45 protein-coding genes are annotated in these 50,798 nt (G+C 34.6%); 21 read left to right on the top strand and 24 right to left on the bottom strand.

From position 1 onward, the window contains the following. Positions 1-220 precede the first annotated feature (220 nt). Complete coding sequence (locus DRF65_RS26115) at positions 221-538, top strand: helix-turn-helix domain-containing protein (protein ID WP_115973638.1); 318 nt, start codon at positions 221-223, stop codon at positions 536-538. A 529-nt stretch (positions 539-1,067) separates the two neighbouring features. Continuing rightward, complete coding sequence (locus DRF65_RS26110) at positions 1,068-1,295, top strand: glutathione synthase (protein WP_115973637.1); 228 nt, start codon at positions 1,068-1,070, stop codon at positions 1,293-1,295. A 523-nt stretch (positions 1,296-1,818) separates the two neighbouring features. On the opposite strand, the gene DRF65_RS26100 is transcribed toward DRF65_RS26110, so the two are convergent. Next, positions 1,819-2,265, bottom strand: coding sequence for a hypothetical protein (locus tag DRF65_RS26100; RefSeq protein WP_115973635.1), 447 nt, complete (start codon positions 2,263-2,265; stop codon positions 1,819-1,821). Positions 2,266-2,621: 356 nt separating this feature from the next. Here DRF65_RS26100 and DRF65_RS26095 point away from each other — a divergent pair, with 356 nt between their 5' ends. From DRF65_RS26095 to DRF65_RS26060, 8 genes are all read left to right on the top strand, one after another. Next, positions 2,622-3,179, top strand: coding sequence for a YMGG-like glycine zipper-containing protein (locus DRF65_RS26095; RefSeq protein ID WP_115973634.1), 558 nt, complete (start codon positions 2,622-2,624; stop codon positions 3,177-3,179). 115 nt (positions 3,180-3,294) lie between these two features. Continuing rightward, positions 3,295-4,866 (top strand): LIC_10190 family membrane protein, encoded by a 1,572-nt coding sequence (locus DRF65_RS26090; protein WP_228438958.1) that lies wholly within the window; start codon positions 3,295-3,297, stop codon positions 4,864-4,866. A gap of 50 nt (positions 4,867-4,916) precedes the next feature. Further along, entirely contained in the window at positions 4,917-5,987 is a 1,071-nt protein-coding gene (aroC, locus tag DRF65_RS26085) for a chorismate synthase (RefSeq protein ID WP_068944604.1), read from the top strand. A 15-nt stretch (positions 5,988-6,002) separates the two neighbouring features. Then, complete coding sequence (locus DRF65_RS26080) at positions 6,003-6,566, top strand: thioredoxin family protein (RefSeq protein WP_115973632.1); 564 nt, start codon at positions 6,003-6,005, stop codon at positions 6,564-6,566. Positions 6,567-6,576: 10 nt separating this feature from the next. After that, a complete protein-coding gene (locus tag DRF65_RS26075) occupies positions 6,577-7,116 on the top strand; it encodes a TlpA family protein disulfide reductase (RefSeq protein ID WP_115973631.1) in 540 nt (179 codons plus the stop codon). An 84-nt stretch (positions 7,117-7,200) separates the two neighbouring features. Continuing rightward, positions 7,201-7,542 carry a YkvA family protein gene (locus DRF65_RS26070; protein ID WP_115973630.1) on the top strand — a complete coding sequence of 114 codons (342 nt, stop codon included), beginning with the start codon at positions 7,201-7,203 and terminating at the stop codon, positions 7,540-7,542. Positions 7,543-7,666: 124 nt separating this feature from the next. After that, positions 7,667-9,046: an orotidine-5'-phosphate decarboxylase gene (gene pyrF, locus DRF65_RS26065; RefSeq protein WP_115973629.1), complete on the top strand. Its 1,380-nt coding sequence runs from the start codon at positions 7,667-7,669 to the stop codon at positions 9,044-9,046. 33 nt (positions 9,047-9,079) lie between these two features. After that, the gene (locus tag DRF65_RS26060; RefSeq protein WP_228438956.1) at positions 9,080-11,923 is read left to right on the top strand and encodes a gluzincin family metallopeptidase; all 2,844 of its coding nucleotides are present in this window, start codon (positions 9,080-9,082) and stop codon (positions 11,921-11,923) included. A gap of 55 nt (positions 11,924-11,978) precedes the next feature. Here the strand turns inward: DRF65_RS26060 and DRF65_RS26055 are convergent, their stop codons facing one another. Both DRF65_RS26055 and DRF65_RS26050 read right to left on the bottom strand, forming a co-directional pair. Next, positions 11,979-12,788: a T9SS type A sorting domain-containing protein gene (locus DRF65_RS26055; protein WP_115973627.1), complete on the bottom strand. Its 810-nt coding sequence runs from the start codon at positions 12,786-12,788 to the stop codon at positions 11,979-11,981. 188 nt (positions 12,789-12,976) lie between these two features. Continuing rightward, positions 12,977-13,750, bottom strand: a complete 774-nt coding sequence (locus tag DRF65_RS26050; RefSeq protein ID WP_115973626.1) for a T9SS type A sorting domain-containing protein — start codon at positions 13,748-13,750, stop codon at positions 12,977-12,979. 150 nt (positions 13,751-13,900) lie between these two features. Between DRF65_RS26050 and DRF65_RS26045 the strand changes: the two genes are divergently transcribed. Further along, positions 13,901-17,125, top strand: a complete 3,225-nt coding sequence (locus DRF65_RS26045) for a hypothetical protein (protein WP_115973625.1) — start codon at positions 13,901-13,903, stop codon at positions 17,123-17,125. A 4-nt stretch (positions 17,126-17,129) separates the two neighbouring features. Here the strand turns inward: DRF65_RS26045 and DRF65_RS28680 are convergent, their stop codons facing one another. After that, complete coding sequence (locus DRF65_RS28680) at positions 17,130-17,267, bottom strand: hypothetical protein (protein WP_165852316.1); 138 nt, start codon at positions 17,265-17,267, stop codon at positions 17,130-17,132. A gap of 35 nt (positions 17,268-17,302) precedes the next feature. Between DRF65_RS28680 and dusB the strand changes: the two genes are divergently transcribed. Then, entirely contained in the window at positions 17,303-18,298 is a 996-nt protein-coding gene (gene dusB / locus DRF65_RS26040) for a tRNA dihydrouridine synthase DusB (RefSeq protein ID WP_115973624.1), read from the top strand. A 57-nt stretch (positions 18,299-18,355) separates the two neighbouring features. Here the strand turns inward: dusB and deoC are convergent, their stop codons facing one another. From deoC to DRF65_RS26010, 5 genes are all read right to left on the bottom strand, one after another. Continuing rightward, positions 18,356-19,099 carry a deoxyribose-phosphate aldolase gene (gene deoC, locus DRF65_RS26035; RefSeq protein WP_115973623.1) on the bottom strand — a complete coding sequence of 248 codons (744 nt, stop codon included), beginning with the start codon at positions 19,097-19,099 and terminating at the stop codon, positions 18,356-18,358. Between the two features lie 4 nt (positions 19,100-19,103). After that, the gene (locus tag DRF65_RS26030) at positions 19,104-19,574 is read right to left on the bottom strand and encodes an Lrp/AsnC ligand binding domain-containing protein (protein ID WP_047379047.1); all 471 of its coding nucleotides are present in this window, start codon (positions 19,572-19,574) and stop codon (positions 19,104-19,106) included. A 27-nt stretch (positions 19,575-19,601) separates the two neighbouring features. Beyond that, positions 19,602-20,537 carry an endonuclease/exonuclease/phosphatase family protein gene (locus DRF65_RS26025; protein WP_115973622.1) on the bottom strand — a complete coding sequence of 312 codons (936 nt, stop codon included), beginning with the start codon at positions 20,535-20,537 and terminating at the stop codon, positions 19,602-19,604. A gap of 377 nt (positions 20,538-20,914) precedes the next feature. Then, a complete protein-coding gene (trmD, locus tag DRF65_RS26015; RefSeq protein WP_115973620.1) occupies positions 20,915-21,586 on the bottom strand; it encodes a tRNA (guanosine(37)-N1)-methyltransferase TrmD in 672 nt (223 codons plus the stop codon). Continuing rightward, positions 21,583-22,845, bottom strand: a complete 1,263-nt coding sequence (locus tag DRF65_RS26010) for an NAD(P)/FAD-dependent oxidoreductase (protein ID WP_115973619.1) — start codon at positions 22,843-22,845, stop codon at positions 21,583-21,585. Before DRF65_RS26010 ends, trmD begins: the two co-directional genes overlap by 4 nt. A gap of 65 nt (positions 22,846-22,910) precedes the next feature. Here DRF65_RS26010 and DRF65_RS26005 point away from each other — a divergent pair, with 65 nt between their 5' ends. Beyond that, a complete protein-coding gene (locus DRF65_RS26005; protein WP_115973618.1) occupies positions 22,911-23,774 on the top strand; it encodes a glycoside hydrolase family 25 protein in 864 nt (287 codons plus the stop codon). Positions 23,775-23,894: 120 nt separating this feature from the next. Here the strand turns inward: DRF65_RS26005 and DRF65_RS26000 are convergent, their stop codons facing one another. Further along, on the bottom strand, positions 23,895-25,556 hold the full coding sequence (locus DRF65_RS26000) for an alpha/beta fold hydrolase (RefSeq protein WP_115973617.1): 1,662 nt from the start codon (positions 25,554-25,556) through the stop codon (positions 23,895-23,897). A gap of 126 nt (positions 25,557-25,682) precedes the next feature. Then, positions 25,683-26,195 (bottom strand): 5' nucleotidase, NT5C type, encoded by a 513-nt coding sequence (locus DRF65_RS25995; RefSeq protein ID WP_115973616.1) that lies wholly within the window; start codon positions 26,193-26,195, stop codon positions 25,683-25,685. Between the two features lie 208 nt (positions 26,196-26,403). On the opposite strand from DRF65_RS25995, the gene DRF65_RS25990 reads away from it, so the two are divergent. Next, entirely contained in the window at positions 26,404-28,305 is a 1,902-nt protein-coding gene (locus DRF65_RS25990; protein WP_115973615.1) for an ABC-F family ATP-binding cassette domain-containing protein, read from the top strand. A 137-nt stretch (positions 28,306-28,442) separates the two neighbouring features. Here the strand turns inward: DRF65_RS25990 and DRF65_RS25985 are convergent, their stop codons facing one another. Continuing rightward, positions 28,443-29,498: a Gfo/Idh/MocA family oxidoreductase gene (locus DRF65_RS25985; protein WP_115973614.1), complete on the bottom strand. Its 1,056-nt coding sequence runs from the start codon at positions 29,496-29,498 to the stop codon at positions 28,443-28,445. A 183-nt stretch (positions 29,499-29,681) separates the two neighbouring features. Between DRF65_RS25985 and DRF65_RS25980 the strand changes: the two genes are divergently transcribed. The 3 genes from DRF65_RS25980 to DRF65_RS25970 all read left to right on the top strand — a co-directional run bounded on the left by DRF65_RS25980 (position 29,682) and on the right by DRF65_RS25970 (position 33,405). Further along, complete coding sequence (locus DRF65_RS25980) at positions 29,682-31,967, top strand: TonB-dependent siderophore receptor (protein WP_115973613.1); 2,286 nt, start codon at positions 29,682-29,684, stop codon at positions 31,965-31,967. A gap of 92 nt (positions 31,968-32,059) precedes the next feature. Next, the gene (locus DRF65_RS25975) at positions 32,060-32,575 is read left to right on the top strand and encodes a hypothetical protein (protein WP_115973612.1); all 516 of its coding nucleotides are present in this window, start codon (positions 32,060-32,062) and stop codon (positions 32,573-32,575) included. Between the two features lie 236 nt (positions 32,576-32,811). Further along, positions 32,812-33,405 (top strand): hypothetical protein, encoded by a 594-nt coding sequence (locus DRF65_RS25970; protein ID WP_115973611.1) that lies wholly within the window; start codon positions 32,812-32,814, stop codon positions 33,403-33,405. Between the two features lie 103 nt (positions 33,406-33,508). On the opposite strand, the gene DRF65_RS25965 is transcribed toward DRF65_RS25970, so the two are convergent. Beyond that, positions 33,509-34,144 carry a peroxiredoxin gene (locus tag DRF65_RS25965; protein WP_115973610.1) on the bottom strand — a complete coding sequence of 212 codons (636 nt, stop codon included), beginning with the start codon at positions 34,142-34,144 and terminating at the stop codon, positions 33,509-33,511. Between the two features lie 96 nt (positions 34,145-34,240). On the opposite strand from DRF65_RS25965, the gene DRF65_RS25960 reads away from it, so the two are divergent. Then, complete coding sequence (locus tag DRF65_RS25960; RefSeq protein ID WP_115973609.1) at positions 34,241-35,125, top strand: mechanosensitive ion channel family protein; 885 nt, start codon at positions 34,241-34,243, stop codon at positions 35,123-35,125. A gap of 396 nt (positions 35,126-35,521) precedes the next feature. Here the strand turns inward: DRF65_RS25960 and DRF65_RS25955 are convergent, their stop codons facing one another. The 7 genes from DRF65_RS25955 to DRF65_RS25925 form a co-directional block, all read right to left on the bottom strand. After that, positions 35,522-36,010 carry a hypothetical protein gene (locus tag DRF65_RS25955; protein ID WP_115973608.1) on the bottom strand — a complete coding sequence of 163 codons (489 nt, stop codon included), beginning with the start codon at positions 36,008-36,010 and terminating at the stop codon, positions 35,522-35,524. Positions 36,011-36,086: 76 nt separating this feature from the next. Then, a complete protein-coding gene (gene sucC, locus DRF65_RS25950) occupies positions 36,087-37,277 on the bottom strand; it encodes an ADP-forming succinate--CoA ligase subunit beta (RefSeq protein WP_047386334.1) in 1,191 nt (396 codons plus the stop codon). A 151-nt stretch (positions 37,278-37,428) separates the two neighbouring features. Then, positions 37,429-38,295, bottom strand: coding sequence for a hypothetical protein (locus DRF65_RS25945; protein WP_228438954.1), 867 nt, complete (start codon positions 38,293-38,295; stop codon positions 37,429-37,431). Positions 38,296-38,506: 211 nt separating this feature from the next. Then, positions 38,507-39,784, bottom strand: a complete 1,278-nt coding sequence (locus DRF65_RS25940; RefSeq protein WP_115973607.1) for a chloride channel protein — start codon at positions 39,782-39,784, stop codon at positions 38,507-38,509. Between the two features lie 2 nt (positions 39,785-39,786). After that, entirely contained in the window at positions 39,787-40,173 is a 387-nt protein-coding gene (locus tag DRF65_RS25935; RefSeq protein ID WP_115973606.1) for a DUF423 domain-containing protein, read from the bottom strand. 1 nt (position 40,174) lies between these two features. Continuing rightward, on the bottom strand, positions 40,175-41,245 hold the full coding sequence (locus tag DRF65_RS25930) for a hypothetical protein (protein WP_115973605.1): 1,071 nt from the start codon (positions 41,243-41,245) through the stop codon (positions 40,175-40,177). Between the two features lie 166 nt (positions 41,246-41,411). Further along, positions 41,412-42,740: a hydroxymethylglutaryl-CoA reductase, degradative gene (locus DRF65_RS25925; protein ID WP_115973604.1), complete on the bottom strand. Its 1,329-nt coding sequence runs from the start codon at positions 42,738-42,740 to the stop codon at positions 41,412-41,414. 156 nt (positions 42,741-42,896) lie between these two features. Here DRF65_RS25925 and DRF65_RS25920 point away from each other — a divergent pair, with 156 nt between their 5' ends. Continuing rightward, the gene (locus DRF65_RS25920) at positions 42,897-44,156 is read left to right on the top strand and encodes a putative DNA modification/repair radical SAM protein (RefSeq protein ID WP_115973603.1); all 1,260 of its coding nucleotides are present in this window, start codon (positions 42,897-42,899) and stop codon (positions 44,154-44,156) included. Here the strand turns inward: DRF65_RS25920 and DRF65_RS29040 are convergent. Together DRF65_RS29040 and DRF65_RS25910 are read right to left on the bottom strand one after the other, a co-directional pair. Further along, positions 44,153-45,571: a S41 family peptidase gene (locus DRF65_RS29040; RefSeq protein ID WP_228438952.1), complete on the bottom strand. Its 1,419-nt coding sequence runs from the start codon at positions 45,569-45,571 to the stop codon at positions 44,153-44,155. The two genes, DRF65_RS25920 and DRF65_RS29040, sit on opposite strands and share 4 nt — an antisense overlap. 54 nt (positions 45,572-45,625) lie before the next feature. Next, complete coding sequence (locus tag DRF65_RS25910) at positions 45,626-46,462, bottom strand: helix-turn-helix transcriptional regulator (protein ID WP_115973602.1); 837 nt, start codon at positions 46,460-46,462, stop codon at positions 45,626-45,628. Positions 46,463-46,623: 161 nt separating this feature from the next. Here DRF65_RS25910 and DRF65_RS25905 point away from each other — a divergent pair, with 161 nt between their 5' ends. Next, on the top strand, positions 46,624-47,382 hold the full coding sequence (locus DRF65_RS25905) for a TIGR03915 family putative DNA repair protein (protein ID WP_115973601.1): 759 nt from the start codon (positions 46,624-46,626) through the stop codon (positions 47,380-47,382). 1,231 nt (positions 47,383-48,613) lie between these two features. Here the strand turns inward: DRF65_RS25905 and DRF65_RS25900 are convergent. After that, positions 48,614-49,414, bottom strand: a complete 801-nt coding sequence (locus DRF65_RS25900; protein WP_115973600.1) for a DNA alkylation repair protein — start codon at positions 49,412-49,414, stop codon at positions 48,614-48,616. Continuing rightward, positions 49,411-50,049, bottom strand: a complete 639-nt coding sequence (locus tag DRF65_RS25895; RefSeq protein ID WP_115973599.1) for a peroxiredoxin-like family protein — start codon at positions 50,047-50,049, stop codon at positions 49,411-49,413. The genes DRF65_RS25900 and DRF65_RS25895 overlap by 4 nt, the downstream gene beginning before the upstream one ends. 96 nt (positions 50,050-50,145) lie before the next feature. Here DRF65_RS25895 and DRF65_RS25890 point away from each other — a divergent pair, with 96 nt between their 5' ends. Next, on the top strand, positions 50,146-50,520 hold the full coding sequence (locus DRF65_RS25890; protein ID WP_115973598.1) for a winged helix-turn-helix transcriptional regulator: 375 nt from the start codon (positions 50,146-50,148) through the stop codon (positions 50,518-50,520). The last annotated feature ends 278 nt before the right edge of the window (positions 50,521-50,798 follow it).

Here is a 50,798-nt window from a genome sequence, read left to right as displayed (position 1 = left end):
CCAAAAAATCAGGTAACAATAATTTTAATAGCTCGTCGGGAATATGCATCCTCAAAGTTAATCTCTTATTTGTTCCTCCACAACTTTTAGCACTGATCCTAAAAAATGACTTAACGAAACAACAGTCTATGTATCGGATTATTCATACCTACACTCTACATTACGGAAATCCATAACCTCCGTATCTCTTTTTTCTACACATTTGCATAAAGCCTATCCAATGAAAAAAGCAAAACTACGCGCCATCAGAAAACAAAAAGGCTATTCTCAACAACAGGTAGCAGATATCATTCCTACAGAAGTTTCCAATTACAGCAGGAAAGAAAATGGCTATATAAAAATCACGAAAAATGAATGGGAAAAGATAGCTCTCTTCTTCAATGTTCCTGTTGAAGAAATTTATGAAGCAGATTATACGTCACATCCTTCCAACGAAATCTCCGGGGAAAATATGCATACTTACATTTCCCAACTGGAAAAAGAGAATATTGCATTGCTCGAAAAAATTGAAATATTAAAAAATATTATTAATCATTAAGCTCTTTCAATCAAAAAGAGCCTGTTCAATAATACAAAAAGTGATGGATAGAAAATGATCTTGCTCAAAGATAAATCAACATCAATACTATCTTTTATAAGTACTGTCATATACAAACAAAAAAAATCCTCGGAAATTCCGAGGATAAAAACTAATAACCATGAAAACTCAAATTAAACATGAGTTGCATTGGTATATTGAAAAATCGTGCCAAAAGTTATTTTTTATGAAAAAAAAATAAAATTAATTTAATAAACAGAGAAAATTAAATTAAAAAATAAACACTCAAAACCAATTGAACTTTAAATATATACAAATAATAACTCCACTAAACACAAACAATACAAATCCAGATCTACAATTATTAACAATTTAATAATTGAAAAAAAAGTCTAAAAATAAAAATTAAGGAAATTTAAAAATTCTTCAAAAATCCAGCATAATCCAGAAAAGGCACAAAAAATTACAACTTGGCATAATTTATTCTATTATTTAACATAATATCTAAATCTAATATCATGTCACTATCATGTCACAAAAACAGTTTAAAAAAACAGATTTTGCTGAAAACAATGAAAAGCAATTTCAGATTGAGTTTAAGACGAATGAAATAGGTGAAGGAATAAGCCTTATTGTACAGAAACTGAATGAAAATGGAGAGTATGAAATGCTGCAAGCCCCGGTTCGAAGATTAAATGACAACATCTTTGTTGTCTGGGATCATCCTTTTGATGGCAGAATCCTTTTTGATCAATAAAAAAGCCTCCGGGTGGAGGCCTCAAAAAACACAAATGATGAAAAAAAATTTTATATCAGAAATAAAAATTAATCTTTTTAATTCTAACTCAAAATTAGATCTTACATTTTATCTATTTTATGCGTACAGTCATAAAAAACCTGCAAATATTACGTTCTGAAAGTAAATCCCAACTTCCTATTCTACTTTTTACACATAAAAAGTTCCCCGAAATGAGGAACTTGTAATTAATCATAAGGATATATGGAATAGAAGATGTTTACTCAAAGATACCTGAACCGTCTCCAAAAATATATGAGTACAGTCATCAACCACCACAAAAAAGAAAAGGCCTCCTTTCGGAGGCCTAAAAAACACAAATGATGAAAAAAATCTATTCAGAAAAATCCAAACAGAATATTGTATAAACTGTTTCTATATCCCGTTCTGGTATATTTAACAGTTATTAATTACCTATATTATCGATTAAAAAATCCTCATTCGAGGATTTGTAAATGTAGATAAATATTTTGTTTTGACAAAGTTATTCTTCCCATGTGATTGGAACATATATCGTAATGTATCCGTCATCATCTATATTTTCATCTGATACAGTAGCAATTACTGTTCCATAACCTACCCAGCCACCCTGGCCCTGAATGCCTGAAAATTCATAAGTTCCTTCCGGAAGATCTTCCTCAGAATACTGTGGAAGCGCACGGTGATTGTATTGGCCAGTGAAATAATCCACTCCCGTAGCTGTATTTTTGGCGACAAAACCTCCCAGATCAAATCCTGAACCTGAAAGCATTTTCGTTCCATTCATAGAGATCAATCCATAACGAACCGGATATGTCTTTGTTTTTGTATCCTTCACAGATACTTCTGTACGAGCTTTAGACGGAGATTCCACAACATCAGTGGAAGAAAACGAAGTAGTAACAGCCAGTAATCCTACTACAGCGGCTACTGTAAAAATTGATTTTTTCATATTGAAAGTAATTTAGTAACTCAAAAATAAGCATCGTAAATTAAATCAACAAAAATTATGGATTAACTATATTTTACGAATTTCTTCTAATAAAAAATCCCTCAGCAAACCAGGGAACAATGATAAATCTCGTTTATAACGAATAATTTTCAAATTTTAAAACTTTAATTCTCCTTACAAATACGTTGCTCAAATTTTACAAATCCCCTTTATTACGATGAAATGTATTAGGATTTAGAATTAATTCAATTATTTCAACATTAACTTTAACATTCTTTAACTAATTTTTGGCTTCATAATTGGAAATAAAACTAAAGCTAAAGCCGTTTTGGCTTAAGCTTATTAAAATTTGAATTATGAAAAAGATAGTATTGGCAGGTTTTTTATCCGTTTTCTTATTTACGGCCTGCAAGAAAGATGATAAAGTTGCTGAAAAATCGCTGGAAGAGCAAAAGCTTGAATTCCAGTCGAGACAGCTTGAAATAGAAAGACAGAAACTGGCTATTGAAAAAGAAAAGCTGGTATACGAAGCTCAGAAAAAAGCTGATAGTATTACTGAAACCAAAAAAGCGAAAGCTACTGCTGAAAATAATTCAAAACCAAGAGTTATAAGAGAAACAAGAACAGTATACCGTGACAGAAACTCTAACTCCAATTCAGGAGGCGGAAGCAATGGCGGATATGCAGATAACGGAAGCAGTGCTTCACAGGGAACTACTCAGAAAAAAGGAATGAGTAAAGCCGCAAAAGGAACCATTATTGGAACTGTAGGTGGTGCCGCTGCCGGAGCCATCATTGCCAAGAAAAACAGAGGTCTTGGAGCCGTAATCGGAGGTGTCGTAGGTGGAGCTACAGGATATACTATCGGTAGATCTCAGGACAGAAAAGACGGACGAGTACAGCCTCGAAGATAAATTTTTTCACCATAAAATATAAAGATTGCTTATTTTTAGGCAATCTTTTTTTATGATACTGATTCTGTTTTCCACTATTTTTCTTCTTCCGGTCTTATTGGGACTCGGAAAAATCATGGAAAAATTTTCAGGAATATTATTTCAGGGAATTTCAGGAAAAATACTTTCAGGAATTATGGGAATAAGTCTTGTATGGACCGTTATTTCCTTTTTCACTCCTCTGAACATATATGTAGAGACCATCAGCATTTTATTGGGTATCCTTTATTTCTTTAAAGAAAAACTTTATCTGGAATTTTACCGGTTTTCAAAAAGAGATTGCTTTTTAACTCTGTTTATTTCCATCATCATTCTATTCACCGGAGCTTATTATCCTTATATATTAGATCATTTCGGATATTATGTTCCCACAATCAAGTGGCTTACAGAATATGGACTCATCAAGGGTATTTCCAATCTGGATCTTACCTTGGGACAGATGTCAGTGTGGCATATTTTCCAGGCTGGTTTTTCCAATTTTTCAGATCCTTTTCTGAGAATCAATTCCATTCTCCTGATTATTTACACTCTATACAGTATTGAAAAAAAAAACTGGATTCATCTGTGTTTTATTCCGATTTTATTATTTTTTTCACAATCACCAAGTCCTGATCTTCCGGTCATTGTCTTTTCTTTAATTATTCTGAATGAGATAATATCCGGAAATAAAAACACCAGTCTCCTCTTTGCTTTTTCAGTTTTTGTTTTTTCTATAAAACCTACCATGATCTGGCTTCCTGTACTGGTTTTTCTTTGTCAAACTTTTATTTTCAAATCAAATTTTAAAACCCTGTTTTTCGGAAGTATCATCTTAATTTTATTCTTTATTAAAAATATATGGACATTCGGATACCCTGTATTCCCAGTATCTATCGGAGACTTTGGTTTCAGCTGGAAACCGAATGATGAAATATTGAAAACCTCTTCCAAGTATGCTGTCATGAAAACCTATGACATGCAGTATTCTTATGAAGAAATTAAAAAGTTTTCCACATTGGAGCATATAAAAAATTGGTTTTTACTGAAGGGGATTAAATCAAAAATAAATATCTTTTTTATAGTAAGCCTATTTACTTTTTCAGTCTTTGCCTGGGTTAAAAAAAAGAGACTCATCACCCTGATCTGTATTTCCCTATGGATAAAAAGTATATTGGTGCTAGTATTCTCAGCACAATACAGGTTTTTTATTGATGTATTTTTCATCATATTTTTTGTTTTGTTTTACGAATACTGGGACAGAAAAAAATCTATTGCTGCTTTTTCTGTACTTAGTTTATTCTTTATTTCACTTTTGACTTTTCCTGGTATTATTCAAAAATACATTCCAAGTTTTCAGCTTGGGAATTTTATGGCCGGATTTAAAAAAGATCAGTTTTATCAACCATCAGTTTACTATTACCAACAATTCAATAATTGTAAGGTTGGGAATTTAAAATTCAATGTCTCCAGAAATTATCCTTATAATTTTGAAACTCCCTTGCCGGCTATATCTCCAAGCTTTATTTTTGACGATGTAAAAGCTGAAATTTTCCCTCAGCCTATCAACAAAAATGACATCAGCAAAGGATTTATCTGGAAAAGAATGACTTCCGGAGAAAAAAAAGAAGCCTCAGCAGTCATCAATATTATCGAAAACACTGATAAATAGAACAAATGCTGAAACTTTATTATATGAAGAAAAAAAGGTAATTTTGTATTATGTTCAACACATTAGGTAATCTTCTTAGTCTTACAACATTTGGAGAAAGTCACGGAGTGGCTTATGGCGGTATCATCAATAATTTTCCGGCAGGTTTAACGGTAGATCTCGATAAGGTTCAATATGAACTGAACCGAAGAAAACCCGGCCAGTCTGCTATTGTTACACAACGAAAAGAAAGTGACACAGTAAAGTTCCTTTCCGGAATCTTTGATGGAAAAACAACAGGTACACCCATCGGTTTTATCATTGAAAACGAAAATCAGAAATCAAAGGATTATGACCATATAGCTGGAGCGTACCGTCCGAGTCATGCAGATTTTACATATGATCAGAAATTTGGTTTCAGAGATCATCGTGGCGGAGGTAAATCTTCGGCAAGGGAAACCATGAATTGGGTAGTGGCAGGAGCTTTAGCCAAACAGCTTTTACCAGAAATTGAGATCAATGCTTATGTTTCTTCTGTAGGTGATATTTTCTGTGAAAAACCCTATCAGGCTCTAGACTTTTCTCAAACTGAAAGCAATGATGTACGTTGCCCGGATGCTGAAACAGCAGAAAAAATGATTGCCAGAATCAAAGAAATAAAAAAGGAAGGAAATACAATCGGTGGAACCATTACATGCGTGATCAAAAATGTTCCTGTAGGAATTGGTGAACCTATATTTTCAAAACTTCAGGCAGAACTGGCAAAAGCAATGCTGAATATCAATGCCTGCAAAGGTTTTGAATATGGAAGCGGTTTCTGTGGAGCAAAAATGACAGGGAAAGAACATAACGATCAGTTTAATACTGATTTTACTACAAAATCTAACTTGTCAGGAGGTATTCAGGGAGGAATTTCCAACGGAATGGATATTTATTTCCGTGTAGCCTTCAAACCGGTGGCAACGATTCTGAGACCTCAGGACAGTATTGATAAAGAAGGAAATCCTGTTATTGTAGAAGGAAAGGGACGTCACGATCCGTGTGTAGTACCTAGAGCTGTTCCTGTAGTGGAAAGCCTTGCTGCATTTGTACTGGCAGACCTATTTTTGATTAATAAAACAAGAAATATCAATAATTTTTAACTAAATATTCGGGTGATGAAAAATTACTGGGATCAGGGAATTTCGTTTGAAGAATACCTTCAAATCGCACAACAAAGATTAGATAATCCTGCCAACGAACAGGAAATCGAATATAAACAATATTATGAGCTTGGGCTTCATAGAATGGACAGAACAATAAAGAAGTATGTTCCGGATGAAGACCAGAGAAAAGAATTAGCAGCCAAAAATTTTGACGGGAAGATTTTAATTATTTCCGAGGCCTGGTGTGGAGATGCCAGTGCAACAGTTCCTGCGCTTTTTAAATTCTTTGAAGGTCATAATGAGATCAGAGTTTTTCTAAGAGATAATGACAAAAGCCTGATCAACCAGTTTTTAACCAACGGTACAGAGTCTATTCCTAAAGTATTAATACTGGACAAGGATTTTAATGTAAAGAATTCATGGGGCCCACGCCCAAAGTACGGGTATGAGTTATTAATGAAATATAAAGCAGACCCTGAAGGGTATCCAAAAGACACCTTCTATAATGATTTGCAGATTTATTATGCTAAAAACAGAGGTAAGGATGCCGTACAGGAAATCTTAGATCTGTTATAAACAACAGAATATGAAAAAAGGTATTATTTATATTGCATTAATTGTCATCATCGGTATCATTGCATTTATACCGGGAGTAAAGGATTTTCTGAAAAATCAGTTCTTCCCTATTGCTACCATTGAAAATGCAGTACACATCAATGAAGAGGATTATGATGTAGATCTTAAGGGAATCAATGCTCCAAGCACTAACCTTAAGAACTTTAGAAACAAAGCGGTTTTCCTGAACTTCTGGGGAACCTGGTGTCCGCCATGCAGAAAAGAATGGCCATCTATTCAGAAGCTTTATGATTCCAGAAAAAACAATGTAGATTTTGTACTCATTGCAATGAATGATAAGGAGGAGGATGTAAGAAAATTTTTAAAGGAGAATAACTATACGGTACCGGTCTATATTGCGCAGAGTCCTCTATCTGAGAAGATCCTTCCTAAAGTTTTCCCAACTACTTTCCTTCTGGATAAAACCGGCAGAATCATCATTAAGGAAGATGCCACAAAAGATTGGGACACAGAGACTGTGCATCAATTTATTGATAATATCATCAAATAATTTTTTAACTAAATTTTATAATTTGTTGGTACAGGATTTGTGAAATTTATAGTGTTGAAAAATTTGTTTAAATCCAAACACAAAATGAAATATTCAAAATTAAATCTTGCAAAAGAAGCTATCAGTCACAAGGGCTTTGTAAAAAAGATTCCTGATATTTTCAGAATGGTCAAAATGTGGAGAAAAGGAACTTATCCTATGAGATCCATTGACATTATTCTTCCCCTACTGGGAATTTTATATGTGATCTCTCCTATTGACCTCCTTCCTGAATTTGCCATCCCGGTACTTGGAGTAATGGATGATTTGGCCGTATTGTCACTCACCATTCCAAAACTCGTCAAAGAGGTTGACAAATTCTTACTTTGGGAGGCTGAACAAAAATACAATGGGTCTCAGGTCATTGATGCTGAAATCGTAAAATAATAGTTTATTTATATTTTTTAAAACCATTCTGTTTAATGCAGGATGGTTTTTTATTAATCAAATAGGTGATAAATTTTTAAGCCTTATTTCAAATCCTTAAATTTGCACTATCTAATAAAAAATAATGGAAAGTAAAAAAGAATTCTTCTTGGAATGCTACAAGCTAGGCATAATTAAATTTGGAAGGTTTACCTTGAAAAGTGGCATCGAAAGTCCTTTTTATGTAGACCTGAGACCTTTGGCTTCGGATCCTAAAATTTTAAAAAATCTTGCTAATTATTTATTGGAAATGCTTCCATTGGATAATTTTGATTTAATCTGTGGAGTTCCTTATGCTGCTCTTCCTATGGCAACAGCGATGTCACTGGAAAGTTATATTCCATTAATTATTAAGAGAAAAGAAGCAAAAAGCTACGGTACCAAAAAACTGATCGAAGGAATTTATCAGAAAGGTCAAAACTGCCTTTTGGTAGAAGATGTTATCACTTCCGGAAAATCTTTGGTGGAAACAATTGCTGAAGTAGAACAGGAAGACCTTAAAGTTGCAGATATTGTAGTAGTACTGGACAGAGAGCAGGGTGGAAAACAGCTGCTGGAAAGCAAAGGGTATAGAGTACATACTCTTTTCAACATTTCTGAAGTATGTGGAATTCTTCAGGAAACCGGAGAGTTATCTGATGAAGAAGTGAAGAGAATTCAGGATTTCCTACAGGGTAATCACATTCAGTTTGAAGAGGAAACCAGAAGTTCTTATGAGCAGAAGCTGAGCAACACTCAACATTCTGTTTCGAAAAAATTACTGGAAACAGCTTTGGCAAAAAAATCAAACCTGATCGCTTCTGCTGATGTAACAATGACTCAGGAACTATTGGAATTAGCAGAAAAAGTAGGTCCGCACATTATTGCTTTAAAGACTCATATCGATATTATTTCCGATTTTGATTATGAAAAAACGATCACTCCATTAAAAGAAATCGCTGTAAAACATCAGTTTCTATTGATGGAGGATAGAAAATTTGCAGATATTGGAAATACTCAAGAATTACAGTTTACAAGTGGAGTTTTCAAAATTACAGATTGGGCTGATTTTGTAACTTCTCAGGTAATCGGAGGTTTCGAATCATTGGACTGCTTCAAAAATGTAGGAGTTGTAGCCATCGTTGGAATGTCTTCAAAAGGAGCTTTAACAACAACCAGCTACCGTGAGGAGGCTTTAAAAGTAGCTTTATCGCATCCTAATGTAATCGGAGGGGTTTCTCAAAATAAAATTCCTGAAGATCTTCTGCTATTCACTCCTGGGGTAAACCTTGCAGATTCAGGAGATGGAAAAGGACAGCAGTACAATACTCCGGAACATGTTTTCAAAACTTTACATACAGACTTCATCATCGTAGGAAGAGGAATCTATAAATCTGAAAATCCGGAAGCAGCAGCTGTAACTTATAAAAATGAAGGTTGGAATGCTTATATTAATTCTTTGGAAAAAAAAGAAATTCAAAACTAAAATCTTATAAAGTATATACAAAATAAGCTATATTTGAGACTTTATCACGGATATTTGAAAAAGATCAGCATTTGTCTTATTTTGTTTTGTGGAGTCGTACAGGTTTCTGCACAGAAAGACAGTATATATATTGGAGCAAAACTTTCTCCTGACAGAAAAACCCTTGAGGTAAACCAGGAGATTGTTTATTACAATCGTTCTGACAAAGAACTGCAAACTGTAAAACTTCTGAATTGGGTTTCCGCCTATAACAAACGTGGAACTTCTTTAGTCTACAGAAAACTGGAAGACAGAAACAATGATTTGCATTTTGCAAAGAGTCCTGAACTGGGAAAATTACTGGAACTGGATATTAAAGATTCAGAAAACCAGGAAATATCCGTAAATGCTATTTCAGATGAAAATCTTTTCCTTCCCCTGAAAGAAGCATTAAAACCTGGCGAAAGTATCACCCTGCAGCTACACTACCGCATGCAGCTTCCCGATAAAAAATTTACGGGATATGGAACATCCGGTCAGAATACTGCTTTAAAATATTTCTTTATTGTTCCGGATCATTTTGATCCGGACAATATTTCTGAAAGAAAATACCACGATATTGAAGAGCCCGTTAGTTTCAACACTTTCTGGACAGTAAATTTTGATATTCCGGTAAACAGCTTTATCGAAAGTAACCTACCTCAGATTCAGATGAACTCCTTCCAGGGTTATTTGGATTCTGATCCTGAATTTTCAGTTTCACCCAATACTTATCCTGTCATAAAAACCAATATTGACGGTACAGATACTGAAATTAAGTTTGGTTATAACCTTAAGCCTGAAGAAAAACAGAACCTGGAGTTTTACTTACCCCTTCATTTAAAGTTCCTCAAAGAAAAAATCGGATCTCTTCCGAAGAGTATATTTATCTCAGATAAGTTCAGAGCAAAAGAAGATTTCTTCGGGAATAATGATATTACTTTCTGGAAATTCAGATTCCCTTTATTTACTGATGCTGAAAAAACAGACCTTGATTACTTCGGAATTATTACCAAAAAAGTTCTTGATGAGAATATCATTGCTGATAAACAAAAAGATCATTGGTTTAAAAGCGGTCTAAAATCATATCTTGAAATTCAATACCTGAAAAAGTTCTATAAAGACACCAAACTTTTAGGGATGCTGCCGGAAGCCAAAATATTCGGGATCAAACCTTTAAAATTATTTCATGCATCCAAGGTAAAACTTCTGGACCGTTACGGATTAGCTTATCAATATATTATGCTTCAGAACCTGGATCAGAAAATTGATGAAAAATTCACCTCTTTAAGTAACTTTAATGATATGGCGATCAGCAGTTTTGAGACAGGAAGCCTGTTTAATTATTCTGCTGATAAAATGGGGGATCAGAGCTTTAATGATCTTATAAAAGAATATCTTTCAAAAAACTCAGGAAGAAAAGTAAATCCTGATGATTTCCTGAAACAGCTGTCTGAAAAAGAAAAGTCTGCCCATTATCTGGGCCATTTTTTCAATCAAAAAAACAGAGTGAATTTTAAGCTGAAACATATTAAAAAGGAAAATGATTCTTTACAGATCAAAATTGCCAAAAATACAGATGCTTCTATTCCTGTAAAACTTGAAACAGAAACCAGAGACGGAGAAATAAAATCCTATTGGATAGAAACAGGAGAAAATGAGAAAACTAAAGAGATTTCTCTTCCTGTATCTGATAATATTTATAAAGTAACCTTAAATAATGATTACATTTTCCCGGAGTCCAGCTATCGGGACAATTTCTTATATGCCAAAGGATTATTTCTAAATACAAAAAAGCTCAAATTTAAACTTATAAAGGATATTCCGAACCCTGAATACAATGAAATTTATGTAAGCCCCAGAATTCGTTTTAACAACACTTACGATAAATTCTTATTGGGTGCTAATTTTAAAAATCAATCCTTTTTTGATCAGAAATTTCTGTATTCATTTACGCCAACATATAGTACAGGAACAGGCAAACTGACTGGTTCAGGAGCAGTTTCCTACTCTTTTCTGCCAGCTGAAAGTGTATTCAAAAGTATTACATTTGGAGTTTCCGGATCTTATTTTCACTATGACTATGGGTTAGCATACAGAAAAGGTTCTGCATTTTCAACATTCAGCTTCAGGAAAAATCCAAGGAGTACAGTAAGCAGGAGTATTGGAGTTTCTTATAATTATTTTGAAAGAGATCTGAGCCCTGTCATGATCGCCAATGATGACTACAAAAAATACAACCTTTGGGGATTGGGATACGGTTATAGTGACAGCCAGATGATCCACGAAAAAAGCTTGAGCCTGAGTGCTCAGGGAATGGAAGACTTCAACAAAATCACTGCCGAAGGATTCTACAGATGGGAATTTGCTCCAAAACAAAAGCTGAGCGTCCGTTTATTTGCAGGATATTTTCTAAGAAATGATACCCGAAATGACTTATTCAATTATGGGATCTCAAGAGTATCCAACTACACATTCTCTTATAATCTGTTAGGAGAAAGTGCCAGTAGTGGTCTTCTTTCACAGCAGTTTATTCTGGCTGACGGAGGGTTCAAATCTTTTCTTCCCGGAACGGTTAATCAATGGATCACTTCTGTAAATGTAGACTCCAGCATATGGAAGATTTTTCATGTATATGCCGATGCAGGAGTATATAAAAACAAGGATCATTCTGAAAAATTTATCTGGGACAGCGGAATTAAGGTAAGAATCATCCCGGATTTCCTTGAAGTTTATTTTCCGGTGCAGTCTTCATTGGGATTTGAGCCCGGATTCAAAGATTATGCGAAACGGATCAGATATACGCTGGTTCTTAACCTTGGATCCATCATTAATGCAGCAAGAAGAGGCTGGTATTAAAAATAAAGGAACAGCTTAAAACATAAGCTGCTCCTTATCAAAAAATATTGAAAAACTAATCTTTTACGATCTTTTGTGAAACCGGTGCATTATTTATTGTTCCTGTTACAAAATAGGTTCCCTTAGGAAGTTCTGTAATATCTATATTCTGGGCAAATTTTGTAGGTGATTTTTTAACAACCTGCCTGAATGTATCATATATCCTGACATCTTTGATCTGCATTCCGAAAACTACCTTACCATCTTTAACAAACGGATTCTGAACAAACCCTCCTTTTCCAGCTCCTTCTGCAGAAAAATCTGCCATATTATCGCTGTTATTCTCTAAAGTCCTTCTGATAGCCGTTGATGCTGTAGGAGAAGGAGCGGGACCATCACCTTTAAACTGGTCTGCATTAGTACCATACCCTACAAAGTCCAGGACATTAGAGGCTGACGGGCTTGTCACCTGTACAATATTTCCAGCCAATACTAATTTTCCGGATGTACCTGAAATTCTTATTCCCGCAGATTTATTGGGAGTTCCGTCAAAATTCGTAACTGTTGTTGCAATAAAATCGGGTGTTTGTAATGCTTCCACTCCTCCATCCACTGCTGCTTCCTGGATCAGATAAGTCTCCTCCGGTCCCAAGGTAAGATCAGGCAGCGTATGGTATTCTGTAAAAGCTCCGATTGCCGGTGCATATTGTATACTTGCCCCTGTCAAAGAAACCAGTGTGGTTCCTATATTTTTCAGAACAATATAATTATTTTTGAAAACAGCTCCTGAATTTCCATTTCCGCCATAGATCTCATTGATCACAATCTGGGCATTTGCAAAAGCAGTTACCAAAGTTAAACAAGCAATAGTAAATATTTTTTTCATTTAAATAATTTTAAACATGATGTCGTTGTAAAAATATCAAAAACAAAACCATTTAATTGGGAAATTACAAAAATCCTGTCATAAATATGCTATATTCCAACAATTAAAATTAAGTTATTAACATAAAAAAATCCGGCCATTTCTTCGAAATGGCCGGATCATATTTTGATCTAAAAACTAAATTTAAATTAGTCTTTTAAGATTTTTTGAGATACTGCTTCTTTGTTTACTGTACCTGTTACGATATAGTTTCCTTTTGCTAATTCAGCAACATTTACAGTTCCGTTTTGTTTTACAGAAGCTTCTTTTACAATCTGTCCAAACATGTTGTATACTTTTACATCTTTAACATCTGCTCCGAAAGTAATTTCGCTGTTTTTCACGAAAGTGTTTTTCACGAAGTTAGCAGAAGACTTTCCTTTGATTTCTGTAACAGCTAAGGTTCCAGTAGTTACCTTAATATCATCAATGAAGAATCTATTGTTAGATGCTACTGCACCCTCAAACTTAAGCGTTACAGCACCAGTAGCTCCTGTAATATTAACAGTATAAGTGCTAAATTGTCCTTTTACTAAAGTTACAGATGCAGTATTTAAAGTTGCACCCGTTGCAGAAACATTCAAAGTAGTACCTTCATTGTTTCCATTCCAAGCTCCTGCTTTGAAAGTTAATGTTGCATCACCAGATAAAGTAAAAGAAGGTGTAGTAATAGAACCTTTTGCAGAACCTGTTCCTGCTTTAAGACATCCATTTCCTTTATAGATTTTAGCAAATGTCCAATCCCCTCCTGTTGTATAAGAACCTGTTCCATCAGTAAATGTACCAGCTGCAACTTGTCCGCTCCATAATCCATCTGTTCCACCTGTCCCAACTACATCATCAAAAGTAGCATTGAAAGCTGTTTGAGCAAAAATTCCACTTGCTACCAAAACAGTAGCAAAAAACGAATAAAGTTTTTTCATGATTTAAAATTTTATTTATTAATAATTTTCGTAACAAAATTACATCATTTTTCTAATTTCACACAATAAATAGGTTAACTTTTTGTTAATAATAGTTGGTTCATTGCTATTAACATTTTTTAGTTATTTTTACGAATTATTTTTCAGGAGTTGCGGAATATTTTTATCCTAGTCGTTATATTTTTCTTTGGCATATTTTCAGGAAATGCTCAGGTTTTCTCATGGAAAAATCCAAACGTTCTTGAAGACAGCATAAAAAAGGACAGTATTCTCGCAGCGAAGTTTGAACAGGACATTTTTGCAAAAGATACTTTAGACTTTATACGTACCCACAACAGAATTGTTGTTGACGAAGCTGTACTGGCTAAAAATGATAAAAAAAGATTTTTAGGAGAACTTAATTCCAAAGGTTCCATTATCCGTGGGATTACATTTGGTAATAATCAGGGACAATCTGTGCAGAGTTCCATGGATCTCCAGATCTCTGGCCGCCTTTCCAAAGATGTGACTATTTTAGCAAGTATTTCCGATCATAATTTACCTATTCAGGCAGACGGATATACTCAGACTTTAGAAGAGTTTGACAAAATCTACATGCAACTTAATATTAAGGATAAATCTATTCTTAGAGCAGGGCATCTCGACCTGATGGAATCTAAAAATTATTTTGCCAAATACCAGAGAAGAAGCATGGGGATTCAGTTTCAGACTGAATTCGGAAAGGAGAATAAAACATTTCTGGACATTTCTGCAGGGGTGGCGCGAAGTGAATTTCACAGGATCCGTTTTCAGGGAGTTGAAGGGAACCAGGGTCCTTATCGTTTGACAGGAAAAAACGGAGAGCAGTTTATTACGCTGATTTCCGGTTCCGAGCAGGTATTTATTGACGGAATCCTAATGAAGCGTGGTGAAAACCAGGATTATGTCATCAACTATAATACCGGTGAGGTTACTTTTACCAGCTTCCGTCCTATTTTCCAGCAAAACTTCGTCACTATTTCCTACAACTACGCGAACAGGAATTATTCAAGATATTTATTTACAGGAAAACTGGAACATCAGAGAGAAAAATTCAAGGTTGGGCTGAACTGGTTTATGGAGAATGATAATAAAAATGCTCCTCTTGCACTAAGTCTATCAAAAGAAGATGAACAGATCCTTGCTAATGCAGGAAATGATCCCAATTTGATGTATGCTCCATCTGGAGTGGTTACAGAATATGATGTTAACAAGATCTTATACCGTTTAACTGCCGGAAGTTTTTATGAACTTTCTACAGATCCAAATGAAACTCTTTATCAGGTTTCGTTCACCTATTTCGGAGCTAATCAGGGAGATTATAAAACGGCGCAGACTACCAATAACGGACGTGTTTTTGAATATGTAGGTCCTAATGCCGGAGATTATAGAGCAGTAAGAAAACTTCCTTCTCCACAGAAATCTCAGGTGTTCTCTCTTAATTCTGAATATTTGCTGGAAGAAGGAAAAATCGGAGCTGATATTTCTTTGAGTAATTATGACATCAATTTATTTTCATCAAAGGATTCTGGCCAGAATATGGGCTATGCATGGCGTATTTTTGGGAATAAAACATTTACAAAAAACTCATGGAAAGGAACACCAAGCTTTGAATACCAATATATAGACAAACAGTTCCATATTCTGGACCGTATCAATGACGTGGAATTCTCCAGAGACTTCAACTTAGCTCAGGAATTCAACAAAAAAACACAGAACCGATTTATTTTCAGCTTTTTAAATAAATGGAATAATAAATCCACTTTGAATTACCGTGTCAATTATTTAAATGAACAGGATTCTTATAAAGGGCTTAAAAATGACCTGGATTTCGGTTGGATCACCGGAAGTTTCTTTACAAAAGGAAACTTATCATTCCTGAATACCAATGCTACCCTTCAGGACACAAAGTTTATCCGTGGTGGAGTTTCAACAGAATTTACCGGAAAGAAAGGAAGCTGGACTTTAGGAGGAAGCATGGAGCATAATGAGAAGAAATACAATGATACCCAGCTTATGGATGTCACAAGCTTCAGCTGGAAGGAAATCTTTGTTCAAAAGAAAATCGGGGACAGCACCCGTACAAAGCTGCTTGCCAAGGTATATATGAGGGATAATGATTCTGTACGGGACAACAGACTTCAGAACATGAACAATATCCTGGGATTCATGGCGGAAAGCCAAATCATCAAAACCGAAAAAACGACTTTAAATGCATTGATTCATTACCGGAAATTCTTCTATCAGGGTACTGATATTGAGGTAACCAGAAACAATGATTTTGTGGTTGGAAATATTCTCTATAATCAACAGCTTTTCAGAAACGGGATGCGTTTACAGGCATTCTATGAACTTGGAAACGGACAGGAAGCGCAGAGAGAGTTTCAATATATTAAAGTAACAGACGGACAGGGTGTTTATAAATGGACGGATTACAATGGTGACGGCATTCAACAGCTTGATGAATTTGAAATTGCTGAATATTCTGATTTAGCTAAATACATCAGGGTTTATACCAATTCCGTACGATACATCCCATCCAATAAAAATAAAATACAGCTGGCCTTATTTGTAAATCCGGCCATTGTCTTTAATTCGGAAAATGCCTTCCTAAAACGTTGGAACTTCAACATTTCATTAAACTCTCAGAATTCATTCTATAAAAAAGATAAAGTTTTGGTGTTGAATCCGTTTGAAAAAAACAGTGATCAGATCCTTAAAAATCAAAATATTTTAGCCTCCATACAATTTAATCCGACTGATAAATCCGGTTGGAACGGGAATTATCGATTTATTACGAATGACAATCTCATCAATGCTAATTTCAGTAATGAAGAACGTGAACAGACTTCTCACTTCCTGAATATTGGATACTGGTTCAATAAGGAATTCAGAGTAGACTGGGAAAACTCCGTTCATGATATCAAAAACTCATCGCAGTTATTTACAACTAGAGATTACCGTTTAAATAATTTTGAAACCAAGCCAAAAGCCACTTATAAATTTACAGATGCTCTTCAGGCAGAACTTTCTTCTGCTTACCGCCAGAAACAAAGAATAGACGGGGAAGAATTATTAAAAGCTTTTGATATTACAGGAACCGTTCAATGGGAATTCAGAAAAACCTCCGTTCGTGGAAACTTCTCCTTTATCAACAATAATTTCAATGGAAACAATTTCAGTATTGTGGGTAACCAGATGCTTGACGGTCTGAAACCAGGAAAAAACCAGGTATGGAGTGTATTCATCCAACAGGCCATTAATTCATTCATCCAATTGAACCTAAATTACGAAGGAAGAAATTCAGGAGAAAGAACGATTCATATTGGAAGCATGCAGGTAAAAGCAAGCTTCTAGAGATTTAAGGTTTAAAATCAGTCATTCTTATTATAACAATTTTTCTCCCCCCACTTTCATACTCTAAAACCCTAAAACTTTCCCTCCCTAATACTCTTCCACTCATTTCAAACTCATCACTTACATTAATAGATAATATCATATTTTCTAATAATCAGAATTTTGTAAATTTGCACCATGATAAAAATAGGCAACATAGAACTGCCGGAATTTCCACTTTTGCTGGCTCCGATGGAAGATGTAAGTGATCCTCCATACAGACGTTTATGTAAAATGCATGGTGCAGATTTAATGTATTCGGAATTTATTTCTTCTGAAGGATTGATTCGTGATGCTATGAAGAGCCGTAAAAAGCTGGATATTTTCGATTATGAAAGACCAGTCGGGATACAGATCTTCGGTGGTGATGAAGAAGCAATGGCCATGTCTGCGAGAATTGTTGAGACAGTAAATCCAGACCTTGTAGACATTAATTTTGGTTGTCCTGTAAAAAAAGTAGTCTGCAAAGGTGCCGGTGCCGGAGTTTTAAAGGACATTGACCTGATGGTTCGTCTTACAAAAGCAGTAGTGAGTTCCACTCACCTCCCTGTAACGGTGAAAGCCCGTCTGGGATGGGACAGCACCTGTATCAATATAGATGAAGTGGCAGAACGTCTACAGGAAACCGGAATCAAAGCGCTTACCATACATGCCAGAACCCGTGCACAGATGTACAAAGGGGAGGCAGATTGGGAACATATTTCAAGAATCAAACAAAATCCTAATATTGAAATTCCAATTTTCGGGAACGGTGATATCGATTCTCCGGAAAAAGCATTGGAATACAAACAGAAGTATGCTTGTGACGGAATCATGATCGGACGTGCAGCCATTGGCTATCCATGGATATTTAATGAAATCAAGCATTTCTTTAAAACAGGAGAACACTTACCTGCTCCCACTATTTCAGACCGGTTATTAGCGGTGCGTCAACATGCAGAATGGAGTGCAGAATGGAAAGGGGAAAGATTAGGATTGGTAGAAATGAGACAGCATTACGGTAATTATTTCCGTGGAGTTCCTCACTTTAAAGATTTCAGAAAAAAATTCCTGGAAGTCTTCACATTAGAAGAAATGGATGCCCTAATTAAGGAAACCCAACAATTCTATGAAGAATACCAGGCCCAGGTATAAAAAATAAAAACCATCAAATTGAATTGATGGTTTTTTTATTGTTCTTGAATATCGATCTTAATATCCGCCTGATGAAGATTCATTTTTAATTAATCCCAATGCAGAAGAAGTTCCGATTCTCTTTACTCCCATATTGATCATTTTTTCAGCATCTTCAGGAGTTCTTACTCCTCCGGCAGCTTTTACAGGAAGTTTTCCTGCATTATCAAGCATTATCTTTATACCTTCAAATGTTGCTCCGTTAGGTTTTCCATCTGCAGTCTCATAAAAGCCGGTTGATGATTTAACGAAAATTTCAGATAAATCATTCGCTGAAAAATTCTCTTCTGCCCAATTTGAAATACTTTTGGTAATGTCTGCGATCTGCTCATCAGTTAGAGCAGCAATTTCAATAATCCATTTGGCAATTTTATGATGGTCCAAAGATAACTTCGTACATTTCACAAATTCTTCTTTTACCAATTCAGTATTTCCCTGAAGGTAGGCATTGTAATTAATTACAAAATCCAGTTCATCTGCTCCATCTTCAATAGCTTTTGAAGCTTCAGCAAGTTTCTCTTCTATTGAGTATGTTCCTTCGTGGAATCCTATTACAGTTCCTACTGCAACATTTGAATTTCTCTCCTGAATATATTTTTTGATCTCAGCCACATAATCCGGACGGATCATGACGGCAAAAATTCCATTATCTATGGCTACCTGGGCAAGTTCTTTATCAATCTGAAGAGTTCCTTCATGTGAAATACCTGATTGTTCCGGTGTCTTCAAGTAAGTTGAATCCAAATATTGGGCTATGTTCATATCGTTATACTTTCAATTGTCTGTAAATACCTTGTTCCAAAGATATGAAAGTTTCTGTTCTTGTTACTCCTTTCAGTTTTTGGAGTTTGTTAAGGATTTGCATCAAATGGTCGTTATCCTTACAAAGAACTTTCAGGAATATTGTATAATTCCCGGTTGTATAGTGGGCTTCCACTACTTCATTGATATCATGCAAAGATTTTACCACTTCAGGATAATGGCTTGGCTGATCCAGGAATACCCCAATGTATGAAATCACCTTATACCCGATTTTTTTAGGATTCAGGAATGAAATTGAGTTTTCAATAACTCCTGCATGTTCCAGTTTTTTAATCCTTTGGTGTACTGCTGTTGTGGAAATTCCCACATTTTTTGAAATGTGTGCTAAAGAAGTTTTAGCATTATCCATCAACATGTAAATGATTTCTTTGTCGATGGAATCTAAATGATAGCTTGTGTTGCTCGAATTTTTCATTTTCTACTTTTTTATTATTTATGTTTTTTATGATAAGCTTTTAAACTTTACAAAAACCGGGAAGTGATCGCTGTATCCGCCTAAATACCGGGTACCGGCATAAGTTCGGAAAGGTCGACCTTCAAAATTTCTGGTCCTGCTGCTAATTTTTTCAGAATTGAACACACAGGCTTCCTGAAAAGCCAGCGTCTTATTATCAAGGAGGGATCTTGACATAATAATCTGATCATAGAGCAATCCAGATTTATAATGAAAAGTAGAATAATTTCTTGTAGAAAACAACTCCTGAAAAGGGTTCATTAGAACCTTCTCATGATCGTTGTCATAGAGAATTTGCACTAAATTTTCATCATCCGGGTTTTCGTTAAAATCACCACACAATATGACATGTTCATTATCATCACCTACAATTTTCATAATCCGCTGCCGGATCTCATTCAATATAAAAGTTCTCTTGGGTTTATTGATATCTTTTTCGCGCTTAGAGGGAAGATGGGCGATAAAGACATTAATAATTTCCCCTTTATATTTAATTTTCGAAAACAGTACGTCTCTGGTTGTGTCGTAATTTCCAGTGTTTTTATAGGTTATTTCAAAAAAGAAAGTAATGGTCTCAGAATCTATGACCTCTACTTTATTTTTATCGTATAACATGGCTACATCTACCTTTCTTTCATCCATAGAATTGTAATGCACAATTCCATATTCAGAATTAAAGGGATCCATTTCTACAAGATCTTCTAAAACTTTCCTTCCGGAAACCTCAGATAATCCTATGATAAATGGCAATACTTCATTTTCCTCCTTCATCAATTGAAATACGTGAGAGATTTTAAAAAGTTTATTATTATATCTTCTCTCATCCCAGTTTCTTAAACCTGACTTAGTAGGATCTAATTTATGGACAGGTTTCGGATCGGGTAAAAATAAATTTTCAACATTATAAAAAGAGAACAGTTCCATCAACACAAATTTCTATACTTTAATTAATATGTTCTTTTCTTCTAAATGTAAATTTATTATTTTTTTTCAAATTTCATTGATCAATCTACAATATGATAAATCAATTTCTAATAAGAAATATTTCAAAAGTAATAAAAAAAATCAATAAAACCATTTGTAGTGAATTAAATTTTCAATTAATTCGCAATTTTATTCAATATATAAAAATTAAAATAATAAATAAAACAACAAATAATCGAAACAAAATTCCAACTATAAAGCCAAAGTTGCTAATATTTTTCTTTTCACTTACAATAATAACAAATATTATTCCATTTAATTTGTAGACAAATAGAATAATTAAAAAAAACAGGGCTTAAATGATCTGTAACACTATATTAAAGGAGATCAGGACGTTTTTCTTTAGTAATTCTTACTGCTTCGTCATGACGCCATTCTTCAATTTTACGAAAGTTTCCGCTGAGTAAAATCTTAGGAACATCAAGTCCTTTATAGCTTTCCGGTCTTGTATAAATAGGTGGTGACAGAAGATCATCCTGAAAACTGTCTGTTAAAGCACTCTGCTCATCATTTAAAACTCCCGGGAGCAGTCTTATAATAGAATCTGCCAATACACATGCAGCAAGTTCACCGCCTGTAAGCACATAATCACCAATAGATATTTCTTTGGTAATATGAAGGTCTCTTACCCTTTGATCTATTCCTTTATAATGTCCACAAAGAAAGATCAGGTTTTCTTTAATAGAAAGAGAATTGGCTATTTTCTGATTAAGAGTTACCCCATCTGGGGTCAGATAGATTACCTCATCATATTCTCTTTGAGACTTTAGTTCTGAGATACATTTATCCAATGGTTCTACCATCATCACCATTCCTGCGCCACCGCCGTAAGGTTCATCATCAATTTGCTTATGTTTATTGATTGCCCAGTCTCTCAGGTGATGAAAATGTACTTCTGCCAGTCCTTTGTCCATTGCTCTTTTTAAAATAGAGGTTTGAAATGGACTTTCCATCAATTCTGGAAGTACGCTTATGATATCAATTCTCATTGTAATGTTCCGTTTTTCTTAGTAGGTATAATAATTAATCTTAAGGAAGAATCCTTGTTGATATAGCTCCACATCCAGTTGAAGAATATGGCCAGCTTATTTCTAACGCTCAAAATTAGCATTAAATGGAGAAACATCCAGAAATACCATGCTAAAAATCCCTGAAATTTTATGAAAGGTAGATCTACAACTGCTCTGTGCTTCCCTATGGTTGCCAGAGAACCTTTGTCATCGTATTCATATTCTTTCCATTCACTTTCATTTTTCTTTAAGAGATTTTTACCTAGATTTTTGGCCTGATTAATGGCAACATTGGCTACCTGTGGATGTCCTTGTGGATACTTTGGAGTTTCCATATAGGCAATATCTCCGATGGCATACACATTATCATACCCTTTTATTTTGTTGTATCGGTCTACGATATATCTGTTTCTGACTAATTTTTCTTCAGGGAAACCATCAATTACATTTCCTGTAACTCCTGCAGCCCAGATGACATTATTGGATGGTATTTCTTTACCGCTTTTCAAATGTACTTTATCTCCATCATAATCTGTAACAACTTCTCCGCTCATGAATGTGACTCCAAGATCTTTAAGGTACTTTTCAGATTTTTCCTGAGCTTCACTGCTCATTACTGCCAGAGGTTTTTCTGTAGAGCTTACAAGAATAATCTTTAACTGATCGAAATTCATATAAGGATAATCTCTTGGTAGAATATCTTTTTTCATTTCGGCAAAGGCTCCTGCAAGCTCTACACCGGTAGGACCACTTCCTACAATAACGATATTCCAGTTTCCGTCATCGCTTCGGCTTTTTTCAATAATCAGTTTTTCAAACGTCATCAGAACATGATTTCTGATGCTGATCGCTTCCTGGGTATTTTTCATTCCGAAGGCTTTCCCTTCCAGGTCTTTATTACCGAAAAAATTAGTTTTACAACCTGTTGCAATGATGAGTTTATCATAAGTAAACTCTGCCTCATCTGTAATAACTTTATTGTTTGTGGCATCAATTTCTCTAACGTCCGTCATCCGGAACTGTGTGTTTCTGGATTGCTGAAAAATTTTTCTGAAGGGAAAAGAAATATTGGAAGGTTCTATTCTTCCAGAGGCTACCTGATAAAAAAGCGGCTGAAACATGTGGTGGTTCATCCGATCCAGAACAATGACCTTTTTGTTCTTATTATTCAATGTTTTTGCAAGCTGCAGCCCCGCAAATCCTCCTCCTATAATGATGATTTTTTCGCGTGTTTCCATAATACACAAATTTACTGATTTTATTTAGCATTTAGATGTGAAAAAAGTTAGTTTTGCAAAACTTTATGACACCAAAAAAGTACACCAAAAAAACTGCCAAACAGATTCATAAGAACAGACGGAACAGCTATTTTTTCCGTCGAAGAGTGATATTAGCCATCTTAATTGTAGCTTTAATCGGGACTGGATTTTATCTCAAGCAATCTGTAAGCTATTATTATGCATTATACTTTAATAAATTCATACATAAAAAACTTCACAACAGCGAAAAGGAAAGTTCAAGAATCCAGAGAGTATTAGCCAATAATCTTGATAAAACCTATGGCTTTGATGTTTCTCACTATCAAAACAGGGAAGACATCAAATGGGACAGTCTCAGTATCGGTAACAAAACCATTCCTTTGGAATTTGTAGTCATGCGTGCTACTATGGGAAATAAAAGTGCGGATAAACATTTTGATGAGTTTTGGGAAATGGCTAAAAAACACAAACTGATCCGTGGCGCTTATCATTTTTACAGGGCTGATGAAGATCCGGTGATGCAGGCTAATAATTTTTTAGCAAATGTAAAACTAGAGAGCGGCGACCTTCCTCCGATTCTGGATATTGAAAAGATTCCAAAACGAAAAACCAATAAAAAACTGATAGAAGATTTAAAAGTATGGTGTAAAATTGTGGAAGAAACCTACGGTGAAAAGCCTATTATTTATACATATTACCATTACTATAAGGATTTTCTGAAGGGAGAGTTTAAAGATTACCCTTTGTGGCTTGCCAATTACAATGACGTCCCAACACCATCTCCTGATGACCAGTGGGATTTCTGGCAATTTACAGAAAACGGAATCGTTCATGGGATTAATACTAAGGTAGATTTGGATATCTACAACGGCAATTCATGGTCTCTGAAAAGACTCACATTAGATTAATAAGGCTGGAAGATGGATGCCGGGAGATGGAAGTTTCTTGAGCACCAAATATCAACTTTAAGTTTATTTTCTAATGATCCAAAAAAGCTTCCTACCTCCATCTTACCGCTTCCCTCCTATTTATTTCTTCCCAAGGAAACTCAGAATATCTGCATTTAGCTGATCTGGTTTTTCAAAAGGCACCATGTGGGTAGTGTCCTTGTATATTTTCATTTCAGCATTAGGAATCTGTTTCGAAATAAATTCGGTATGATCCGGTTTAATTACATCTCTGTCACCAGCAATAACTAAAACGGGACTTTTTATTTTATCTAGATCATTTTTACTGATATCAGGCTGTGTAAGCATTATTTTTAAAAGTCTGCGTTCCCCAAATGTTTCTTCGGACCCCATATCATTTAGTTGTTTCATCTGATTGGTAAACCGTTCGATAAGCTTATCTTCTACTCCTTCAGGAAAAGCATTCGCTCCAATAGTAACCAGTTTATTAAGACGTTCAGGATATTTCAGCGCAAATTCAAGTCCTGTATTTCCACCATCACTCCAACCAACTATATTTATTTTATCCAATTTTAGTTCCTCTGCCAATGCTTTTACATCATCAGCAAACAATTTATAGGTAAAATCTTTTTTGGAAGTGTCTTTGCTTTTCCCTTGTCCTCTTGTATCTACTGCGATCACTTTATACTGCTTGGCCAGAACCGGGATTTGCTGATAAAAATCTTTAATACTCCCTGAATTTCCGTGAAGCAATACCAAAGGTTCACCTTCTCCATATACTTCATAATAAAGATTTGTATCTTTCAATTCCAGGTATTTTCCGGCAGAATCATTTTTACCATATATGGATTTATCTGCTTCCTCAATATTTTTTGAATTATCAGCAAGCCATCCCTGAGAAATAATGTCATCAGTATAGCCGCCATCATCATCCTTGGTATCTTTATCGTTCCCGTTTTTATCCATTTTCACATCGATATTAATGGCTGGTGCAGCAATTGTCATTTTTGTCCAGTCTCCATAGAACTCTCTGATGAAGCCCGTTTTGAACAATGCAGCACTGATTTTAATGAATCCGTTAAATTCTTTTAAAAAATTAATCCCTACAAAGAACTTTCCTTTCACCCAGATATTATGATCATTAACATCAAGCGTATATGTTCCATCTTTAATCATATCTTCTGTAAGCTGTACTGTAATTTCTTCATCCAGTAAGTTTTCATCCGGAAAACCGTCTTTCTCACTGTAAATACTATACCGCATCAGAACCGGTTCCGTGGAAACATATCGGGCAATATTTAAATTAATATTCTTAATTTTAGATCTTTTCTTTGTATTAAATTCCAAAGCTGTTTCTCCAAGAAAACCGGCTTTGTCTCCTACTGGATTAACAAAATATAAAATACTTTTGGTTTTCGTTTTTACACCCCAATTTTTATCTACCAGCTTTTTAGGTTTAATCGCAATTTCTTTGATGGTTTTAGTTTTCTCGTTCAAAAATACCTTCTGAAGATCATGGGCTTTAAAATTCTGTACTGTTTCTTCATACAGCTCATACCCTGGTACTTCTATTTTTACTTTTTGTTGCGGGTCCAAACCGGTAAGATCTATTGAAAAATTTCCTTTTCCGTCTGAAATTGTTCCGGTAGTCTTCTTTTCTACCCCAATTTTCACATAAGGCACGGGTTGATTTTCATTTTTAGAAATAATGGTCCCGGAAATGACCTGTGCATTGAAAACTGAAACTGTAAGAATTAAAGATAAAATGCTAAGTTTTTTCATGTTAAAAGTTTGGTGCAAACTTATCTATTTAGAACAGCCAACATTTATAAGGCATTATTAAAATTAATTCCTTTTTAGTTAAAGTTATTTTAAATTTCTAATAACCATTTACATATTAACTGTCCTCTATAAAATTTCCATGATTTCCTCCCATGAATTCACTCTTCTATAGGTTTCATTTTCCACCAGTTCATTATGAGGCTGGGTGAAAATCAGTCGTTCCCCTGAGAAATGGTCCAAATTCTTAGGATAATCATCAATCATTACATCTCCTGCCACAACTTTTTTACTTCCGCAAAGGACAATCTGTTCCCAGGTAATGAATGGAAAATGTTCAGCCAGCCAGTCATATTTTTCTCTTAAGCTGTTCGGAAACTCCATTCCTGCGGAGACAATATACAATTCATATTTACTGTTCAGATATTCTATTGCTTCCTTACTTCCTTTCATTAGAGGTAATGTTCTGAAAAACCCTACTTCATTCACATGTTTCTTACCATTGGGAAAAACTTCCAGTTCAGGTTTTCCTGTTATTTCATTAAGCTCAACTTCCTTTCCGGTATCTCTTTTTTCAAACTGAATCAGCTGATGGTATACATCTGCCATTACCCCATCCATATCGACAATCACTTTTTTCATTTGTTCTTAATCGGTTTTTTAAATTATTATTGTTTAAGTCTGAATACTTTATACCAAATTTACCAAATCGTTTTCTCAGATAGCAGGTACAGTTTATTAAAAAATTATAAATATTCATTTTTATAAAAGAACTTCCGGAAAGTTTTGTGCTGACATTTTCGTATTTTTGCAACTCATTTCAAAATTAAAATCAAACTATTAATTCCCAATGAATTACGTTTCTGCAGAAAATCTTACCAAATCCTACGGCATCAAAGTTTTGTTTGAAAACATATCCTTTCACATTAATGAAGGAGACAAAATTGCCATTGTTGCCAAAAACGGAAGTGGAAAATCTACCCTTCTGAAAATTTTAATGGGTAAAGAAATTGCAGACAGCGGCACTGCAATCATTAATAAAGATATCCAGGTTGTTTTATTCGACCAGGAAATTGATTTTGATTCCAATCTGAGCATTGAGGAATTCATGATGACTCTGGATTCTGAACCTATTCTTGCTTTGAAGAATTATCACAAATCTCTTCATTCCACAGATCATGATTTTATTGAAAAAGCACTGGCTGATATGGAAGCCCATAAAGCCTGGGATCTTGAAAATGAAATGAAACAGATTCTTTCTCAGCTTAAAATTACGGATCTTGATGCCAAAATGGGAACGCTTTCCGGAGGCCAGGTCAAGCGTGTTGCTTTAGCCAAATTATTGACAGAAACCAGAGCTGAGCATAAGCATACTCTACTGATCATGGATGAACCTACCAACCACCTTGATGTGGATATGGTGGAATGGCTTGAAAACTATCTGACCAAAGCAAAAATAACGTTACTGCTCGTTACCCACGATCGATATTTTCTGGACAGTGTCTGTGATATTATCTGGGAAATGGAAGACAGAAATCTTTACGTTCACAATGGTTCATATGCAACCTATCTTGAGAACAAAATGATCCGTGAAGATAATATGAATGCAACCATCGATAAAGCCAATAACCTTTACAGAAAAGAACTGGAATGGATGCGAAGACAACCGAAAGCAAGAACCACAAAATCTAAAAGCAGAATTGACTCTTTCTATGAAACAGAAAAGGTAGCTAAAACAGACACCAGAAAACAGGGTCTGGAACTTGATTTTGAAATGAAGCGTCTGGGAAATAAAATTCTGGAACTGAAAAACATTGATAAAAGCTTTGGAAATAAGGTCCTGTTAAAAGATTTCAGCTACCAGTTCCAGCGTGGTGAGAAAGTAGGAATCATTGGAAAAAACGGTGCCGGAAAATCTACTTTACTGAATATTATCCAGGGATTGGAAAAGATAGATAAAGGTGAGATTGAAACAGGAGAAACTATTTCTTTCGGATATTTTGCCCAGAAAGGTCTTACTTATAAAGAGGATGAACGTGTGATTGATTTCATTAAGGAAATTGCAGAATTCTATCCTTTAGCCAATGGCAGAAGCCTTTCTGCATCACAATTCCTGAGATTATTCTTATTTGACGACCAGACACAGTACTCTCCTATCTCAAAATTATCAGGAGGAGAAAAAAGAAGACTGCACCTGATGTATATTTTATATCAGAATCCTAACTTTTTGATTTTTGACGAACCTACAAATGACTTGGACCTTCCTACATTAACGGTTCTTGAAAACTTCCTACAGCAATTCCAGGGATCTCTGATCATCGTTTCCCACGACAGATATTTCATGGACAGAATTGTAGATAACGTTCTTGCTTTCGAAGGGGATGGAAAAATCAGAGATTTTGTAGGAAATTTCTCAGAATACCGTGAGGCCAGAAGCCGTGAAGAAGCTTTAGAAAAAAATACAACGGCAAAAGCTGAACCTATACCTATAAAAGAAACAGTTGTTGCTACAGAAAACACTTCATCTTCCAATGCTCAGAAAAGAAAATTAACTTTTAAAGAACAAAGGGAACTGGAAACTATTGAAAAAGAAATACCAGGGCTGGAAGAGCAGCGTGCAAAAATACTAGATCAGCTCAATAATGAATCTGATTATGAAAAAATAGCCAAACTTTCTTCTGAACTGGAAACGATCTCTGAAAAACTGGAGAACTATGAGATGAGATGGCTTGAACTTCAGGAAATCATGTAAAAAACAGGAGTTATGAATGAGTTCAGAAAGTTTGAGAGTAAGAGCTTTTTAGGGTGGAAGAGCAGAAAAATTCTACTTCAGATTACCAGTAACCTTGAACTTTAAACTTTGAACTCATTGATAACTCATTTGTTAATTTATAGTACGATGATCTTTCCTTCTTCTGTACTTGTAATGGATGCATCGATGATCATCATATTCTGAATCACTTCTTTTCCCGGTGAAGGTAAAGGATATCCAAATACAATATGTTCATAGATTTGCTGGTAATAATCCATATAATTTCCGGCTTCACTTGAAGTAAATATTCTTTCTGTTTCTGAATTTTCATTCAGATAGTTTAAAATTCCGTCTGCTTCTTTCAAAGGCTGCATCCATTCTTTTCCATAAACAGGAATGGCACCTGCCACCAATTCCGCTTCCTGATTATCGGTTCTTTCCTGAAGGAGACTCCCTCTATCACCATGAATTTTATAAGCGTAATGATCTTCTTTAGTGAAAACGGAAGATTTTAATCGTACTCTCAGATCATTTTTATAGAACAGAAGGATTTCGAAATAATCATTGGCATATTCTGAACCTTTCATAGAAAATACATCAGCAAAAAGTTTTTCAGGATATCCGAAATACTGTATCACCTGGTCCACAAGATGCGCTCCAAGGTCATGCAGTGAACCCGAACCTATCTGATCCGGATTTTCTTTATGCTGTTTACCGCTTGGCGTAGTACGGAATCTGTCAAAACGGATCTCTGCCTCTTTGATATTTCCTAATTTCCCTTCCTTTAAAACTTTTTGTACCTGCTGGAAATCACGGTCAAATCTTCTGTTTTGATACACACTTAAAAATAATCCTTTCTCTTCTGCCAGTGTTACCAGCTCTTCCGCTTCCTCTACATTTACAGTAAATGGTTTTTCAACGATGATGTTTTTACCAGCTTCCAATGCTTTTTTAGCATATTCATAATGCGTCTGAACCGGAGTGTTGATAATGACTAATTCTACATCTGTATCCTGAAGCATATCTTCAACCGAACGATAGATCGTGGCTTCAGGGTATTTCTCTTTGGATTCTTCTTTACTTCTTTCCACTATTGCAGAAATAAAGAACCCCGGATGTTCTTTTAAAAAAGGAGCATGAAATACTTTTCCACTCATTCCAAAGGCACAAAGCCCTGCTTTTACCAGTTGCATATTTTAATTTTTTAACAAATATATTCATAAAAAACGCCGGATTATCCATCTACAATAAGGATAGAAACAATCCATATATTTCACCCTTAAAAGACATGACAAAAATCATGCATTAATTTTTATTCATTCTAAACAAATACTTACATTTGCGCCTTATTTAAAACTGTTCTACATAAAAATAAAATGAAAAGACAACTACTTTCTTTAGGTCTTCTATTTATAGCTATTTCAGCAAGTTCACAGCTGAAAAACGTTGAAGCAGATACCATCAGAACCCAAACCATTGAAGACATTAATCTTCACAAAACTGGAAATCCAAACCAGGCGAGACCATTATCTACGAAGTCTAATCTGACAGTAATGGAAACCCCTCAACCTATTGCTATCGTTACCCATGAAATCATTGAGCAGCAACAGGCAAAACAATTGAGCGATGTTCTTCAGAATGTAAACGGGATGTATATTACTTCATCCAGAGGAAATTCTCAGGACAGCTTTGGTGGACGTGGTTTTATTTTAGGAAATGATAATATTTTCAAGAATGGATCAAGAATAAATAGCGGAGTTTTTCCGGAAGTAAGTGGTCTTGAAAGAGTAGAAGTTTTAAAAGGAGCCAACGCAATGCTTTATGGAAATACGGCTGCCGGAGGTATTATTAACATGATTACCAAAAAGCCTAAATTCAATTTTGGCGGAAGTCTAGGATTAAATGGTGGAAGCTGGAATACTTATAAGCCTACAGTTGATGTTTATGGCCCATTATCTAAAAATATTGCTTTCAGAGTAAACGGAACTTACGAATATGCTGAAAGTTTCAGAGATGTTGTACAGTCTGAAAAATATTACTTCAACCCTTCATTTTTATTTAATTTAAGTGAAAAATCTCAATTAATTGTTGAGGCAGATTATCTTAAAAATAATTTCACCCCGGATTTCGGACTTGGATCTATTACCGAAAAAAACCAAAGCTACAGATTGAATGACGCTCTTCCCAGAAATGTCTTCTTCGGAACAGACTGGCAATATCAGGATGTACAGCAAGCTTCTACGAATGTAACCTTTAACCACCAATTTAACGAAAGATGGTCTTTGAATGCTACGGCTTCTTACCAAAACTATACTAAAGATTATTTTTCTTCTGAAAGAGTACAATGGATATATGACACTAAAGATAAAACTGTAGATCCTAACAGATTATCGTGGAAAAGGCCTTTTGGTAAAACTTACAACGAGCAAAATTACACTTCTGCACAAGTAAACATTAATGGTGAGTTCAATACCGGAACAATCAACCATAAAGTATTAATTGGTGCAGATGCAGATTATAGCCAGGCAGATGCTTATGCTTATACTATCACGGGTCCAACAAATCTTTTATACCTTGATGATCCTTCAACATGGGGAAATGTAGGTATGCCAAATTCTACTCTTAGTACAAAAAATAGAATCAATACAAGAAGAATCGGCTTCTATGCACAGGATTTTATCAGCTTAACAAAGCAACTAAAAGTAATTGCCGGGCTAAGATGGTCTTATATAGAAAATATGCCTACACTGACTACTCGTTTTACATTAAATGATAAAATTGAAGTAGCCAATTCTTCAACATCAGACAATGCATTTTCTCCAAAAGTAGGTTTGGTTTATGCACCAAATGAAAACCTTTCGGTATTTGCAACGTATACAAATTCGTTTGCATCAAATGCAGGATATACTTCGGATCAATTTGGTACAGTAAATACCACTAAAATTGATAAAGATGTTCAAAATCAGTTAACAACTTTATCAAGACAAAGCATAAAACCATCAACCGTTGATCAATACGAAATTGGTGTTAAAAAGAATTTCTGGAACAATGCTTTAGCGGTTAACTTAACGGCTTACCAGATTATGTACAATAATTATTATCAAACGTATTGGTTCGCTTCTTCTACAAACGGAGCTCCGGTAAATTCAACAGATACCAATCTTAAAGAATTTGCAGGAAATATGAGAAGCCGTGGTGTAGAATTAGATATTACAGGAAATCCTACAGAAAACTTATCTATCATCGGAGGTTTTTCATATAACAATTCCGTTTACCTTGACACTCCTGAAAAGGGATATGTTGAAAAACAAAGACTGGTAAGAACACCAGCTACAACAGCGAATGCTTCTGTTTTCTATAAATTTACAAACTATGTAAAAGGATTAAAAGTTGGAGCTGGAATTTATTATATCGGAGACAGAATCGCGGGATGGAATGATTCAAAATCAACAAATACAAGTAGAGACAATGTGAGTAGAATGTTTGATCTAAAAGACTATACTACTGTTTCTGTATCAGTTGGCTACGAGTGGAATAAGTTCTCTATCCAGGGAAGAGTGGGAAATCTATTTGATACAGTCAATTATAATGTTCACGAGAATTATTCAGTAAACCCGATTACTCCAAGAAATTATTATTTTACGTTGACATACAAACTGTAGAATTAAACATATAATTACTTCTTTATTAAAAGTGGAAATTGCATTTTTGCAGCTTCCACTTTTGAAATTTAAAAACAAAACAAAAAAACGATATGGATAAGATTAAAGACACAAGAAGTTTCATGAGAATTACACACCGTTATCTGGGGTATTTCCTGGCAGGTATTATGGCTGTGTATGCCGTAAGTGGAATTATTTTGGTCTACAGAGACACCGATTTTCTAAAGAGTGAAAAAAAGTACGAAAAGACTTTATCCGCAAACCTTTCTGAAAAAGAACTGAAAAAGGAATTGAAAATGAAAGGTCTTGAAGTGGAAAAAACTGAAGGTACCGTTCTTCATTTTAAAAAAGGAACCTATGATTCTTCTACAGGGGTTGCTAAGTATTCAAAAATGGAACTGCCTTTTGTACTGGATAAAATGGTTTCTCTTCACAAATCACAATCTAAAGATGCCATAGCACCTCTAAGTGTATTTTTCGGAGTTGCACTTTTCTTCTTTGTAATCTCGAGTTTCTGGATGTTTAATCCTAAGACAAAAGCTTTCAAGCGTGGAATCAAGTTTACGATTGCAGGACTTATTATATCTATTCTCCTTTTGTGTATTTAAAATGATAAAAGAGAATTAAGATTTTTTAAAAATTCAATAATATTCCCTTTTGGCTTTCTGACTTCATTATTAATAATTATGAAATATTCAATAATAATGTTAAAAATTTCCATCCTATCTCATTGATATTATTAACATTAATTTAGAAAAATTGTCTAAAATTAAGACTCTGGCACATTTATTGTTTTTTCTATAATTCGTGAATAATAAACATTTAATTATTAAAATAATAAATTATGAAAAAACTTATTTTAACAGGAGTATTAGCCGTAGCAGGTTTAACAGCAACTGCAAACGCTCAGATTCAGAAAGGTAATTGGATGGTAGGAAGTAGTTTAGTAACAAGTAATTTCGGATTAAACACAGGTGGTGGATACCAAATTAACCTACAACCAAAAGGGGCTTATTTCATCGAAGATAATGTAGCTGTTGGTGGATATGTAAATTTAGGTATCGGTAAATCTTCTAAAGATTCAAGTACAAGATTTGATTATGGTGTAGGAGCTTTAGGACGTTACTATCTTTCTCCGGGAGAACAAGGTGTTAACAACTTATTACATCACGGAAGATGGTTCTTCGAAGGTAACGTAGGTGTTGGTGGATATTCTATCAGCCAAGGAGGTAACTCTACTACAGGTCTTGACTTTGGTGCAGGACCAGGTTATTCTTACTTTATCACTCCAAATATCGGACTAGAAGGTTTGGTAAAATATGCTGGTGTTACAGGTTTTGGAAATACAGGATTAACATCTAACATTACTTTTAATCTTGGATTTAGTGTTTATTTACCAACTTCTAAAGCTAAGCAAGTTATTAACGACGTTAAGTAATCAATTACTTATACACTTTATAAAAAATTTGAAAGCGCCCCGAAATTTATTTTCGGGGCGCTCTTCGTACAAATTAAAACTAAACTATAAAAAATCAAATAAATCATGTATTGGGTTGGGGCGTATATCTTAGGTACGGCTTTATTTCCGTAACGCCTTTAGGGAATTTTTTGATGGCCTCTTCTGTAGAAACCGTTGGCGGAACGATAACATCCTCTCCGTTTTCCCAGTTGACAGGAGTAGCCACCTGATAATTGTCAACTAATTGTAAAGAATCCAATACCCTCAGGATTTCATTAAAATTCCGTCCTGTAGAGGCAGGATAGGTAATAATAAGCCTTACCTTTTTCGCTGGATCAATAATCAATAACGAACGCACTGTTGCTGTTGCAGAAGCATTAGGATGAATAAAATCATACAGTTCTGAAACTTTTCTATCCTTATCCGCTATGATCGGAAACTGAACTTCAGTATGCTGAGTTTCATTAATGTCTTTTACCCAGTTCTGATGATCCTCTACCCCATCCACACTTAAAGCAATTACCTTTGTGTCTCTTTGGGCAAATTCAGATTGTAATTTAGAAGTATATCCCAATTCTGTAGTGCACACCGGTGTATAATCTGCCGGGTGCGAAAACAGAATCCCCCAGGAATCCCCCAGGTAACTATAAAAATTAATATCCCCCGCAGAGGTTTCTGCCTGAAAGTTGGGTGCTGTATCTCCTAATTTAATTGACATAATATTTCGCATTTGTTAGTCTACAAATTTAATAGACTTTTTGACACTAACAAAATTTTTAATGAAAATTTATATCTTTAAGGTAAAATTTTATTCATGGAGAAAACCGGACTCACCTACATTGACATGGTGTATAAGGTATTGGAAAGTTGGTATGTAACGTTTGCAGAGCTTACCCCTAAACTGATTGTCGGCATTTTAGTATTTACATTCTTCCTCATTACAAGTAAATACATGAGCCAGATTGCCGTAAAACTATTTCACAAATTCTTCCCTAAAAGTGAGAAAGAGAGCTCACTGGTGACCTTAATCAGTATCTTCAGGTTCCTGATTATGCTGATGGGAACTTTTATTTCCCTTGAAATAATGGGATTCAGTGGGTTTCTGTGGAAATTTATAGGAAGTTTGGGAGTAGCCGGAGTTATTGCCGGAGTCGCATTAAAAGACCTTGTTTCAAGTATCTTTTCAGGAATGCTTATTGGCATTGATAAAGCCTTTAAAGTGGGTGATTATATTACCATCGGAGCTCATTCCGGTACGGTACAGGAAATCGGATTTTTAACTACAAAAATTCTTACTGATGATGGTAAGAAAGCTTACATCCCGAATCAGGTTGTTTTCAATGCTCCATTTTATAATATTACAGCTTCACCTCAGCGCAGAATCATCTTAAATTTTGAAATTCCTGCTGATGAAGATATCAGTAATGCCCAGAAAAGTATTCTGGAGGTGGTAAAAAACCTTGATAATGTGGATAAGTTAGATACTGCAGAGGTCATTTTTACCGATCTGAAACAGGGGTCATTTAATCTACAGGTTAAATTCTGGATTAAAATTGGAGCTAATCTGGCACAGGTAAAAAGTAAAGCTTATTTAAACATTAAGGAGCGATTTGATGTGGATAAAATCCAGTTGGTAACTCCAACGAGTATTAGTATTACAAATGGAGAAAGTAACTTACCTGAAAGTCAGGATAAGTAGTATTAGATAACTATATATGATTTGTCTCACTGTCATCTGACGAAGGAAGAATCTTTTACATTGAAAAGAGAATAAAAATAAGTAGATAATATATTTCCTGCGGATTTCTCAGATGTTTGTGGATAAACTATAATCATAAAAAGCTGTTTCAATTTTTGGAGCGGCTTTTATTTGTTGGTAAACGCAATGGCGCAAAGATTTTAGGATATGTGAGTGTTTTTAAGGCGCGAGGATTTTATCTTCGATAAAATTGTATGCTGGATGATAATCGTCACGGATGCATGAATAATTTTAATTATGTATAAAGCCTATGGGGTTTAAAAATTCTGAACCACATAGATTTTACATAGAATGTATCTCAAAAAAAGACTTTGTGTTCTTATAATATCCGGTAAGCTATTTCTTATTATGCTTTTTAGAAACTACAGTACTGTCTTTTTGGGGCATCTGGGCAACAGTATCTTTATTTATCTTAAGAGGCTCTCCCAACGTTATATTTTCATTAGGCAGCGTATCTTCATTGAGCTCTACAGCTACGTCACCCATTTTCATCTCTTTTTCTTTTGAACATCCGGCTAGGAACAGAACAAAAGAAAGTATAGCAAGTGTAATTTTACTGTTTTGAAAAACATTCGGAATAAATCTAAAAAATTGATTTTTAACTTTTTGTGATGGACCATCTTCAATATTTAGCTGATGATTATAAAATCTACCACAAACCTTTTCATTTTCCTTTTCAGTGAGGATTTGCTCAATTTCATGAGGACTCTTTTGAGTAAAATCAATCACACATTTACTGCAGACAGCACAGAACTTTCCTTTTTCCTGTGAAGACATAGATTCCCAGTTTTCAGAACATGGTTCAGGAATGTATAAGTTTTTCATAAATATAGTTTCTTATACGCATTAAAAAACCGTTCCAAAAATGAAACGGTTTCTTATTTTATCTGAAAATTTTAGATTATGCTAAAACTTCTTTTACTTTGTTTGCAGCTTCTTCTAAAGTAATTGCAGAGTGAACCGGAAGACCAGACTCGTCAATTAATTTTTTAGCTTCTACAGCGTTAGTTCCCTGTAATCTTACGATCAATGGAACCGGAAGGCTACCCATAGCTTTGTAAGCATCTACAACACCCTGAGCAACTCTGTCACATCTTACGATACCTCCGAAGATGTTGATTAGGATTGCTTTTACGTTTGGATCTCTTAAGATGATTCCGAAAGCAGTCTGTACTCTCTGAGCATCAGCAGTACCTCCTACGTCAAGGAAGTTAGCAGGGTTACCACCTGATAATTTGATGATATCCATAGTTGCCATTGCAAGACCAGCACCGTTTACCATACAAGCAACGTTACCATCCAATTTTACGAAGTTAAGACCAGCTTCACCAGCTTCAACATCCATTGGATCTTCTTCTCTTGTATCTCTAAGTTCAGCTAAGTCTTTGTGACGGAACAATGAGTTGTCATCTAAAGTTACTTTAGCATCTACAGCGATAATTTTGTTATCAGAAGTTTTCAACACTGGGTTGATTTCGAAAAGAGAAGCATCAATACCTGTGTAAGCATTGTAAAGAGATGAAATAAATTTCACAAATTCTTTAAAAGCATTCCCTTCAAGACCTAGGTTGAAAGCAATTTTTCTAGCCTGGAATCCTTGAAGACCGATAGCTGGATCAATAAGTTCGTTGTGGATTAAGTGAGGAGTTACTTCTGCAACGTGCTCAATATCCATACCTCCTTCAGTAGAATATACGATTGTATTTTTCCCTTCAGCTCTATCTAAAAGAATAGAAACATAAAATTCTTTAGTTTCAGATTCTCCAGGATAATAAACATCTTCTGCAACCAAAACAGAGTGTACTTTTTTACCTTCAGCAGAAGTTTGTGGAGTTACCAACTGCATTCCGATGATATTCTGAGCGTTTTCTTTAAGTTTATCCATGTTTGGAGAAAACTTAACACCCCCACCTTTACCACGACCACCTGCGTGAATCTGTGCTTTTACAACCCAAGCCTGAGCTCCGGTTTCAGCAGTCAATTTTTCAGCAGCTGCTACAGCTTCTTCTACGTTGTTTGCAACGAAACCACGTTGGATAGCTACTCCATACTTTGATAAAATCTCTTTTGATTGATACTCGTGAAGATTCATATTATTTTTATTATTTTATTTTAATATTTAAAGGTTGACAAATTTACTAAAAAGAGTTTAGATTTAAAGAATTACCAAAGAGAAGTTGAAGGCAAATTTAAAATTATTGATAAAAATCAATTAGTTTAAGTTCATCTCAATAGTGATCCTATTATTTCACCTCTTCAGCAATCATTACTTTTTCATTCACAATATTGTTCCATAGCTTGTAATCTGAAATCCTGGAGCGGTATCTGAAATAAAAATCATAGGACCCGCCTACAATTCCTTTTTCCGGCATATATATCAATCTGTCTATTCCACGGTGCTCATTATATCCATCAATGATCCACCAGCCGTCAAAAGTCCAAAACTGATAGGCTTTTTTTCCTTGGATTGTATATTCTTTGGAAAGATAATTCCTGAAACTGAACGGATCATCAAGATTCTTAAGATAGTCTATATCTGTCACATCCATAATGAATTTCCGGTTGGGAAACTGCTCATTAAAACTCTTCTCCACCTCCTTTATTGTAATTTTTGGTTCAGCAATATTCAGAGATCCATATGAAGAAATAAAAGGTGTTTTAAGGGAAGTAATGCTGAAAAGTTCAGTCAGGCACATTTTTGAAACATAATAACTTTCATTCACTTTTTTCACTACCCTGAAATCCATATTTTTTTTGTCCGGAGTATTGGAAGCCATCCAGTTAGAAGCTATTTCTTTTACTTTTGATTTTGAAATGATATCTTCTTTTTTTAATTTATCGAAATCCAAAAGCATCCAGTTTTGCCCCTTTTCATCAGTTCCCGGGAGAATTGTTTCATCCAGATCAGGAAGCACTGTAAGTAAAAGAATATGATCTTTGGTAAGGTGAACATTATACACATTGATATTTTTCCTGATCCCGTACAATTCAGAGGTGTCCAGTGTAAAAGTTTCTATCCTAAAATGGTTTTTTAAACTATCCAGTAAAAAATATTTTTGGGAGAAAACAAAACAGGGAATGCACATCAGTATAAATAAGATCTTTTTCATTTTATATTCTTTAATAACATGTATTTTTTGTAGAAATAATATCGGTTTTTATTATTATTTCGCTGCTTCAGTATTTATAAATACTATAAAAAAGTAGAATAACTCCCTATCTATATTTAAAAATTTTGAGTGGCAAAACTATCATATAAAAACAAAAAAGCCAATACTCTCCTGACCAAGTATTGACTTTTAAATGTATATATATTTATAACTATTCTTCTACCAGCTTTTCCGACTGAGAGCCGATAAAAGGAATTCTCGGAGCAAGAAAATATCCTGTAAGACTAGCGAACAAAATAGGAACAAAATAGGTAAACCCAGTTAATGTTCCCAGAATAATGGTTGTACTCATTGGTGTTCTTGTTACACAAGCATTAATAGCAGCCATACAGCTTACAATAGCTAAAGTTGTGTCTACACTTGGAAATAAATTGTGGATAATGAGTCCCAAAGTCGTTCCTACAAAGAACAGCGGAATGATAAAACCTCCTCTCCAGCCTGAAGTAACCGTAATGGCAATGGCTAATATTTTAAAAACCAAAACCAAAATCAGGAAGTTCAATCCGAAATTCCCTCCGATTAACTGATTGATTTCGTTGTGTCCAAAGTATCTTGTGATCGGAAAATTGTAAGCAATAATCCCTAACAGAAGCCCTCCTGCTAATGTTTTGATGTAGATTGGAAATTTTCTGTATTCAAAAACCTTTTTGAAGAATTTCACTACAAAGATGAAAATCCAGCCAAAAAAGGTTCCTACAGCCCCAAATAAAGTTGCGTATAGAAAATCATATACTCCGGTGTAATGGTAGGCTTTCAGATCCCAGGTTGCTCCAATTCCCAAATGAATAATTAAAGCAAACATCAGATAACTGAAACAGCTTGCAACCAATGCCGGAATAATGGCTTTATAATATTCAACCGCATGTTTATGATGTAAAATTTCCAATGAGAAAAGACTTCCTCCAAGTGGCGCTCCAAAAAGAGCGGTAAAACCTGAAGCCATCCCTGCAATACTCAATGAACGCAGTTCTTCGCCTTTTAATCTGAAAATTTTCCCAAGCCAGGTTCCTGTAGATCCGGTAACCTGTACTAAAGGAGCTTCCGGTCCTAAACTTCCGCCAGATGCCACACAAAAGAGGGAGGAAAGAATCATGGATGGATTATTTTTAGGTTCCAGTTTTCCTTTGTTGAATCTGATATTATTCACAATCAGATGGATTTCTCCAGGGTCACCTATAAAATGAATGACCAAACCTGCCAGCAGTCCACAGATTGCCATTGTTGGAATTACCTGCCAGCCCTGGAAATGGGCTAAAAACTCAGTAAAATGTTCCAGCACGATCCAATATCCACCGGCAATAATACCTCCTACCAGCCCTGTAAAGGCCCACATGAAAAAAGTACGGCTGAATACGAACGGATTGAACCTCATCGGTTGATCCAAAAGGTTGAACGTTCTTATAATCCGTCTTCTTCTATTGATTTTCATTTTTAAATTTTGTTTTTAGCAAAATAAAGAATCAGCATTCCCCAGCTTAAAATCATCATCAAACCTCCCAGTGGAGTGATAGGTCCTAAGAATTTAAGGTTCATTCCCAGGTAATCCTGCATGCTCAAGAAATAGATACTCACTGAGAATAACAATGTTCCTGCAATCATCAAAATGGATGTCCATTTTTCTGCAGAAGTTTCAAATTTTAAAATATATCCGATGATCAACAGAAAAAATGCTGCGTACATCTGATATCTCACTCCTGTTTCAAAACTTTCCAGTCTTTCAACAGCTAATATTTTCTTTAAAGCATGTGCTCCGAATGCACCCAGGATTACAGATATCATTCCGTAAACTGCTCCAAAAACTAAAGTAATTGTTTTCATTTTATAACTCTTCTAATTCTAGGGTTAAATATTTTTTTGTTTTATTGTCCTGCCAGGTTCCGATGATTTTATTTCCTTTTAAATCGGCTTCCACTAAGGCTCTTGGTATCCATTGTTTCAATTCTTCACTATGGTAACCGTCTTCTGTGATTGAAAAATGGTCATGAACAAATTCTCCTCTCCAGTTTATTTGTTTCTTCTTCTTATCATACCAATAAATTGCTGAGAAGGAATCGTCTTCATTGATTTCGTTGAACAAAACCGTAATTGGATATTTTCCATCAATTTTTCCTTTGTACAATTTATTTCCAGGACTTGTTCTATCAATTTTTTCAGAACCGGAAATCAGATTTTTGGCATAAGGGCTCCAATATTTTTCAAGTTCTTTATAGGTGAATTCAAGTTTATGGCTTCCCAAATCATCCAGAGCCCGCATCGCATGATTGGAGCATCTGCCTGCCACAAAGGTCAACTTATCTTTTCCAAAGAAATACCTGATGCCATTCAATGTGTAATCCGTGAAACACCCTTCATATAAACCAATCTGTTCCTGAACTTCTTCTGACGCATTTTTTTGAGATTTTAGCTTGATGAGAAAGTTATTGACTCTTTTTTCGATTTTCTTCTGAATCAAACCATTGACAGTCTTAATAGTGCCTGCTTGAAATAAATCTTCAGCATTGATATAATTTCCGGTCCTCATATCAAAATTTTTCCAGTCTGAAAATTCTTCGGGATAAGCTCCTGAAGCTTCACCATCAATACTGATACTTAGAATATTTTTAGGAGTTTCCAACTTTTTCCAATCATAGAAATATACATAGTTTGCGTATGAAGTAGCTCCTGCATTCACCTTTTCAGAAGGATTTCCTTCTGATGCGGGAATATATTCCAGTTCGCTTACCTGAAGAAAAAGATTGATCTTATTCTCTATTCCGGAATTATCGGAATAGGAAATAACAGGAAAAACAAAGTCTTTCGTTTTTGGCTGCAAGTCACTTATTTTTAAATTTTTCTGTTGTGAAAAACTTAAACCGGAAACCAGCATGAAAAATAAGACCTTTTTTTTCACTATTTTGAATTTAAATACATTAAAATAAACTTGGCTACCAAGGTAGAAATCCCCAGTATAATAAACATATTGGCAAATTTCTTGGAAGTTCTGAAGCCAGGTGATGTTGTTTTCTTTAAATAGAATCCAAAGGCCAGAAACAGGATGGGCAGAATTATCTGTAACATTAGTTTTCTCTCATTCGGTTAAACTCATTGATAACCTCATGATGGCTAACTGTCTTGTCTTTAAAGTATGTTACAAAATGTTCTTTTTCTTCTTCTGTAGCACCTAATTGGTTCAGAATGTTCAGTAAGTGCATTTTCATGTGACCTTTCTGAATTCCTGTTGTTACTAATGAACGCAATGCCCCAAAGTTTTGGGCCAATCCTGAAACAGCCAGAATACTCATCAATTCCTGAGCGGATGGTTTTCCAAGTAAAGCTAAAGAGAATTTTACCAAAGGATGAAGATTCGTTAAACCTCCTACTACTCCTACAGAAATCGGAAGGTCTATCCAGAATCTGAAAACTCCGTTATCAGTTGTACAATGAGTCAATGATCTGTATTGTCCGTCTCTTGCTGCATATGCATGGGCACAAGCTTCAGTTGCTCTGAAGTCGTTTCCGGTAGCAATTACTACAGCATCTACTCCGTTCATCACTCCTTTATTGTGAGTGGTTGCACGGTAAGGTTCAATTTCCGCGATGGTAACGGCTTGCTTAAATTTAGCAGCAAATTCTTCAGGAGAAATTCCGCTGTCATCTTTCAGGTCTTCCATTTTACAGGAAACTTCAGCTCTTACGATACAATCAGGAGTAAAATTGGAAAGGATATTCATTACGATCTGCAATGAATTTTTTTCATCCTGTGTGAAGTCATCGCTTGTTGCAACTTCCTGTCTCATTGTTTTACCAAACTGTTCAAGACATGAATTGATAAAGTTAGCTCCCATTGAATCTACCGTATCAAAACTAGCCTTCAGCTGGTAGTAATTAGGCATTTCTGCTGTTTTATCCACAAGGTTGATATTCAGAATACCACCACCACGTCTTCTCATATTGGCCGTAATATCTTCTGTAGATTCAAGTAATTTTTTCTTTAAACTGAAATTAAAGAAATGTAATAATTTGTGAGGTTCTACATCAAAAATAAAATGGGTATGTCCCAATTTTTCTGTATTGATGATAGTTGTTTTAAAACCTCCTTTATCAATCCAGAATTTTGCAGCTTTGGAAGCAGCAGCTACGACTGAACTTTCCTCAACGGCCATTGGAAGTGCCAATAATTTTCCGTCAATTAAAAAATTGGGCGCAATTCCGTAGGGCATATAGAAATTGGAAATTGTATTTTCAGAAAACTCTTCGTGAAGTTTCTGAAGATCTGCATCTTCATTCCAATATTGCTTTAATATATTTTGATATTCCTGATTACCTTCAAGATATTCGTTTACAAGCCAGTCGATTTTCCCCTGCTTTGGAAGCTTGGAAAAACCTTCGATCGGTTTATGATTCATGATATAAACTTTAATGAGGCGTAAATATAATGATTTTGAGACTCTTTTTTGTTGATAACTTCTATGAAAAAAGGTTGACATTTATCAATTTTGGAACTAAATTTGAACAAAATTAAAACATAATTACGATAAAAATAATATCAAACTCTTTACTGTATGAATTTTGACCGTCTTAAAGAAAAGCTTGAAATCCTCGCAGATGCTGCAAAATATGATGTTTCGTGCTCATCAAGCGGAGGAACCAGAAAGAATAAAAAAGGGGCTTTGGGGGATAGTTCCGCAAGCGGCATTTGTCATACCTATACCGAAGATGGAAGATGTGTTTCTTTACTCAAGATTTTACTGACCAATCATTGTATTTATGATTGTGCTTATTGTGTATCCAGAAGTTCAAATGATATAAAAAGGGCGGCATTTACGGTAGAGGAAGTTGTAGACCTGACCATTAATTTTTACCGCAGGAATTTTATTGAAGGATTATTTCTAAGTTCCGGAATTTTCAAAAATGCAGATACAACGATGGAACGGCTTGTAAGAGTTGCCAAAAAATTACGTCTGGAAGAAAATTTCAACGGTTATATTCATTTGAAATCTATTCCGGGAGCGAGCGATGAATTAATGCAGGAAGCAGCATTATATGCGGACAGGCTTTCGGTAAATCTGGAAATCCCAACCGAAAGTGGTTTAAAATTATTAGCTCCTGAAAAGAACAGAGAGGATATGATCAACCCTATGAGATATATTCAAAAAGGGATAATCCAGTATCAGGACGAAAAAAAGATTTTAAAGAAGGTTCCTAAGTTTGCCCCTGCAGGACAATCTACACAAATGATTGTAGGAGCCACTAATGAAAATGATCTGCAAATTATCAAAGTTGCAGATCACTTTTATAAAAATTTCAACCTGAAAAGGGTGTATTATTCCGGCTATGTTCCGGTTTTAGAGGACAACAGACTTCCTTCACTCACTACTGCAGTTCCGATGCTTCGTGAAAACAGATTATACCAATCTGACTGGCTGATGCGATTTTATGGCTTTAAAGCTGAAGAAATCTTAGATCCCAATATTCCTTTTCTTGATTTAGAAATGGACCCCAAGCTGAGCTGGGCACTCCGAAATTTACATCAGTTTCCAGTAAATATCCAGACTGCCGATTATCAGATGATTTTAAGAATTCCGGGAATTGGAGTCAAATCTGCTCAGAAAATCATCAGTGCAAGACGTTTTCAGATGTTAACACTGGATCATTTGAAACAATTGGGAACAGCTGTTAACAGAGCTAAATATTTTATTGATTTTAATGCAGGCAATGCCTATCTGAAATATTTAACGGATAAAAACTTCAGACAACTATTGATTGGTGGAAGTTCTTCTAAATTTCATAATCAATTTTCACAGCAGCTGAGTTTATTTTAATTTTCCAAATAATCTACCGCAAAATGAACCCAGTCTTTAACACTTTCGTCAAGATAAATATCTGGCTGCACTCCAATGTTATCAATAGGATAGTCCGGTAATCTGAAAGATCGGTAAGTAGGCATCAGTAATTTATAATCATTGCATCCATAGTCGAAAAACATTGCATTAGCATAGTCCAGAACTCCTGAAGACGGAGTTCCCATAATTTTAACTTTTTTGCTTTGTTTTGCACTTAAAAGAAAATTTTCAGCAGCACTTCCGGTATGATTATCTGCTAAAATTACAATTTGAGCAGGACTTTTAACAGCTAAGGAGATTGAATCAACAGTGACTTTACTCTGGTTATGATTCACATATTCTCCCGGGCTATTTTTTAACTGGGCAATTCTTGTCTTTAAATTGATTATTTCTTCTTTATTTTTAATAGAATCTTTCATTATTCCTTTTAAATAATTTTCCGAAGTCTGAATTAATGTAGGTGACGCTAAATATTCAACGCCAAGCTTTCTTATAGAATTGGTCATAATGTAAGGCAAAATATTTCTATAAGCATTATCTGTTCCTCCTCCATTACCTCTTACATCAATAATCCAGAACTCTGCTTCCTCCAAAGTTTTCTTATTGTCTTTCAGTAGTTTTTCTATTTTATCTACAAATGAATAACTGAAATATTGAAGCCTGATCATCACTGTTTTTGGGCTTATTTTTTTGATATAAGTTCCATTGATTTCGCTTATTTTACCTTCAATTTCTGTAGCACTCAATGCTGGATGGGGGAGTTGTTTTACAAAATTGATTTTGATCTCATTAAAGGATAAAAGTGTGTTGTCATACATCTTATATTTTCCTTTTTGTATAGAATGATCCTGGCTGTAATATTCATAACTTCCATCTGAGAATAACCTGAATTTAATTTCGTTAGGTTTCCAGTATTTTGGGTCAGCTTTTATAATAAATCCTACATATTCTTTGTCATTTATTTTCTTGACACCAATTTCATAATCGTCATTTTTCCAAATTCCTTCAAATTCATCTTTTTGCTTTTGAATATCTTTAATAAACTTTTTAAGATTTATATCTAATGGCTTAGTATTAATCCCCGGCTTTGGAACAGCCTGGCTGACCTGGTTGGGCAGAACCCAAATATGTCTGTCTTTGAAAAAACCTGTATAGCTTTTCAACACATCCAGGCAAGCTTCATCATTCTTCACATTATCAGAAGAAGTAAGCGTATTTTTCTTCAAGGTTTCATACAGAAGCTTATCTTTTGTTTTGGTATCAAATCCGGGATATTCGCTTTCAATTTTCAAAATTATTTTCTGTAACACCTCTTTACAATTACATGAGGTCTGTGCATTCCAAAGATTACAAGAAAACACAACAGCAATCCACACAAAAAGTTTAATTTTCATTAACAATATTTTCAGGCAAAAAACAACAATTAAAGAATATAAAAATTGTAAAAATCATTCATTTTCTAATTTTTGATAAATCCATGCTAAATCTTTTTGGGTCACAGATATTTTTTCTGCTATTTTATTGGGGGCAAATCCTGTAAGATTTTTAAAATCTTTAATAAAATGAGACTGATCATAATATTGATTTTGATATGCAATTCCTGTGAGAGAATTTCTCGGTTTCAAAATATCATTTAATACGTTCCTGAATCGTATTGTTTTTAGGTAAGATTTAGGATTCTGTCCTAAATTATTTTTAAATAAACGGAATAATGTAGTTTCACTAATTTTAAGGTTCTTAGAAAGCTCATCAATACTTAGAAATTCATTATTATTAATAAGGATCAATGCTTCTTTTATTTTGTAGGGGATATTGTCTTTTAAATTTTCGCAAAGCAAAATTTCAAGCGCATCAGCTCTTTTTGCAAAATCAGTCATATCAAAAATTTCATCAAGGAAATTTCTTTCAAAAGGAAATATCTCATCAAAAACAGTCTCGGAAAGCATGAGATTTTCATAAGACTCATCAGTAAAAACCCTTAGAGCCGAAGGTTGAAAAACAATGCATATCTGATCCAGGGCACAATGAATATTTACATTAAAAGGAGCTTTATGAAATCCATATAACCGGCTTATAAAAGTATTACCGTTGGTAATTTCACAAAGGTTAGTTTCACCTTCATTGGTATAGGAAACCTGATTGTGTTTATAAATTGCAAGACAGAGATTAGTATTGGGAAAAGTAGTATAATTTAAAAGTTCCTGATCCGTTTTTTTAAAGAAAAGGAAATACTGAATATATTTTTTCAGAATCTCATTTTTAGGTTTTATGATCATTGAGTTCATCCTAGTATTTTATTTTTAGAGTATCTTCGGTACTGAATTTAAAGACGGATTCCGAAAAATAAATTTAATAAACTTTCTTGGGTTAGAAAGCTTTTAAAGATGATTAAATCGTCTGACAGTTTTCAAAAAATTATTTATACAATTTAGATTTATTATATCAGATGCACACAATACTTTATGATGGCAGTTTCGAAGGCCTTTTCACAGCGATATTTGAAGTTTTCGAATACCGTTATCAGAATGTAGAAATAGCAAGCAAAGAAAGATTCCATCAGGAAAATATTTTTGCTGAGATCCATGAAGTCATTACCCAAACAGATAAATCTGATCGGGTCCTGAAAAAATTGGAACAAAATCTTGGTAAGCAGGGTATTTATAAACTTTTAAAAGTTTTCTTATCTGAAGATCCGGAATTGGAGAAAGTAACATTATCCGCAGTAAGACAATCTATAAAAAATCCAGAAGAAAATATTCTGGAAAATTACGCAGATGCTGATATCATGAAGATTTCCAAAATCTGTAAGTCAGTTGACAGAGAAAGTCATCGAATGACAGCTTTTGTCCGTTTCGAGAAAATGCAGGACGATATTTTCTTCTCAAAAATAGATCCTGATTTCAATGTTCTTCCTTTGATCAGAAAACATTTTAGTGACCGTTATCAGGATCAGAAGTGGATGATCTATGACTTGAGAAGAAACTATGGAATTCTTTATGATCTGGAAACCTCAGATTTCTTTTATCCGGATGAAAAACTGGATATCAGGAATTATCAGGAGAACTTTCATGAGGAGGAAAAGAACTATCAAACGCTTTGGCAGCGATATTTTACAAAAACCAATATTATTGAAAGGAAAAACCTGAAACTTCATGTACAACATGTTCCTAAAAGATATTGGAAGTATCTGACTGAGAAATGGTGATTTTAAATAGGGGTGATTCAAATTCAAATTTCCATATTGTGGATAACTTTCCAACACGATTTATTAGACTTATTTCTGAAAAACCTTTTCAACAAGCATATTTCATAAACTACTATAAATATGATAGATATAGCATCTATTAATCAACAATCCCATATTGTGGATAACTTTTTTAACCACGGATTGAACAGATTTACACGGATGATTCTTTTTTTAAATGACATTTTGAGCTGAAGAAATTTGAGAAGATTTTTAATTCATATTCTGACATTGTGGATAACTTTTCAACACGATTTATTAGACTTATTTCTGAAAAACCTCTTCAATAAGCATATTCCATAAACTACTGTAATTATGATAGATATAACATATATTAATCAACACTTCCATATTGTGGATAACTTTTTTAACCACGGATTGAACAGATTTACACGGATGATTCTTTTTTTAAATGACATTTTGAGCTGAAGAAATTTGAGAGGATTTTTAATTCATATTCTGACATTGTGGATAACTTTTCAACACGATTTATTAGACTTATTTCTGAAAAACCTTTTCAACAAGCATATTTCATAAACTACTATAATTATGATAGATATAGCATCTATTAATCGACAATCCCATATTGTGGATAACTTTTTTAACCACGGATTGAACAGATTTACACGGATGATTCTTTTTTAGAAGGATATTTTGACCGGAAAAATTCGAGAACATTTCTTAATCATATTTAACATTGTGGATAACTTCTTCACATTGAAGATTAGACTTATTTTTGAAAAGTCTTTTAAAATGGGGATTTTATAACCTCTTAATTTTATGATAAATACGAGACCTACTTTTCTACAATTCCATATTGTGGATAACTTTTTTAGCTTATCAATTAGAGTTATTGCTGAAAAACCCTTTCAACAGAACATTTTATAATCAATTGTATTTATGATAGATATATCAATATTTTTCTACAATCCCATATTGTGGATAACTTTTTTAACTACAGATTTATGCAGATGATTTTAATACAATTCATTTATTGATTTCCAAAATGCTTCAATCTGGTTTTCTGTCTTTCTACCCTTGTCAAGGTTTATAACCTTGGCAAGGGTAGGTTAAAACTCAGCATCAAAAATCAATCGTCTTTTGATGTGATACTATAAAATTTAGCTGATAGTTTGATCTGGAAAAAATCTGAGCATATTTTTAATTCAAATTATAACTTTGTGGATAACTTTCACTTACGGAGGGTACGCAGTGCTTTTTTAACAATATATTGAGTTTCTTTGGTATCACTTTTCCGAAGCCACTCATCACATATCTCCACTACAAATTCCGGTTGGGATTTGCTGGCGTCATTCAGCCAATTGCCGACACTATCCTGTACATATTTTGAAGGATCAGATTTTAATGATTCTAAGATTTCCAGTCCTAATCCGGGATTTTGTTTTAATTCATCAATATGCTCACACCACACTCCTCTTGGTCTTGTGGATTCACTGGCAAAACGTCTGATATTTTCATTATCATGATTCGTCCATCCTGATAAGATTGACAAACTTTCTTCAAGGTTTTTCGAAATGTCCGGACGTACTGTCATCCAACAGATCTCTCTTACCCCAAAATGAGTGTCTGAGGCAAAGGATTTGATCTTTTCCAGCTTTTCTTCAATATTAAAAGCGTTATTTCGCCCAATGGTATAAGCTGCCCAACATCGAACCAGATCCGCCTGGTGTGTGGATAACTTTGAAAGAAAATTTTCATCCCGGTTTTTGAGTGCAAGATCAAGGATTCCCAATCCAATAGCTTCATTGGTTGTATTGACTGTCTGCTTTTTCAACTGACCCACCTTTTCCAGAATCGGATTTAAATATTCTACTCTATTATTCTGTTCTAATAAATTTTTAAGTAAAAGTCTTTGGTCTACCGCCAGCCATTCTGTAAGATTAGCCGTTTCAATTTCACCTCTGTTCAACTGGAATAAAATATCAGCTGGAATATCTTTTATAGAGCGGGCTCCTTTTCTTTTTTCTGTCATAATGAATTTATTAATTCTTCCACATCTACTCGATTCATGTAATTTACGTCTAAAAATTTATAAGTAACTACTCTATTTTCATCCACCACAAAAACAGCTGGAACCGGTAAAACATTATCATTATTTTTATTGAAATCAGAAAGATTAATTCCAAGACTTTTATAGTAAGGAATTACAAAGTCCTGTAACTGAAAAGTGATTCCTAATTTTTCAGCAAAATTATTGTCAATATCGGTCAATACTTCAAACTCAAGTTTATTTTTTCCCATCATGCTTAAAGACTGATCCGGACTTTGTGGAGAAACAGCAATTAAAGTGGCTCCTTTATCTTTTATTCTGGAAAGATGATCCTGTAAAAATTTTAATTCCAGATTACAGTAAGGACACCAGCTTCCTCTGTAAAAAGCCAAAATTATTTTCCCATTTCTAAGAATATCTTCAGAACTAATTATTTTTCCTAAAGCATTTGGTAATGAAAATTCCGGCATCTGATCTCCTATCTGAACGCTGTTTTCATTAATTTTTTTTGTCTTTAAATCCTCTATAGAGTTTCCAAATGCCTCCAGTATTTCCTGTGGAAGCTGCGAAGATAATTCCTGATTCAAATGTTCGATCTGTTTGGCCAGTGTATTCATTTTTCTAAATTTTATTATTTTTACAAAGGTCTAAAAGCCGCTATAAATAAGCAATAACGCATATTTTTCACCCATAGGGATAAAAAAGTCAATTTTATGGAAATAAAGGGAAGAGCTGAAGAAAATAAAATTTGTCCATTGGAAGTCGCCGTTAATACCATTAGTGGAAAATGGAAAATTCCCATCGTTTGGCAGATTAATGAGGGAAAGAAACGCCCCAGTGAATTTTTGCGTGGAATTGCGAAAGTAGACCGGAGAGTTCTTAATCAGCAACTCACAGAAATGGTGGAAGATGGCATTCTGACGAAGCAGTCTTTTAATGAGCTTCCTCCCAGAGTTGAATATACTCTGACTGAACTTGGGGAAAAGTTGGTTACCATTCTGTGGCAGTTGAATGATTGGGGAAAACTGTTGATTCCTGAAGGTGATAATGTGTTGGAAAACGCAAAGACGCAAGATTACTATGAATAGGCTGTATTATTAAGGCGCAAGGATTTTATCTATGATAAAATTGAATACTGCTGAATAATCGCCACGGATGCACGAATAGTTTAATGTCCATTTATCATCTATATTTCTATGTGGTTAAAAAAGATTGAACCGCATAGAAACATAGATCTTAGAGCTATTTTATTTTAATATGAACATTCGTGTATTCTAAGACATATGCAAATTATATCTTGTTAAATTTACAAAAGGTTCCTCTCTTTTTACCACAGCAAATATTCTATAGATCAGTTTGCAACATA

This window comes from Chryseobacterium pennae (assembly GCF_003385515.1).
Taxonomy (GTDB): Bacteria; Bacteroidota; Bacteroidia; order Flavobacteriales; family Weeksellaceae; genus Chryseobacterium; species Chryseobacterium pennae.
The sequence above is the reverse complement of the archived record's forward strand: the minus strand, read 5'-3'. Positions and strand labels throughout refer to the sequence as shown.

Bases quoted from the DNA above. Each gene is read 5' to 3' on its own strand.
- DRF65_RS26115 (WP_115973638.1), top strand. From the start codon at position 221: ATGAAAAAAGCAAAACTACGCGCCATCAGAAAACAAAAAGGCTATTCT.
- DRF65_RS26110 (WP_115973637.1), top strand. From the start codon at position 1,068: ATGTCACAAAAACAGTTTAAAAAAACAGATTTTGCTGAAAACAATGAA.
- DRF65_RS26100 (WP_115973635.1), bottom strand. From the start codon at position 2,265: ATGAAAAAATCAATTTTTACAGTAGCCGCTGTAGTAGGATTACTGGCT.
- DRF65_RS26095 (WP_115973634.1), top strand. From the start codon at position 2,622: ATGAAAAAGATAGTATTGGCAGGTTTTTTATCCGTTTTCTTATTTACG.
- DRF65_RS26090 (WP_228438958.1), top strand. From the start codon at position 3,295: ATGGAAAAATTTTCAGGAATATTATTTCAGGGAATTTCAGGAAAAATA.
- aroC (WP_068944604.1), top strand. From the start codon at position 4,917: ATGTTCAACACATTAGGTAATCTTCTTAGTCTTACAACATTTGGAGAA.
- DRF65_RS26080 (WP_115973632.1), top strand. From the start codon at position 6,003: ATGAAAAATTACTGGGATCAGGGAATTTCGTTTGAAGAATACCTTCAA.
- DRF65_RS26075 (WP_115973631.1), top strand. From the start codon at position 6,577: ATGAAAAAAGGTATTATTTATATTGCATTAATTGTCATCATCGGTATC.
- DRF65_RS26070 (WP_115973630.1), top strand. From the start codon at position 7,201: ATGAAATATTCAAAATTAAATCTTGCAAAAGAAGCTATCAGTCACAAG.
- pyrF (WP_115973629.1), top strand. From the start codon at position 7,667: ATGGAAAGTAAAAAAGAATTCTTCTTGGAATGCTACAAGCTAGGCATA.
- DRF65_RS26055 (WP_115973627.1), bottom strand. From the start codon at position 12,788: ATGAAAAAAATATTTACTATTGCTTGTTTAACTTTGGTAACTGCTTTT.
- DRF65_RS26050 (WP_115973626.1), bottom strand. From the start codon at position 13,750: ATGAAAAAACTTTATTCGTTTTTTGCTACTGTTTTGGTAGCAAGTGGA.
- DRF65_RS28680 (WP_165852316.1), bottom strand. From the start codon at position 17,267: ATGATATTATCTATTAATGTAAGTGATGAGTTTGAAATGAGTGGAAGA.
- dusB (WP_115973624.1), top strand. From the start codon at position 17,303: ATGATAAAAATAGGCAACATAGAACTGCCGGAATTTCCACTTTTGCTG.
- deoC (WP_115973623.1), bottom strand. From the start codon at position 19,099: ATGAACATAGCCCAATATTTGGATTCAACTTACTTGAAGACACCGGAA.
- DRF65_RS26030 (WP_047379047.1), bottom strand. From the start codon at position 19,574: ATGAAAAATTCGAGCAACACAAGCTATCATTTAGATTCCATCGACAAA.
- DRF65_RS26025 (WP_115973622.1), bottom strand. From the start codon at position 20,537: ATGGAACTGTTCTCTTTTTATAATGTTGAAAATTTATTTTTACCCGAT.
- trmD (WP_115973620.1), bottom strand. From the start codon at position 21,586: ATGAGAATTGATATCATAAGCGTACTTCCAGAATTGATGGAAAGTCCA.
- DRF65_RS26010 (WP_115973619.1), bottom strand. From the start codon at position 22,845: ATGGAAACACGCGAAAAAATCATCATTATAGGAGGAGGATTTGCGGGG.
- DRF65_RS26005 (WP_115973618.1), top strand. From the start codon at position 22,911: ATGACACCAAAAAAGTACACCAAAAAAACTGCCAAACAGATTCATAAG.
- DRF65_RS26000 (WP_115973617.1), bottom strand. From the start codon at position 25,556: ATGAAAAAACTTAGCATTTTATCTTTAATTCTTACAGTTTCAGTTTTC.
- DRF65_RS25995 (WP_115973616.1), bottom strand. From the start codon at position 26,195: ATGAAAAAAGTGATTGTCGATATGGATGGGGTAATGGCAGATGTATAC.
- DRF65_RS25990 (WP_115973615.1), top strand. From the start codon at position 26,404: ATGAATTACGTTTCTGCAGAAAATCTTACCAAATCCTACGGCATCAAA.
- DRF65_RS25985 (WP_115973614.1), bottom strand. From the start codon at position 29,498: ATGCAACTGGTAAAAGCAGGGCTTTGTGCCTTTGGAATGAGTGGAAAA.
- DRF65_RS25980 (WP_115973613.1), top strand. From the start codon at position 29,682: ATGAAAAGACAACTACTTTCTTTAGGTCTTCTATTTATAGCTATTTCA.
- DRF65_RS25975 (WP_115973612.1), top strand. From the start codon at position 32,060: ATGGATAAGATTAAAGACACAAGAAGTTTCATGAGAATTACACACCGT.
- DRF65_RS25970 (WP_115973611.1), top strand. From the start codon at position 32,812: ATGAAAAAACTTATTTTAACAGGAGTATTAGCCGTAGCAGGTTTAACA.
- DRF65_RS25965 (WP_115973610.1), bottom strand. From the start codon at position 34,144: ATGTCAATTAAATTAGGAGATACAGCACCCAACTTTCAGGCAGAAACC.
- DRF65_RS25960 (WP_115973609.1), top strand. From the start codon at position 34,241: ATGGAGAAAACCGGACTCACCTACATTGACATGGTGTATAAGGTATTG.
- DRF65_RS25955 (WP_115973608.1), bottom strand. From the start codon at position 36,010: ATGAAAAACTTATACATTCCTGAACCATGTTCTGAAAACTGGGAATCT.
- sucC (WP_047386334.1), bottom strand. From the start codon at position 37,277: ATGAATCTTCACGAGTATCAATCAAAAGAGATTTTATCAAAGTATGGA.
- DRF65_RS25945 (WP_228438954.1), bottom strand. From the start codon at position 38,295: ATGAAAAAGATCTTATTTATACTGATGTGCATTCCCTGTTTTGTTTTC.
- DRF65_RS25940 (WP_115973607.1), bottom strand. From the start codon at position 39,784: ATGAAAATCAATAGAAGAAGACGGATTATAAGAACGTTCAACCTTTTG.
- DRF65_RS25935 (WP_115973606.1), bottom strand. From the start codon at position 40,173: ATGAAAACAATTACTTTAGTTTTTGGAGCAGTTTACGGAATGATATCT.
- DRF65_RS25925 (WP_115973604.1), bottom strand. From the start codon at position 42,740: ATGAATCATAAACCGATCGAAGGTTTTTCCAAGCTTCCAAAGCAGGGG.
- DRF65_RS25920 (WP_115973603.1), top strand. From the start codon at position 42,897: ATGAATTTTGACCGTCTTAAAGAAAAGCTTGAAATCCTCGCAGATGCT.
- DRF65_RS29040 (WP_228438952.1), bottom strand. From the start codon at position 45,571: ATGAAAATTAAACTTTTTGTGTGGATTGCTGTTGTGTTTTCTTGTAAT.
- DRF65_RS25910 (WP_115973602.1), bottom strand. From the start codon at position 46,462: ATGAACTCAATGATCATAAAACCTAAAAATGAGATTCTGAAAAAATAT.
- DRF65_RS25905 (WP_115973601.1), top strand. From the start codon at position 46,624: ATGCACACAATACTTTATGATGGCAGTTTCGAAGGCCTTTTCACAGCG.
- DRF65_RS25900 (WP_115973600.1), bottom strand. From the start codon at position 49,414: ATGACAGAAAAAAGAAAAGGAGCCCGCTCTATAAAAGATATTCCAGCT.
- DRF65_RS25895 (WP_115973599.1), bottom strand. From the start codon at position 50,049: ATGAATACACTGGCCAAACAGATCGAACATTTGAATCAGGAATTATCT.
- DRF65_RS25890 (WP_115973598.1), top strand. From the start codon at position 50,146: ATGGAAATAAAGGGAAGAGCTGAAGAAAATAAAATTTGTCCATTGGAA.